Consider the following 54,430-nt stretch of genomic DNA (forward strand, 5'->3'; position numbering starts at 1 on the left):
AAGACGCAGGGTGGCGAATTGCTCAAGCGCATCAAGGGTATCCGCAAGAAATTTGCCCAGGAAGTGGGCTTCCTGGCGCCGCCCGTGCACATCCGCGACAACCTGGAATTGAAACCGTCCGCCTACCGCATCACCTTGAAGGGCGTGGAAGTGGGCGTGGGCGAAGCGTTCAACGGCCAGTTCCTGGCGATCAACCCCGGCATGGCCAGCGGCACTTTGCCGGGCCTGGCCACGAACGATCCCGCCTTCGGCTTGCCCGCCACGTGGATCGACGCCAGCCTGCGTGACCAGGCCCAATCGATGGGCTACACGGTGGTCGACGCGGGCACCGTGGTGGCCACGCACCTGAATCATCTGATCACTTCGCACGCTTCCGAGCTGCTGGGCCGCGCGGAAGTCCAATCCTTGCTCGACCATCTGGGCAAGGATGCGCCGCGCCTGGTGGAAGACCTGGTGCCGAAGATGCTGTCGCTGTCGACCCTGCAAAAGGTGCTGCAGAACCTGCTGGCCGAGGGCGTGCACATCCGCGACATGCGCAGCATCATCGAAACCCTGGCCGAGCATACGGTCAGCACGCAAGACCCGAACGAGCTGACGGCGCTGGTGCGCGTGGCCCTGGGCCGCGCCATCGTGCAGCAACTGTTCCCCGGCGCGGCCGAACTGTCCGTGATGACCCTCGACAGCCGCCTCGAGCGGCTGCTGATGCAAGCGATGGGCAATGGCGGCGACGGCGCCGGCATCGAGCCGGGCCTGGCCGACACCATCGCCCACCAGGCGGGCCTGGCTGCGCAGCAGCAGGAAGCGCTGGGCCTGACGCCGGTGCTGCTGGTGCCGGCGCCGCTGCGCGCCTTGCTGTCGCGCTTCCTGCGCCGCGCCTTGCCGCAGCTTAAAGTGCTGTCGCATGCGGAAGTGCCGGAAACCAAGACCATCCGCGTCACGGCGCTGGTGGGCGCGCAATAAAGCAAACCCAAGCGAAGGGCCGGGGTCGAACCCTCAGGGTTCGACCCCAGTTGTTGCTTTGGGTTAAAAAAACCGTAATTTCCTCCCGGCAAACTGAATAACGGGTACTTTCCCGTCCTGTTCCTTCGATCATTTCCTGCAAGCATCGCTAATAATGGAAACTGTCCGGGTGATCTGTGTCCATGTGGAAGACAGCACTCAAGCAACAGGAGTCGACGATGGTCACACAGTTCAGCCAATATTGCGCCACCCCCGCCCTGGGAGGCCGGTCATGAATGTGAAGAAATTTACGGGCGCCTCGTCGCGCGATGCGCTGCGCAAGGTGCGTGAAGCGCTGGGCCCCGACGCCGTGATCCTGTCGAACCGCCAGGCCGACGGCGTGGTGGAAATCCTCGCGCTGGCCAATGACGATGCCGCTTCGCTGGCGTCGCCGCCGGCCGCGTCCGAAATGTCCCAGCCCCGTCCCCAGTTGCAGACCCAGTTCGCCACGCCGCAGCGTCCGGCCGCCCCGGCCCAGCGCCCGGCTGCGCCACGTCCTGCCGCGCCGCGCCAGGCAGCCGGCGAGCCAGTGGACATGGCCCGCATGCAGCAGATGATGGCCAGCGCGCTGGCGCACGTCAAGGAAAACGCCGCCGCCGAGATGAGCGGCATGATGAATGAAATCCGCGCCATGCGCGGCATGATGGAAACCCAGCTGGCGGAAATCTCGTGGGGCTCGACGCAGCAGCGCGAGCCGCAAAAAGCCGTCGTGCTGCGCGAAATGCTGGCCGCCGGTTTCTCGGCCAGCCTGGCGCGCTACCTGATCGACAAGCTGCCGGCCGGCCTCGATGGCGCGCAAAGCATGCGCTGGATCAAGACCGTCCTGAGCCGTAACCTGAATACCGTCGCCAATGAAGACGCCATGCTGGAGCAGGGCGGCGTGTTTGCGCTGGTCGGCCCGACCGGCGTTGGCAAGACCACCAGCACGGCCAAGCTGGCCGCCCGCTGCGTGATGCGCCACGGCCCGGAAAAGCTGGCTCTGATCACCACGGATGCCTACCGTATCGGCGCGCATGAACAGTTGCGCATCTACGGCAAGATCCTCGGCGTGATGGTGCATTCGGTGAAGGACGAGGCGGACCTGCGCATCGCCCTGAAGGAATTGAAGAACAAGCACACGGTGCTGATCGATACGGTCGGCGTGAGCCAGCGCGACCAGATGGTGACGGAGCAGGTGGCCATGCTGTCGGGCGCCGGCGCCGATGTAAAACGCCTGCTGTGCCTGAACTCGACGGCGACGCAGGAAACCCTCAACGAAGTGGTGCGCGCATATCAAGGCAGCGGCCTGGCCGGCTGCATCATGACCAAGCTCGATGAAGCGGCCTCGATCGGCAATGTGCTCGACGTGGTGATCCGCCAGAAGCTGAACCTGTTTTATGTGTCGAACGGCCAGCGCGTGCCGGAAGACCTGTACCTGGCCGACCGCGGCTACCTGATCGACCGCGCCTTCAAGCTCAAGCGCGACTCGGCGGCGACGCAGTTTTCCGATGCCGAACTGCCGCTGCTGATGGCGCAGGCGGCCGCCCGCAACAATGAAGCGCGCGGGGTGCACCTTGGCTAATTTCGATTTCGATCAGGCCGAAGGCTTGCGCCGCATGCTGGCCGGCCCGCAGCCGCGCGTCATGACGTTCCTGTCGGCCACGCCGCAGGACGACAAGGGCGCCATGCTGGTCAACCTGGGCGCTTCGCTCGCCTACGGCGGCAATGACGTGCTGCTGCTCGACGCCAGCGGCGGCAGCGATGGCGTGGCTGCGCGCCTGGGCCTGGCGCACGGCGCCAGCCTGCGCGACGTGGCGCGCCAGCAGTGCGGCTTGAACCAGGTCATCCACCAGGTGCCGCAAGGCTTCGGTGTGGCCAGCCTGGGCGCGCGCAACCATTTGATGGACAGCATGGACTATGCGGGCGAGGACGAACTGCGCCGCCTGGGCAAGACCTTCGAGGTGCTGGCGCGCCAGAGCGGCATCGTGCTGGTCGACGGCGTCATGGCCGACGAGGGCGACTGCTTCCCCGTGCCGCTGATGGCCTCATCGGATATCGTCGTGCAAGTGTCCACCAGCGCCACCTCAATCAAGGCGGCGTACTGCCTGATCAAGCGCCTGAGCCAGGAACTGGGACGCCGTCCGTTCGGCATCCTCGTCACCGGCGCTTCCGAATCCGAAGCAAAAGTGGTATACGATAATATGGCGCAGGCGGCGAGCCGCTACCTGGCCGTGAAGCTGACCTCGATGGGTTCGGTGCCTGCCGATGAGTATCTGCACCGCGCGGCGCGCCTGGGCCGCAGCGTGGTCGATGCGTTTCCGCTGGCGGGCGCCTCGGTGGCGTTTCGCGGACTGGCCGAGCGGCTGGCCCGTTCGGCGGCGCCGGTGCTGGGCGGCACCTTGTACCAGACGGGGAGCCCGCACCAGTTCAGCGCCTGAAGCCAACCGTAGCACCAGATAAGATGAGAAAACAATAAGCAGCCTATGTACACGGTCAAAGGGAAATCGAACAAGGACTATTTGCTGACGGAGCATATTCCGCTGGTGAAGCGTCTGGCGCACCATATGAAGGCGAAATTGCCGCCTTCGGTCGAGGTCGATGACCTGATCCAGGCCGGCATGATCGGCCTGCTCGATGCCATCAGCCGCTATGAAGAGACGCATGGCGCGCAGTTCGAGACGTATGCCGTGCTGCGCATCCGCGGCGCCATGCTCGACGAATTGCGCACCAGCGACTGGCTGCCGCGCAGCATGCGCCAGAACATGCGCAAGATCGAAGAGGCGATGAGTACCTTGCAGCAGCGCCTCGGCCACCCGCCGACGGAGTCGGAAGTGGCGAAGCTGCTGAAAATGTCGCTGGCCGACTACCAGGAAATGCTGGGCGACGGCGGCGGCCACCAGCTCGTGTACTACGAAGACTTTCATGACCCGGACGGCAATGACAGCTTCCTCGACCGCCATTGCGTGGACGAGGACAGCGACCCCTTGCGTTCCCTGCTCGATACCGATTTCCGGCAATCCGTGATCGATGCCATCGACGCGCTGCCGCCACGCGAGAAAATACTCATGGGCCTGTATTACGAAGAAGAGCTGAACCTGAAGGAGATCGGCGCGGTGATGGGCGTATCCGAATCGCGCGTCTCGCAGCTGCATACCCAGGCCGTCGCGCGCCTGCGCGCAACCTTGAGGGAGCTGGCGTGGACTGGTCCAGCGTAATCGGGCTGGCGCTGGCGCTGGCCGGCCTCCTGGTCGGCCAGGCGCTGGAAGGCGGCAAGATGGCCTCCCTGCTGCAGCCTGCCGCCTTCGCCATCGTGGTCATCGGCACCTTCGGCGCCGTGCTGCTGCAAACGCGGCTGCGTACTTTTGTGCGCGGCCTGGAAATGCTGCGCTGGGTCTTCCTGCCGCCCGCCGACACGCGCGCCGCGCTGGCGCGCGACATCGGACTCTGGAGTCTGACGGCGCGCCGCGACGGGACGCTGGCGCTCGAGCGCCTGATGGAAAACACGGCCGACCGCTTCAACGCCAAGGGTTTGCGCATGATCGTCGACGGCATCGCGCCCGACAAGCTGCGCCAGCTGCTCGACGTGGAAATCTCCGCCTACGAGATGGCCGAGCGCCAGGCTGTCAAGGTGTGGGAATCGGCGGCCGGCTATTCGCCCACCATCGGCATTCTGGGCGCCGTGCTGGGCCTGATACACGTGATGGAAAACCTCACCGACCCGAGTAAATTAGGTGGCGGCATCGCCGTGGCGTTTGTCTCGACGATTTATGGCGTGGGCCTGGCCAACCTGCTGTTCCTGCCGGTGGCAAATAAACTCAAGGCCATCGTGTCGCGCCGCGTGCTGCAATACGAAATCACGGCCGCCGTGCTGTACGACATCGCCACGGGCGACCATACGCGCATCATCGAAGAGCGCGTGTCGAGCCTGCTGCACGAGCATTGACCATGATGCGGCGCGCGCGCAGGAAGTATGACGAGGAACCGGACAATCAGGACCGCTGGCTGATCTCGTATGCCGACTTCATCACCCTGCTGTTCGCCTTTTTCGTCGTCATGTACGCCATTTCGCAAGTCAACGAAGGCAAATACCGCGTCTTCCAGAACGCCATCGGCCAGGCCTTCAGCCTGGAAAAGGGCGCGCCGCCCATCATCATGGAAGCGCCGCAAGCCATTCCTTTGCCGAATCCCGCCCTGAAGCGCCGCACGGAAGCCATCCGCCGCGAGCGCGAACACATGACGCGCCTGGCGCAGGATCTGACGTCGACCCTGGCGCCGCTGGTGAAGGAGGGCAAGGTGCGGGTCACGCAGACGAGCCGCGGCGTGAGCGTGGAAATCAATGCCAGCGTGCTGTTCGATCCGGGCGCGGCGCGCCTGACGACGGAGTCGGACCAGGCCCTGCGCGCCGTGGCCGTGCTGCTCAAGGACGATACGCACGACGTGCAGGTGGAAGGGCATACGGACGTGCAGCCGATCAGCAATTCGAACTTTGCCTCGAACTGGGAATTGTCGGCCGCGCGCGCCAGCGCCGTGGTGCGCCTGTTCATCGCCAGCGGCGTCAAGGCTTCGCGCCTGACGGCCGTCGGCCACGCCGACAATATTCCCGTGGCGCCCAATGAAACGGCGGAAGGGCGCGCGCGCAACCGCCGGGTCGCCGTGACGATTTTGTCGGGCATCCCCGAAACGGTGACGGAAGTGCCGACGGCGCCCGTGGCGCCAGCCAATTGAACGCCGCCGCTTGGTACAATCGCGGCATTCTCTCTTTTATCTCTTCCTCATGAAAAGCAGCTCCCTGGGCGGTCTCGTCTATTCCACCGAAACGGGCCGCATGTGTCCCGCCTGCCGCCAGCCGCTGGCGCAATGCGCGTGCAAGGCGCAAGCCAAAGCGGCGCCAATCGGCGACGGCGCGGTGCGCGTGTCGCGCCAGACCAAGGGCCGCGGCGGCAAGAGCGTCACGGTGGTAAAAGGCTTGGCGCTGGACGCCATCGCGCTGGCCCTGCTGGGCAAGCAGTTGCGCACGCAGTGCGGCTCGGGCGGCACGGTCAAGGATGGCGTGATCGAAGTGCAGGGCGACCATGTGGACACCATCCTGGCCGCGCTGGCCAAACTGGGCCACCAGGCGAAAAAGGCCGGCGGCTGAGGGTGCACAGGCGTGCGGCCCGCTGCCGCGCGCATGTGGTAACGTGCGCTTCCCATCCACGCGCATCGTCTCCATGAACGTCAAATTCACCGGCATCGCCATCGCCGCCGCCATCGCGGCCGTGCTGGCGCTCGTGTACTGGCCCGCGCCCGACGGCGGCGCGCCGGAACCTGTCGCCGTTGCCGCCAGCGCGCCGGCGGGGCGCAGCCTGGCATCGTATCTGAATATCGACGCCACCCCGGCCGCCGATGCCGCGCCCGTTGCCGTGACCCTGGCGCGGCGGCTAGAACGCCTGGGCGCCAGCGGCAAGCCGGAAGACGCGTATGCGGCCTTCAACCTGATCGACGACTGCATCGTCTTCCAGCGCGAAAGCCGCTTGCCGGGGCTGGAATTCGAACTGGGACGCGAGATGACGGCGGAAGAAAAAGCCGCCCAGCAGCAGTTGTGCGGGGGCCTGACGCAGCGCCAGCGCGAGGACCGCCTCGGCTACCTGGCCACCGCCGCCAAGGCGGGCGTGCCCGGCGCCGCCACCCTGTTCCTGTCGGAAGGACCGTTCGGCGACCGCAGCGCGCTGCGCAACCGTCCCGACGATCCGCTGGTGCAGGCGTGGAAGCGGCAAGCCATCGGCCAGCTGACGGCGCAGGCGGACGAGGCGGAACTGACCAGCGTGTCGACGCTGATGATGGCCTACCTGCGCGATGGCGAGGTGGTGCAGAAGGATGCGCCGCAGGCGTATGGCTACCTGCTGGCCCTGCGCCAGGTCTACGACGATATCCTCGCGCCCGGCGTCACCAATCCATATCAGGATGAATACTGGCACTGGCTGCAGGCGGAACTGACGCCGGAGCAGCAGGCGGCCGCCAGCGCCAGGGCGCAAGCCATCGTGGTGAAATGGCGCCAGCACGCGGGGCGTCCCGCCCACGGTTGAGGCGCACAGGGCATGCATGTCTTGCAATAATTAGTGTTGTTGGCGCTATGCTGTCGCGGTATGATGGCCGCACACCTGCCCTGTGGGCCGGGCACGCCATGGGGATAAATGCAGGGATGATGAAAGCGACGAACGTGCCAATGCCGCAACTGGCTATCAAGCTGGCTGCTCTGCGGGCGCGCATGGCAACGCACCCCATGCGGAGCGCCATGCGCTTGGGCTTGTGTGTGGGCGCCGTCAGTTTTCTCATTTGCATGCTGATGCTGCTGGTGGCGGAGGCCCTGTTTTCACCGCAGCAGCTGGGGGATTCCGCCTCGGAATCCCTGAAGGGCGCCAGCACGGCGACGGTATTCTGGATAGCCGTCGTCTGGGCGCCGTTGTTCGAGACGCTCATCGGGCAGTGGCTGCCGCTTGAAGTGTTGCGCCGCTACAGGGTACGCGCCGGATTTGGCCTGCTGGTCAGCGCGGCGCTATTTTCCCTGTTGCACATCATGGGTGGTTCCGGCATTGTGCATGCCTGCATGACTTTTATTGGCGGAGGCATCCTCTCGGCCAGCTACCTGACGGCACGCAGCATGGGCCTGGCGCCAGCCTATGTGGCGGCAGCCACGGCGCATGCTTGTGTCAATGGACTAATATTGTGCGGATCGCTCTTGTTTCCAGACCTGTTGGGGTGAGCGTCGAATCAAGGATTTTAGCCGATGACGACGCGCCGGCTGGCCGTGTTCGTCGTTGCTTGGCCGCTGGGGCCGTAGAAATTGCCGCTTTGGGCCGGGGGGCGCATGGCGTTCAGGGCGCCTTGCGTATGTACCATGTGCTTGTTGACGAGCAGGCTGTTCAGGCGGTTCTGCTCCTTGGCTTCGCGCGTCGTCTCGAGCAGGGCTTTCCACAGGGGCGCCGCTTCCGCTTCATTGGCGCCGACCAGCCAGTCTTCCATGCCCGCTTCGGCGGCGAGAAAGCCCGCTGCAGCCAGCGCCTGGTGGCGCTGCGCCGCCAGCTGGCTCAATTGTCCTACGAGTGCTGTCTTGCGTACGGTGAGCTCCGTGATTGCATCGATGTCAGCCGCAACCAGATGCCGCTGTTCTTCTTTCATCAATGCCAGCAATGTGGTCATGAGCTGTTGCTCGTCGCGCAGGCTGGAAAACGGAGTCACTGATTGCATGAGGGAACCTATCTATTTCGTGAGTGCAGCAAGTCCTTGACCGTGTCGAGGAGACCGTCCGCCACTTTTTCTGAGTTGACCTGGAACTGGCCGTCGGCGATCGCCAGCTTGATGCGTTCGACTTTTTTCGTGTCGAACACGGCGCCGCTGCCGGCAGTTGCACTGGCCGCTAATGCCTGTCCTTGCGGCGACAGGCGTACATTGTCCGACGTCGTCGGTGTTGCCTGGGCTTTCTCGGCATTCCGGGCGCCGGAGGTACTCGCGGGCGCCACCGGCAGGCCGGGATTGCTTTTAATGGTGTTGTCGGTAATTTTCACAGCGTGATCCTCGTCTGGTCGAAGTCAAAAAACTCCGGGATATGTGTCATTATCGGCACCTTCTCCCGAAACTTTAGTGCGCCAGACCACAATATCGCTGTCCATCCGTGTTCAGAAGGCTACTTCGACCATCCCCCCGGCCCGCGCCACGCCGCTGATCTGCTGGCCGCTCTGCGTGCGGACCTGCACCGTCTGGCCATCGCCGGCGCTGCCGATGGCGCGTCCTTCTGATGCCACCTGGAAACCGTTGCCACTCGAAACGACGCGCACCAGCTGGCCCTGCATCACCACCGGCTTGCGGCGCAAGGTGTCGAGGCGCATCGGCGTGCCGGGGGGCAAGGAAATATTCGTGCTGGCGCCGACCACCTGGGCCATGTCCGTGGCGATGCCTGCTGGCAATGCGGCCAGGTCGCCCTGCATCGTCACCAGCTGGCTGGCGTCGATGGCTTGCCCTTGCGCCAGCGGCACGGCGCTGGCCACGTAGTCGCCGACGACGGCCACGTTGGCTTGCAAATAAATGGTCCAGCTGCTTGGAGCCGTGCAGCGCACGCCGACGGTGGTCTTGCCCCAAGCGCGTGCACCCGGCGCCATGAATGCTTGCGGCGCGGGGCAGGCGGCCAGGTTCAGGCGCGGATCGACGGCGCCGACGGTGATCGTCACCTTGCCCGGCAAACCGTTGCTTTGTACTTGCAGGAATTGTTCCACGCTGTTGCGCAGTGCTTCCGGCGTTTGCCGGCCGGCGTTTTGCGCCTGGGCCAGCAGTGGCAGGGCGGCAAGAGCGAAGAGGAAAGCAAGCGGTGTTTTCATGGTGATAGGCCTCTGGAATACTGCCATGATAGTGCGGGCGGCCCCGTTCGAAGCGCCGATTAAGGGGTAAAAGTATGGTCTGATCCGGCGATGGTCTTGCTGGTGGGCGCCGTACTATGTTTCCTGTCATCACTATACCGCCATCCTTCCGCCATCTCGGGCGCCAGTGGCAGATCTTTCCGGAGCCTGACATGATAGGGAAACTCGACGATTACATGCGCTTCAACGAGACGGCGCTGAGCCTGCGCTCGACGCGCCAGGAATTGCTCGCCTCGAACATCGCCAATGCCGACACGCCCAACTACAAGGCGCGCGATGTCGATTTCGCCGCCGCCCTGAAGGGCGCGATGGCGCGCAAGGATGGCGTGCCGCCGGCCCTGAAAGGCACGGCGCCGCAGCATATGCCGGGCAAGGGCGTGGCCGCCGCAGTGGGCGCAAGCGGTGGCGGCAAGGTCGAGACCCTGGCCGACGGCACGCCGCTGCTGTACCGCGCGCCGGCCCAGGGCGCCGTCGATGGCAATACGGTCGACATGGACCTCGAGCGCAATGCCTTTGCCGACAACGCCATCCGCTACGAGGCGGCCGTGACGTTCCTCAACTCGCAGATCAAGGGCATGCTGACGGCCATCCAGGGAGGACAATAATCATGTCGCTATTTAATATCTTCAATGTTTCCGGTTCGGCCATGAGCGCCCAGGCGCAGCGCCTGAACACGGTGGCCAGCAACCTGGCCAATGCGGACAGCGCCACCAGCGCCACGGGCGAAGCCTACCGCGCCAAGCAGGTGGTGTTCGAAGCCGTGCCCATGGCCAATGGCGCCACGGCCGTCAAGGTGCAGAAGGTGATCGAAGACCCGTCGCCGATGAAGCTGGTCTACGACCCGAAGAACCCGCTGGCCGACGAGAAGGGCTATGTCACCATGCCCAACGTCAATACGGTCGACGAGATGGTCAACATGCTGTCGGCTTCGCGTTCGTACCAGACCAACGTGGAAACCATGAACGCGGCCAAGTCGCTGCTCCTGAAAACCCTCACCATCGGCCAATAAGGCTGACTGATTATTATGGCAACCATCGATACCAGTACCTCTAAAATCACCGACCTGATGGCGACGATGAATCCGAAGAAGACGACGGCCGAGCCAGGCAGTGTCGAAGCGGAAACGAACAAATTCCTCACCCTGCTGGTCACCCAGCTGAAAAATCAGGATCCGATGAATCCGCTGGACAATGCGCAATTGACCAGCCAGCTGGCCCAGCTGTCGACGGTAACGGGCGTCAACAAGCTCAATACCACCGTGGAAAGCTTGAAAGCCAGCTACCAGCAAGCCGAATCGATGCAGGCGGCCAACATCATCGGCCATGGCGTGTTGACGGCGGGCAAGGATATCAACCTGAGCAAGAGCGCCGCGCTGCTGGGCGTGGACCTGGCCACGCCAGCCGACAAGGTCAAGGTCGTCATCTATAAGGATGGCAAGGAAGTCCATTCCATCGACCTGGGCGCACAGGCGGCGGGCACCTTGCCGCTGGGCTGGAACGGGTCCACCGCCGACCTCGACAAGGATGGCAAGCCGGTCGTGCTGGCCGACGGCGCCTACACCTTCACGGTGGAAGCGACGCGTGGAGGCACCAAGCTCAAGGATGCAACGGCGCTGATGTTCGGTTCGGTCGCCAGCGTGTCGACGGGCGCGAATGGCGTGAAATTGAATGTGCCGGGCGTGGGCAGCATCACCATGGCCGACGTGAAACAGATTCTGTAAGCCGCTTACCCTGAGCGTGACCCTCTACCCCTAATTTCTACCAGGAGAACACAATGTCTTTCCAACAAGGCCTGAGCGGCTTGAATGGCGCCGCCAAATCGCTGGACGTCATCGGTAACAACATCGCCAACTCGTCGACCGTAGGTTTCAAGCAGTCGCAGGCCCAGTTCGCCGACATTTATGCCAACTCGCTGTATGGCGTGGGCGGCAACCAGGCGGGGATCGGCGTGTCGGTGTCGCAAATCGCCCAGCAATTCAACCAGGGTAACCTGGAATCGTCGTCGAATCCCCTCGACATCGCCATCAATGGCGCCGGCTTCTTCCGTACCAGCGTCAACGGCGCCATCCAGTACTCGCGCAATGGCCAGTTCCAGGTCGACAAGAGCGGCTTCATCGTCAACGCCCAGCTGGCGCAGCTGACCGGCTATCCGGCCGACGCCAACGGCAAGATCGTCGCCGGCGCCATGGTGCCCCTGCAGATCGACCAGTCGGACATGAAGCCCCAGGCAACGACCAAGATCAGCACGGAAGTCAACCTCAATTCGAATACGTCCATGCCGACCACGGTGCCGTTCAAGACCACGGAAGACTCCTCGTACGGCAAGTCGTTTCCCGTGGAAGTCTTCGATTCGCTGGGTAATTCCCACATCATGTCGAATTTCTACGTCAAGACGGGCACCAACACCTGGGATGTCTACTCGGCCATGGACGGCACGGAAGTGACCAGCATGAAGGCCGCGGCCGCCCTGCAGACGGACGCCGCCTCGCTGGCCGCGCGCGCCGCCTACCAGGCCGCCGCCACGGCCGTGCCGCTGGTGCCGGCGAATGTGACGACCGCCGCCGTCGCCTACGGCAATGCTGCCGGTGCCGCCGTCTCGGCCGCCGCCGCCGCCGCGGGCGCCACACCGGCGCAACTGGCCGCCATCGCCGCCACCTATGGCAGTGCCGTGCCGAATGGCATCAACTCGAGCCGCACGCCCGACCAGATCGACGCGGCCATCCGCGCCGTCACCAATGTGCCAGCCGTCAAGACCGGTTCGCTGGTCTTCAACACCCTCGGCACCCTGGACCGGGCCGCCATGCTGGCCCTGACGCCGCCGCAAACCCTGCCCGTCACCGTCAACCTGCCAATCTTCCCGGCCACGGGCGCGAATCCGACCCTGTCGGTCCAGGTCGACTTCACCAAGTCGACCCAGCTGGGCAGCGCCACGGCGGAAAAGAAAACGGAAGCGGACGGCTACAAGGCCGGCCAGCTGAGTCAATTCATCGTGGGCGACGACGGCATCATCCAGGGCCAGTACAACAATGGCAAGACGCGCAGCCTGGGCCAAGTGGTGTTGAGCAACTTTGTCAACCCGAACGGCCTGGAACCGCTGGGCAATAACGCCTGGGTGGAAAGCTCGGCTTCGGGCAAGCCCGTCACGGCCGAGCCCAAGACGGGCAACCTGGGCAACTTGCGCGCCTCGGCGGTGGAAGTGTCGAACGTCGACCTGACGGCGGAACTGGTCAACATGATCACGGCCCAGCGCGCCTATCAGGCGAATGCGCAGACCATCAAGACGCAGGACTCGGTCCTGCAGACCCTCGTCAACCTGCGCTAAGAGTAAGGGGAGCCGTTCTGCCGGATGGCTCCCGGCTTTCGTTTTGCACGGAGAAAACACATGGACCGTCTCATCTACACCGCCGGCTCGGGCGCCAAGCACATCCTCGACAAGCAGGCGACCACGGCGAACAACCTGGCGAACGCCACCAGCACGGGTTTCCGTGCCCAGCTCGACTCGTTCCGCGCCGTGCCCGTGGTGGCCGACGGCATGATGCCGACGCGCACCTTCGTCGTCGATTCGACGGTCGGTTCCGATTTCACGCAAGGTCCGATGCAGCACACGGGCCGCGCGCTCGACGTGGCCGTGGAAAACGGCGGCTGGATCGCGGTGCAGTCGGCCGACGGTTCCGAAGCCTACACGCGCAACGGCGCCTTGAAGCTCAATGAAAACGGCATGCTGCAAACGCAGTCGGGGCTGATGGTGCAGGGCGATACGGGCCCGATGGCGATTCCGCCCGGCGTGACGGTGGCCATTGCCAGCGACGGCACGGTGGGCACGATTTCCACCGACGTGCCGCCAGGGCCATCGACGGTGCTGGGACGCATCAAGCTGGTCAACCCGCCCGAGCAGCAACTGGTGCGCGGCGACGACGGCCTGTTCCGCCTGAAGGATGGCACGGTGGCGCAAGCCGACCAGGCCGTCAAGCTGACGACCGGCGCGCTGGAAGGCAGCAATGTCAGCCCAGTCGACTCGATGGTCAGCATGATCGCCTTGGCGCGCCAGTTCGAAACGCAAATGAGCTTGTTGAAGAATGCCGAGAATAACGCGGCGAAAGCCACCCAGATCCTCGCTTTGAATTGATGGGGGCCACCGCATAATGGTCACATAGAAATAGTCTACAGAGCTGACTAGCGCTGTTATTGGAGAAAAATCATGATTCGTTCCCTTTGGATTGCCAAAACCGGCCTGGAAGCGCAGCAGACGCAGATGGACGTGATCGCCAATAACCTGGCCAACGTCAGCACCACGGGCTTCAAGAAGTCGCGCGCCGTGTTTGAAGACTTGCTGTATCAAAACGTGCGCCAGCCTGGCGCGCAATCGTCGCAGCAAACCCAGCTGCCATCAGGCTTGCAGATCGGTACCGGCGTGCGCACGGTGGCAACCGAACGCATCCATACGCAGGGCAATCCCCAGGCATCGGGCAATTCGCGCGACGTGATGGTCAACGGCACGGGCTTCTTCCAGGTGCTGATGCCGGACGGCGCCACCGCCTACACGCGCGACGGCTCGTTCCAGACGGACGCCAACGGCCAGCTGGTCACCTCCGAAGGTTTTGTCATCCAGCCCGCCATCACCGTGCCGACCAATGCGCTGAGCCTGACCGTGGCGCGCGACGGCACCGTTTCCGTCACCTTGCCCGACACGGTGGCGCCATCGCAAATCGGCTCGCTGCAATTGACTACTTTTGTCAATCCCGCCGGTCTGGAATCGAAGGGCGAAAACCTGTACATGGAAACGGGCGCTTCCGGCGTGGCGCAAACCAACACCCCGGGCACGAACGGCGCCGGCGTGCTGATGCAGGGCTATATCGAGACATCGAACGTCAACGTGGCCGAGGAAATGGTCAACATGATCCAGACGCAGCGCGCCTACGAGATCAACAGCAAGGCCATCACCACATCCGACCAAATGCTGCAGAAACTGTCGCAACTTTAATTTTCATAGTCGTCATGCCATCCGCCGCCGGATGGCAGCGGAGGTTCGCCATGCAATACCCCATCATCGCCTTGTTCTCTGCAGTCCTGCTGTCCGGCTGCGCCATCACGCCCACGTCCATCGTGCAATATCCGACCTCCACGCGCGCGCCGATGCCGGAACCGGTGGTCGTCAACAATGGCTCCATCTACCAGCCGTCGACCTACCGTCCCGCCTTCGAAGACCGCCGCGCGCGCCACGTGGGCGACACCATGACCATCGCCATCACCGAGCGCACGAATGCCGTCAAGGCGGGCGCCAGTTCCGGCAACAAGTCCGGCAGCGTGGGCTTCAGCACGCCGGGCATGCTACAGGGCCGCCTGGGCGGTACCGTTTCGGCGAATGGCGCGACGAAATTTGCCGATGGCGACAACCAGTCCGCCAGCAACACCTTTAGCGGCGTGATCGGCGTGACGGTGATTGAAGTGCTGCCAAACGGCAACCTGATCGTCGCCGGCGAAAAACAGATCGCCATGAACAAGGGCACGGAATTCATCCGTTTCTCGGGCATGGTCAATCCGGACACCATCGGCACGGGCAACGTCGTGCCCTCGACCCAGGTGGCCGAAGCGCGCGTCGAATACCGCACCAACAGCCAGATCGACCGCGCCGAAATGGCCTCGATGGCCTCGCGCTTCTTCCTCAGCCTGCTGCCTTTCTGATCATGGCCACTTTCACCTTTCCCCGCTTTGCCGCCATTTTCGGCCTGGCCGTCGCCCTGCTGGCGCCCGTGGCGCAGGCCGAGCGCATCAAGGACCTGGCCAGCATCGCCGGCGTGCGCCAGAATCAGCTGATGGGCTATGGCCTCGTCGTCGGCCTCGACGGCAGTGGCGACCAGACCACGCAAACCCCGTTCACCATCCAGAGCGTGGCGGCGATGCTGCAGCAGCAGGGCATCAATTTGCCGCAAGGCACCAGCTTGCAGCTGAAAAACGTGGCCGCCGTGATGGTGACGACGGCCTTGCCCGCGTTTGCCCAGCCGGGCCAGTTGCTCGACGTGACGGTGTCGTCGATGGGCAATGCGAAAAGCTTGCGCGGCGGCACCTTGCTGATGACGCCCTTGAAGGGCGCCGACGGCCAGGTGTACGGCATGGCGCAGGGTAACGTGCTGGTGGGCGGCGTGGGCGCGCAGGCGGCCGGCAGCTCCGTTGTCATTAATCACCTGAGCGTGGGACGCATCTCGGGCGGTGCGACCGTCGAGCGCAGCGTGCCTTCGGCGCTGGGCGCCAACAACACCATCCGCCTGGAATTGAACGCCACCGATTTTGCCACCGCCAGCCGCGTGGTCGACGCCATCAACAGCCGCTACGGCGCCGGCACGGCCGCCGCGCTCGACGGCCGCGTGATCCAGGTGCAGTCGCCCAGCGGCAGCGACCAGCGCGTATCCTTCCTGGGCCAGCTGGAAAGCATCGAAGTCAATCCGGCCCGCCTGGCGGCCAAGGTCATCATGAATGCGCGCACCGGTTCCGTCGTGATGAACCAGTCCGTCACCCTGGAAACGTGCGCCATTTCGCACGGCAACCTGTCCGTCACCATCAATGTCGAGCCGCAAGTGAGCCAGCCGGCGCCCTTGTCGGGCGGGCGCACGGTGGTCACGCAGACGGCGCAGATCGATATCAAGAAGGAACCGGGCAAGGTCATGCTGGTCAAGGGCGGCGCCTCGCTGTCCGAGGTGGTGAAAGCCCTGAACGCCATCGGCGCCTCGCCGCAAGACTTGCTGGCCATCCTGCAGGCGATGAAAGCGGCCGGTTCGCTGCGCGCCGAACTTGAAATCATTTGATGGACACGCCATGATCAGCCAAACCGACCTCAGCAATACCGCCGCCTATGACGTCAAGGGCATGGATGGCTTGCGCCAGTCCGCCAAGGCGAAGGACCCCGCCGCCCTGAAAGAGGCGGCCACGCAATTCGAAGCCATGTTCATCAACATGATGATGAAAAGCATGCGCGAAGCCACGCCGCAGGACGGCATCATGGATAGCCAGCAAAGCAAGATGTACACCTCGATGCTGGACCAGCAGACGAGCCAGAACCTGGCCAAGCGGGGCACGGGCCTGGCGGACGTGCTGATCCGCCAGTTGTCGTCGTCGAACCAGGCGCTGGCCGCCGATGGCGCCGAAGCGCCGTCGCCCCGCTCGTCGAGCATGGCGCAGGCGCTGGCCGCCTTCCGCCAGCAGCAGGGCGCCCTGACGGAGGGCGCAAGCGGCGCCGCCGCCACCGGCAAGACCCTGAGCGAGAAGGCCAACGCCACGCAGGCGCCGCACGTGCGCGCCTTCCAGGAAAAACTGGGCGTGCATGCGGAAGAAGCCAGCCGCGCCACCGGCATCCCGGCCAAGTTCATGCTGGGCCAGGCAGCGCTGGAAACGGGCTGGGGCAAGCGCGAAATCATCGCCCGCGACGGCAGCAGCAGCCACAACCTGTTCGGCATCAAGGCCTCCAGCGACTGGAAGGGCAAGGTCACGGAAGCCGTCACGACGGAGTACGTGAATGGCAAGGCGCAGCGCAAGGTGGAAAAATTCCGCGCCTACGACAGCTACGCGGACAGCTTCAAGGATTATGCGCAGTTGATTACCAACAACAAGCGCTACGAGAAAGTCCTGGCCAGCGCGGGCGACGCCAGCACGTTCGCCCACGGCTTGCAAAAGGCCGGCTACGCGACGGACCCGAATTACGCTGCCAAATTGACAAAAATTATCAAGAATTCGCTGGTCGGCTAATAACTCGCCGCACCCCTGTGCAGGCCGCGCGCTTCAAGTTTTCGCCGCGCCTGCCGTAAATACTCATGACAGTAACCAATAAGACACCATGACTTCGAATCTACTCAGCATCGGTAAGAGCGGTTTGCTTGCAGCGCAGGTGGGCCTGTCGACGACCGGGCATAACATCACCAATGCCAACGTGGACGGTTACAACCGCCAGGTGGTGCTGCAGCAGACGGCGCAGTTCAACAATGCCGGTTATGGCTTTGTTGGCAATGGTACCGAGGTGTCGCAAGTCAAGCGCCAGTACGACGGTTTCATGGCGGCCCAGGTGAATGGCGCGCAGTCGGCCACCAGTTCGCTCGACGCGTATTACACGCAGATCAGCCAGATCGACAATATGCTGGCTGATCCCACGGCCGGGCTGTCGCCGGCGATGGCCGATTTCTTCAAGGGCGTGCAGGATTTCAGCTCGAATCCCTCGTCCGTGTCGTCGCGCCAGGCATTGCTGTCGAGCGCAAACTCGCTGACGGCGCGCTTCCAGGGCCTCAGCGCGCGCCTGACGGAAATCGGCGACGGCGTCAATTCGCAGATCACGTCGAACGTCAAGGTGATCAATTCCTACGCCAAGCAGATCGCGGAACTGAATACCTCGATTACCAACCTGACCGTGAATGAAAGCAATCAGCCCAACGATTTGCTGGATCAGCGCGACCAGCTGATCACGGAGCTGAACAAATACGTCAAGGCAACGGTTCAGCCGGGCGCCGGCAACTCGATTACCGTCTCGATCGGCTCGGGCCAGCCACTGGTGGTGGGCGAGAAGAATTTTGAACTGGCCACCACGCCATCGCCGACGGATCCGAGCCGCCTGGATGTGGGCTATGTGACGGGCACGAGCGTCACCAAGCTGTCGGAAAGCTCCCTCAGCGGCGGCTCGCTGGGCGGCTTGCTGGAATTTCGCAGCGGCAGCCTGGACCGCATTCAGAATTCGCTGGGCAAGGTCGCCATCGCACTGGCTTCCACCTTCAATGAACAGCACAAGCTGGGCCAGGACTTGAATGGCGAGATGGGGGCCGACTTCTTCAAGTTGCCCGATCCCGTCATCGGCGCCGACTACCGCAACAACGCGACCAGCACGACCGTGGTGTCGGCCAAGGTCAGCGATCCGACCAAGCTGACGGCCAGCGACTATGCCGTCAAGTATGACGGCGCCAATTACGTGGTGACGCGCCAGAGCGACGGCGCGAAAACAACCATCAACCCGTATCCGCAAACCGTGCCGCAAACCATCGACGGCGTGGATTTCTCGATCACGGGCGCGGCCGCCGAAGGCGACAATTTCATGGTCAGGCCGACCGCGCATGGCGCTTCCGACCTGGCCGTGGCGATTACCGACCGCAACAAGCTGGCCGCCGGCGCGCCGATCGCCACGGGCGCGCCCGTCAGCAACACGGGCAGCGGCAAGCTCGGCCTGGGTAGCGTGGACAAGGCGTATTTAACGCCGGGCAATGCCTTGACGAGTACCGTCACCTTGACGTACGACAAGGCGACCACCTCGCTGTCGGGTTTCCCCGCAGGCCAGGCCGTGACGGTGAAAGGCTTGAACGGCGCGACCACCACGTATCCTGCCGGCACGGCGAACATCCCGTACACGGAAGGCGACAGCTTCAGTTTTGGCGGCATCAACTTCAACATGACGGGCGCGCCAGCGCAGGGCGACAAATTTACCATCGCGCCGAACTCGGGCGGCGTGGGCGACAGCCGCAATGCCGCCTTGCTGGCAGGCTTGCAGACGAAAAACATTCTCGATGGCGGCAAGGCCACGTTCCAGGGTTCGTACGCGGAAACCGTCAGCTATGTCGGCAACAAGACGCGCGAAGTGCAAGTCAGCGGCCTGGCCAGTCTTGCGCTATTGCAACAAACCAGCACGCAGCAGCAGGCCGTCTCCGGCGTCAACCTCGATGAAGAGGCGGCCAACCTGTTGCGCTACCAGCAAGCCTACCAGGCTTGCGGCAAGGTCATGCAGATCGCCAGCACCCTGTTCGACGTGGTCATCGGCCTCGGACGTTAATTATTCAGGCGGCGGCGCATAGCGCCCCGCCGCCATCAGGAAGGGCAGCATCATGCGCATCAGTACCAAAATGATCTATGACGCGGGCAGCACGCAGCTGAACAATCTGCAGGGCGCGTTGAACCGCACCCAGATGCAGCTGTCGGCGAATCGCCGCAACCTGACGCCGGCCGATGACCCGATCGCCTCGGCGCGCGCGCTGGAAGTGACGCAATCGCAATCGATCAATACGCAATTCGTGACGAACCGCTCGAACGCCAAGAATTTTCTTTCGCAGGAAGAGCTGGCCCTGGCCAGCACGACCTCGCTGATCGCCGACGTGCAGGATCTGGTGTTGAAGGCCGGTAATCCAGCCTTGAAGGATATCGACCGCCAGAGCCTGGCCACGGAGCTGAAGGGCCGCCTGACCGACCTGATGGGCATCGCCAACACGTCCGACAACGCGGGCGGCTATCTGTTTTCCGGCTACAAATCGACGACGCAACCGTTCAGCCAGACGCCGGGCGGCGCCACCTACGTGGGCGACCAGGGCCAGCGCGAGCTGCAAGTGGGCTCGGCCCGCTACCTGGCCACCAGCGACTCGGGCGCGGCCGTGTTCGAGAATAATTTGACGGGCAACGGCAAGTTCACCACGGCGGCCGATCCGGGCAACTTCGCGCGCGGCGGGGCCGGCATCATTTCCGGCGGCACCGTCACCGATCCCACCAAGCTGACGGGACACAAGTACACGATCGACTTCCAGGTGACGGGCACGGGCACGGATGCCAAGACGACCTATACCGTGACGGACGTGACCCTGGGCCAGACCATCCCGAATCCCGCCGTGCCGGTGGCCTATAAATCGGGCGACGCCATCAACTTTGACGGCCAGCAAGTCAATGTCGCGGGCAAGCCGGCCGACCTGGACAAGTTCACCCTGGAGCCCAGCGGCAAGGAATCGATCTTTACCACGATTACCAACCTGATCGGTGCGCTGGGCGAACCGGCCTCGGGCGACGCAGGGCAGGCGCGCCTGACGGCCAGCCTGAACACGGCGCACGATATTCTCGACACGGCCTACGACAACGTGCTGTCGGTGCGCGCGGAAGTCGGTTCGCGTCTGAAGGAACTCGACACGCTCGACAGCGCCGGCGACGACCTCGACCTGCAATATGCGAGCACCCTGTCCGGCTTGCAGGACCTGGACATGGTGAAGGCGATTTCCCTGTTCAGCCAGCAGCAGATCACTCTGCAGGCGGCGCAGAAGTCCTTCACGTCCATCTCGGGACTGTCGCTGTTCAATTACATCAGGTAGGCGAGCCGCATCGGATGAGCGGCAAGCCGGGGCAGGGAGCACATCTCCCGCCCCGGCTTTTTTGCGTCCGCGCGATGGCCGCCACCGTGCAAGCCTGGACGGCGCTGCGCCTTGCATTCAGCAGCGACCAGCCCTGAGGCTGGCTATCGGGGCGGCAGCAGGCCCGTGCGGGCGGCGGACAGGATGGCGCCGCTCAAGCCGTCGAGCAGGCTGGACGCGGCACGCGCCGTGTGCCAGTGCAGGGGCACATCCAGGGGCGAGCCCGGCAACAGTTCGATCAGGCTGCCATTGTCGAGATGGGGCTGGATCAGCGCCTGCGGATGCAAGCCCCAGCCCATGCCGGCCAGGGCGGCCGTGACGAAGGCGTGCGACGAGGGCAGGGTGTGGCGCGGCAATTCCACGTGCCGGTGGCACAGGCGCCGCACCCAGCGCGATTGCAGCTCGTCCTTGGTATTGAAGACGAGGCTGGGCGCCAGCGCCAGGCTGGCGGCGCCCACGCCGTGGGCAAAATGCCGCTGCATGAAAGCGGGACTGGCGGCCGCCAGGTAACGCATGGCGCCCAGCGGCCGGCTGTTGCAGCCCGATGCGGGGCGGGCCGTAGCGCTGACGGCCGCCAGCACGGCGCCGCTGCGCAGCCACTCTGCCGTATGGTCCTGGTCGTCGACGGCCACTTGCAGCAGCACCGGGTGTGCGGCCGCGAAGGCGGCGATGGCGGGCGCCAGCCAGGTGGCCAGGCTGTCGGCATTCACGGCGATGGGCACGCTGGCGCGCGACGGCCCCTGTGCCGCCAGCGCCGGCAAGGTACCTTGCAAATCCTGTTCCAGCAACTGCACCTGGTCCACGTGCTGGCACAAGCGCCGGCCCGTCTCCGTGGCGCGGCAGGGCTGGTCGCGTATCACCAGCGCGCAGCCGACGCGCTCTTCCAACAGGCGGATGCGCTGCGAAATGGCCGATGGCGTCACGTGCAAGGCGCGCGCGGCGCGCTCGAAACTGCCTTCGCGGATGACGGCGGCCAAGGCGGCGAGGGCGGCATAATCGAGCATGACTGAAGTTTTTCTTAACTGGCTGTAGAAAAGGTAGTTTGCCTTCATTCCCTGCGGCTGGCAAGATCGCCGCATGACACTCTTGACCGCCACCACACCACTCGTTTTTTCCGTCTTTCTCCAGGGCTTGACCCTGGGCCTGGGACTCATCGTTGCCATCGGCTCGCAAAATGCCTTTGTCTTGCGGCAAGGCTTGCGCCGCGAACACGTGGGCGCCATCGTGCTGTTTTGCGCCCTGGCCGACGCGGCGCTGATTGCCGCCGGCGTCCTGGGCATGGCCAGTGCGCTGGGGCAGCGTCCCCTGCTGGCCAGCGCGCTGGCGCTGGGCGGCGCCGCTTTCCTGGCCGTCTACGGTTGGCAAGCCCTGCGGCGCGCGCGCCGGCCGCAGCAGCTGCACGCGGCCGAAGGCGGAGCGCAACTGGGCCTGGCTGCCATCCTGGCGCAGGCGGCGGCGTTTACCTTGCTCAATCCCCATGTGTATCTGGATACGGTATTGCTGGTGGGAAGTATCGGCGCCCAGCAGCCGGGCGCGCTGCGCGCCTGGTTTATCGCCGGCGCCAGCGCGGCCAGCCTGCTGTGGTTTGCCTCGCTGGGATTTGGCGCGCGCTGGCTGGCGCCGTGGTTTGCGCGGCCCCGGGCCTGGCAAGTGCTCGATGGCTTGATTGGTATCACGATGTTCGTACTGTCGGCGCTGCTGCTGCGCCACGCGCTGGGCTGGTAGCCCGGATCAGCGCGCGGGCGGCAGCGGCGCCGTCGCAGGCAGTGCGGGGCGCAAGGGGTTCGGCGGCGCGGGCGGCGGTGGCCGGTCGCGCGTGGCAAAGCCGCGCGGCAGCAGACGCGCCGTTTCTATGCCGCGCAGGAACATGTTCTGGAACGGCGTGGCCAGGTAGGGCAGGACCATGCTGATCACCAGCAAGCCCACGCCCAGGGTGACGGGAAAACCGATACCGAAAATGTTCAGCTGCGGCGCGGCCCGCGTCAGGATGCCCAGCGCCACGTTGGTCAGCAGCAGGGCGGCGATGATGGGCAGCGAAATTTGCAGGCCAGAACGGAAGATTTCTCCGCCCCAGGCCGCCAATTGCTGGAAACCGCCGCCGCTGATGGGACTCGATGAAATGGGCAGGCTGACAAAGCTTTCCGCCAGCGCCGCCAGCAAGACCAGGTGGCCGTTGACGGTCAAAAACATCAGGGTGGCCAGCATGACGAGGAACTGGCTGATGGCGGAAGAGCGGCCCTTGGTTTGCGGGTCGAAGAACGAGGCGAAGCCCAGGCCCATGGTGAGACTGCTGATCTCGCCGGCCATTTCGATGGCGGAAAACACGATGCGGATGGAAAAGCCCATGGCCAGGCCCACCAGCATCTCCTGCGTGAGGATCAACAAGCCGGGCAAGGACATCGGGTTGACGGCAGGCAAGGCCGGCACCGTGGGGGCGATGATCATGGCCAGCAGCGCGCCCAGGGTCACCTTGACGGTGGCCGGCACGGATGCGTTGCCGAACAGGGGAGCGGCCGCGATCAGGCCGAGGATGCGGCTAAGCGGCCACAGCAATGCTGCGATCCACGTGTTCAGTTCGATGCTGGACAGGGTCAGCATGGCAACGTTTGCTGCACTAGCCCACCAGGTTCGGGATGCCGGTAAACACCTGGCGCATGTAGTCGAGCATGACGGACAGCATCCACGGGCCGGCCACGACGAGGGCGACGAAAATGCCGACCAGCTTCGGGATGAAGGACAGGGTTGCCTCGTTGATCTGCGTGGCCGCCTGGAAAATACTCACGATCAAGCCGATGATGAGGGCGACGAGCAGCATGGGTGCGGCCACCATCAGCGTGATTTCCATCGCATGGCGGCCCAGGGTCATGACGCTTTCGGGTGTCATCGTACTTCCCCTAGTAGAAACTCTGTGACAGCGAGCCCAGCAGTAACTGCCAGCCATCGACCAGCACGAACAGCATCAGCTTGAACGGCAGCGAGATCGTCGCCGGCGACATCATCATCATACCCATCGACATCAGCACGCTGGCGACCACCATGTCGATGATCAAAAACGGGATGAAGATGGCAAAGCCGATCTGGAACGCCGTCTTCAGTTCGCTGGTGACGAAGGCGGGCACGAGGATGCGCAGCGGCACGTCTTCCGGACCCTGCAGGGCTGGCGAGCGCGACATCTTGGCGAACAGGGCCAGGTCGGCCTGGCGCGTCTGCTTGAGCATGAAGGTTTTCAGAGGATCGACGCCCTTGTCCATCGCCTGCTGCATGGTGATCTTGTTTTCCTGATAGGGCTGGTAGGCATCCGTATAAATCTTGTCGAACACGGGGCCCATGACGAACAGGGTCAGGAACAGGGCCAGGCCCACCAGCACCTGGTTCGGCGGCGCCGATTGCGTGCCGATGGCCTGACGCAGCAGGGACAGCACGATGATGATGCGCGTAAAGCAGGTCATCATCAACAGGGCCGCCGGCAGGAAGGTGAGCGACGTCATCAGGATGAGCGTCTGCACCGGCAACGAGTAATTCTGTCCCCCGCCTGGGGCCGGCGTGCTGTTGAAGGCCGGGATGCCCGGCTGGGCCATGGCCCACAGCGGCAAGGCCAGGGCGGCCGCCGCCAGCAGCCAGGTCAAAGGAGTCTTCAAGGTGGACCACGCCATCTGCTGCTTATTTCCCATTGCGTTTTTCGATGGTCTGTTTCAGCCACTCAGAAAAATTGGCGGCCGCGGGGCCGTTTTGCGCCGTGGCCAGTTGCGGCAGATCGCCTTCCTGGCGCGGCATGGTGGCCAGCGCGTTGATCCGGCCGGGCGAGGCGCCGACGACGATCCACTGGTCGGCCACTTCGACGAGGACGATGCGTTCGCGTCCGCCCAGGTTGAGCGAGCTGACGACGCGCATCTTGTTGTTGCCGCCCATCACCTTGGGGCCATAGCGTTTCATGAACCAGGCCAGGCCGATCAAGAGGGCCAGCACGAACACGAGCGCGAAGATGGTTTGCAGCAGGCTGCCGGCCGAGCTGGTCGGCGCCATCGTCATCGGTGCGCCGGGCGGCATGGCGGGCAGGGCGGCGGCAGGTGCGGATACCGCCGCCGTTGCGGCGGCTGGTGGCGTCTCGCTGGCCAGCGCGACGGAAGCGCTGGCGGCGCTGGCCGCCGCTGGTGCGGACGCGGCTGGCGCTTCAGCCAGGGCAATGCTGCATGCCGCCATCAGCGGCAGCATGGTGGAAATCAACAGGCCAGGCTTCATTTATTCAATTTTCGGATGCGTTCGGAAGGCGTGATGATGTCGGTCAGGCGGATGCCGAACTTGTCATTCACCACCACCACTTCGCCCTGGGCGATCAGGCAGCCGTTCACCAGCACGTCCATCGGTTCGCCGGCCAGGCCGTCGAGCTCGACCACGGAACCCTGCGCCAGTTGCAGCAGGTTCTTGATGGCGATCTTGGTGCGGCCCAGTTCGACCGTCAGCTGCACCGGGATATCGAGGATGAAATCGATATCGTTGTGCGTTTCCGACTTCGACGCTTGCTTGGAAAAGTCCTTGAACACGGCGGCGCTGGCCGCGCTGGCCGTATTGGCGGCCTGGTTCTGCAGCGCTTCGGCTTCCGCCTTGGCCTGCTCGGCAATGGCCGCGCCCCAATCGTCTTCCGCGCTTTGGTCGTCTTGGTTGTCAGACATGTGTTTCTCCTGTTGTACAGATACGGACCGCAACGCGGCCCGGGTATTTATTTAGTGGTTATTCATGTTATCGGCATTGGCCAACAACTTTTCAACCTTTAAGGCATATTGTCCGTTCAACACGCCGTACGTGCAATCCATCACGGGCACGCCGTCGACGGTGGCGGCGATCAGTTCGGGAATATTCAGCGGGATGATGTCGCCCACCTTCATGTTCAGGATTTCGTCGAACGACACGCGCGCCGTGCCCAGCGAGGCCACCAGCTCGACTTCGGCGATCTGGATCTGCTGCGTCATCAGGCGGATCCAGCGCTTGTCCACTTCCAGCGCCTCGCCCTGCAGGCTCGAGGTCAGCGAATCGCGGATCGGCTCGATCATCGAATACGGCATGCAGAAGTGGATTTGTCCGGAAACGGAGCCCAATTCCACCGTAAACGTGGACGCCACCACCACCTCGTTCGGCGTGGCGATGTTGGCGAACTGCGTGTTCATTTCTGAACGGATATATTCGAACTCGACGGGGAAGACCGGCTCCCACGACTTGGTGTAGGCTTCAAAGACGATATCGAGGATGCGCAGGATGATGCGCTGCTCCGTCTGCGTAAAGTCGCGCCCTTCGACGCGCGTATGGAAGCGTCCGTCGCCGCCGAACAGGTTGTCGACCAGCAGGAACACGAGGCCCGGATCGAAGACCATCAGGGCCGTGCCGCGCAGCGGCTTCATGTGCACCAGGTTCAGGTTGGTCGGCACCACCAGGTTACGGATGAACTCGCTGTATTTCGACACGCGCACGGAACCGACCGACACTTCGGCGCTGCGGCGCAGGAAGTTGAACAGGCCCACGCGCAGCAGCCGGGCGAAACGCTCGTTGATAATTTCCAACGTTGGCATCCGGCCGCGCACGATGCGCTCCTGGGTTGCCAGGTTGTAGGTACGAACTCCCGTGACATCTTCCGGCGCCTGCGCGTCGTCCTGGTCTCCGTTGACGCCCTTGAGTAGGGCGTCGACTTCTTCCTGGGAGAGGAAATTATCGGCCATGGCTGCTTATTGAATGATGAATGCGGTAAATAATACGTCCGTCACGTCCTGCTCCGGCCCTTTGTCCTCGAACGGCTGGTTCACCTGATTGATGATTTCGGCCGCCAGTTGCTGCTTGCCTTCCACGGTATTGAGTTCGGACGCCTTCTTGCCGGACAGCAGCAGCAACAAGCGGCTGCGCACTTTCGGCATGTTGATCTTGATCAAGTCCATTTCTTCCGGGCTGCTGGCCTGCAAGGTAAACGCGATTTGCAGGTATTGCTCGCCATTTTCCGGCTGCAAATTGACGGTGAAGGCATCGATGGGCACGAAGACGGGCGGACCTGCCTTGGAAGCGGCATGTTTTTTCTTGCTCGGTGCCGATTCTTCTTTATCGGCCTTGCCATGCAGGAAGTACCAGGCGGCACCGCCACCGATACCGCCAGCCACCAGCACCGAGGCCAGCACGATGATCAGAAGCTTCTTTTTCGAGGCCCCGGCGGGAGCCAGGCCTGCATCTGCTTTCGGATCTGCTTTCATTTTTGGATTTGCTTTCAATGGTACTCGAGTGCATGGAAGTGGATCACGACGCCATTATGTCATTATCGGCAAATTCTGCGCAGAAGGATGCAGTGAAAAGAGGGCGGAAGCGCCCTCAACTCGCTGTTTTTAGACGAAAAGTTACGCCGTGGGGCGCGCCAGTGGCTTGCGGACGACGAATTGACCTCAGGCAAAGGTATCCACGGCACTCAGGCTGGGCCGGCTGCGTCCGGCTGTCGCCGGCGCGATGGCGATCTCGCCACCCGCCACGCCGCCACCCTGGCCATTGCCACGGCGTTCGCCCGAGGCGGCGCGCTCGCCATTGTTTTGTTGTTCCGGCGTACCTGCCGAGACGGTGGCGCTGCCAAAGGCGATGCCCGCTTCGCTCATCATTTCGCGCAGGCGCGGCATGGCCGCTTCCAGCGCCTGGCGCACTTCCGGCTGGGCCGACATGAAGGCGGCATCGGCCTGGTCATTGGTAACCGTCAGTACCACTTGCACGGGACCCAGGTCGGGCGGATTCAGGGTCAGGGTGGCGCTCTGGTCGCCGCCAGCGGCCATCCACACGACTTTCTGCCCCAGTTGCTGGTCCCAGGCCGGCGTGCCGACCCGGCCCGTCAGCTTGTCTGCCGGCACGGCCACGGCGGCCGCGGCCTGCTGCAGCGCGCCCGGCTGCAACTGGGCCGCCAGGCGGCTCAGGTCGGCAGGAGTTTCCTTGAGGACCGGTTCGGCCACGGCAGCGCCCGCCTTGGCGGTGGCTGCCAATTGCGCGTCGATGGCCAGCTTGCCCGGTTCGGCCTTGCCGGTCGGCACGCTGGCGCCCGGTGTGGCGGCAGCCTTGCCCTGGGCCTGGCCCAGGCTGTCGGCAAAGTCGCCGCTGTCCGCTTGCGCGATGACGGTGGCGGCAGCCTTGCCGCTGCCCAGGCCGGCTGCTAGCAATGGCCCTGTCGCCGGGTTCTTGCCTTCTGCCTTGACGCTGGCGCGCGCCGGCAGTTCCGGCACGGCCTTGGCGGCGGCTGCCGGTGGCTGGATGGCCAGCTGGATGCTGCCTACCAGGGCCAGCATTTCGGCGGCCGGATCGGCTGGCGGCGTGACTGTCGCGGCGGGGGCGGCGGGCACGCTGGCTTCGGCCGGGGCGCTGTCGGCGGTGGCTGATGTCGCTGCCTCGCTCGATTGCGCGGGCGGCTGGTCGCTGCTGGCCGCCTGTTCGGTGCCTGCTTGCGCCGCTTTCGCTTCGTTCGCTGGCGCCTGGGCGGGTGCCTGCGTGGCGGCGGGGCTGGCGGGACGAGCTGCCGGCGCCGGCGCAGGCGTTTGTATTTGCGCTTGCGCCATATTGCGGCTGGCCTGGCGTTGCTCGATCTGGCGGTTCAGGGTGCGCTGGAAGTCGCCCGCCGTGCCGCTGGTGGACGGCTGGCTGCGGTTGGCGGCGCCCGGCGTGGCGTTCGGCGAGATAATCTGGGAAATCGGTGTTGGCTGGGTTTGCATGATGCTGCCTCAGTGTTGCTTAGCGTTTGTAATAGGCTTGTCGCGCCGCGTGCTCATCCATTGCTTTCTGGTCGCGCTTGTTTTCCAGCTTCAGCGCCTGTTCCTGCGCCCGGTTGTTCAGGGTGGTGTAGGACATGCGCTTGCGTTCGGCCAGCTGCCAGCGCATCTTTTCATTGTCGCTGCGCGCCTGCGCATGCTCGACCACTTGCTGCTGGCCCAGGATGGCGCTGTCGAGCTTGACCATGAAGGCCTGGAAGTTGCGGTAAGCCATGGGCGTAATACCGCTGCTCATGCTTGCCTCGAAGCGCTTGGCATAGTCGTCGCGGTAGCCGGACAGCATGTCGAGTTTCTGGCGGCAATCGTCGAGCGCTTTCAGGGCCGCGCCCAGGCGCTTGGCGCAGTCATCCGTTTCGCGCTGGGCAAGGTCGATCAGGGTTGCAAGTTGGGAAGGAGAGGCCATGGCTGATTATATTCCCGCTATGCAAGCCCTAATCAGTCGAATAGAGCGGTAAGTTGCCCCAAGCTCTCGTCCATGCTGACCCGCTCCGTGATTTGCTGTTGTAAAAACGCCTCGATCTTTTCATGCAGGGCAATGGCCTGGTCCAGCACGGGGTCGGTGCCGGCGCTGTAGGCGCCCACGCTGATCAGGTCGCGGCTGCGTTCATAGCGCGAATACAGCTGTTTCAGCTTGCGCGCCTGCTGCTGGTGTTCGTGCGTGGTGATCGAGTGGGCGGCGCGCGAAATCGATTGCTCGATGTCGATGGCCGGATAGTGTCCCGCTTCGGCCAGGCGGCGGTTCAGCACGATGTGGCCGTCGAGAATCGCGCGCGCCGAGTCGGCGATCGGATCCTGCTGGTCGTCGCCCTCGGTCAGCACGGTGTAGAAGGCCGTGATCGAGCCGCCGCCTTCCTCGCCATTGCCGGCCCGCTCCACCAGCACGGGCAGCTTGGCGAAGACGGACGGCGGATAGCCCTTGGTGGCCGGTGGCTCGCCGATGGCCAGGGCGATTTCGCGCTGCGCCATGGCGTAGCGGGTCAGCGAATCCATGATCAGCAGCACGTTTTGCCCCTGGTCGCGGAAGTGTTCGGCAATCGCCGTCGCATACGCGGCCCCTTGCAGGCGCATCAGCGGCGGCGTGTCGGCCGGCGCGGCCACGACGACGGAACGGGCCAGGCCTTCGGGGCCGAGAATCTGCTCGATGAATTCTTTTACTTCGCGTCCCCGTTCGCCGATCAGGCCGACGACGATCACGTCCGCTTCCGTGTAGCGGGCCATCATGCCCAGCAGCACGCTTTTACCGACGCCGGAACCGGCGAACAGGCCCATGCGCTGGCCACGGCCCACGGTCAGCATGGCGTTGATCGAGCGCACGCCCACGTCGAGCGTGTCGACGATGGGGGCGCGGCCCAGCGGATTGGCGGGGCGCACGTTGATGGGGGCGCTGTCGGTCGTGTGCAGCGGACCGAGCTGGTCGAGCGGGCGGCCCGCGCCGTCGAGCACGCGGCCCAGCAGTTGCGGCCCCACGGGCAGGTGGCGCGCGCGGTCGCTGGGGCGGCGGCGCGGGTGCGCCACGCTGCCGGGGCGCGGTATCGCCGGTTCGACGGAAAACACGCGGGTGCCGGGCACGATGCCCTCGACGTCGCTTTGCGGCATCAAAAACAGGCGCTCGCCTTCAAAACCGACCACTTCCGCCTCGACCCGGCCGCCATTGGGCAGCGGCACGGTGCAGGCGGCGCCGACGGCCAGGCGCAAGCCCACCGCTTCCATCACCAGGCCGGCCACGCGCGTGACGCGGCCTGAAATCTGCATCGGTTCCACAAAGCCGACCACGGCCGTACAGTCGCTCAGGTAGGCGCGCCAGCGCGCCGCATGGGCAGTCGGTCCTTTGACGGGCTCGCTCACGGCGCCAGCCAGTCCAGGTCTTTGCCCAGCGCGTGCGTCAGGCGGTGCCAGCGGGTGGATGTCTGCGCGTCGATCTGGTTGCTGGCCGTGTCGATCTTGCAACCGCCGCGTTCCACGCTGGGGTCTTCGATGACGCGCCAGCCACCCTTGTCGAGCTCATCACCGATGCCGTCGCGCACCACTTGCGCGTCTTCCGGGTTGAGCATCAGCAAGGCCGGTTGTTGTAGCACGGGCAAGTATTCGATGGCTTCGCGCACCATCGGCAGCATCAATTCGGGGCGCACGGGCAAGGCCGTCTTGAGCATGCCCTTGGCCAGTTGCAGGGCCAGTTCCATGACGTCGTTGGCGATCAGCTCGTCGGCCTGCTGCACGGCCGTGCCGAAGTCGACGGCGATGGTTTGCAGGTGCGCCAGTTCCACGGCGGACGCCGCTTTGCCTTGCGCATACGACTCGGCATGGCCGTCGGCATGCCCGGCCGCGTGGCCTTCCGCATAGCCGGCCGCGCGGCCTTCGTCGAAGGCCGTGGCGCGCGCTTCCTCGCGGATGGCGTCGAGCTCTTCCTGCGTCGGATATTCGAGCGGCGGGGCCGGCTCTTCCTCTTGCAGCTCGGCAAATGGATCGAATTCCGGTTCGGGATCCGGTTCCAGCAGCTTGCGCGCCGCCACCACGCTGGGACGCTCGTCGCCAAACGAGGTCATTTCCCAGCGCTGGTAGGCGGTTTGCTGCTCTTTGGGAATCAAGTTAGACAAACGAATCCTCGCCTTTTCCGCCTAGGACAATCTGCCCCTCGTCCGCCAGGCGGCGCACGATCTGCAGGATCTGTTTCTGCTGCGATTCCACTTCCGACAGGCGCACGGGGCCTTTCGATTCCAGGTCTTCGCGCATCATCTCGCCGGCGCGCTGCGACATGTTCTTGAAGATCTTGTCGCGCAGCTCCTGCGAGGCGCCTTTCAGGGCGATGATCAGCATTTCCGACTGTACTTCGCGCAGCAGCAGCTGGATGCCGCGGTCGTCGATATCGATCACGTTGTCGAACACGAACATTTCGTCCATGATCTTTTGCGCCATGTCATTGTCGTAGTTCTTGATATTGTCCATGACCGAGCCTTCTTGCTCGCCGCTCATGAAGTTCAGGATCTCGGCCGCCGCGCGCACGCCGCCCAGCGACGATTTCTTGATGTTTTCGTTACCCGACAGCAGTTTCGTCAGCACGTCGTTGAGTTCGCGCAAGGCGGCCGGCTGCACGCCGTCCAGGGTGGCGATGCGCAAGACGACGTCGTTGCGCAGGCGGTCCGTGAAGTGGCCGAGGATTTCGCAGGCCTGGTCGCGCTCCAGATGGACGAGGATGGTGGCGATGATCTGCGGGTGTTCGTTGCGGATCAGCTCGGAAACGGATTGCGAATCCATCCACTTCAGCGATTCGATGCCGGACGCATCCTTGCCGCCCAGGATGCGCGACAGCAGCACGGACGCCTTGTCGTCGCCCAGCGCCTTGGTGAGCACTTGGCGGATGTATTCGTCCGAATCGAGGCCGACGGTGGAATTGAGTTCCGTCTGCGCGCGGAAGTCGCCGAGCACCTCGACCACCTGCTCGTGCGCGATGCCCTTCATGGTGGCCATGGCGGCGCCCAGTTTCAGCACTTCGCGCGGCCCGAGGAATTTCATGACCTCGGCCGCTTCGCTCTCGCCCAGTGCCAGCATCAGGATCGATGCTTTTTGCAGTCCCGTTGTCTCAGTCATTATTGCCTATCCATGCTTTGATTACGTTGGCCACCACGCGCGGGTCTTCCTGCGCCAGTTTCCTGGCCATCGCCAGGTTTTCGCGATAACCGCGCGCCGTATCTTCTTCCAGCTCTTCCAGCTCCGCTTCGCTGAGCAGGACTTCGTTTTCTTCGTCCGTCTTGGCCAGTTCCGGTTCGATGACGGGCGGCGGGGCGCCGAAATCGTCGATCTTGCGCATCACGGGGCGCAGCATCGGGCGCACGATCTTGATGAAGATATACAGCAGGATCAGGGCCGTGATGAGGAATTTCGCCAGTTCCTTGGCCAGCGGCAAGTTGGCCGGGTCGCGCCACCACTCCAGCTTGCCTTCCGGCGCGCGGTCGATGCCGTCGAAGGGCGAGTTGGCCACGCTGAAGCTGTCGCCGCGCTCCTTGTTGTAGCCCATCGCTTCCTTGACCAGATTATTGATCTGGACCATTTCGGCAGGGGAAATCGGCTTGACCGTGACCTTGCCATCCTTGTCGAAGCTGCGGCGATAGTTGACGACGACGGCGACCGACAGGCGGCGCAAGCCGCCCATGGATTTCTGCTCGTAGCGCACGGTCTTGTCGACTTCATAATTCGTCGTCGATTCCTTCTGTGTCGGTGCCGTCGGCGCGCCGCCCGGTGCGCCAGGCGCTTCGGCCGTCAACGGCGCCGTCGCCACGCCTGGCGGCTGGTTCGACAGCGCGCCTGGCACGCCGGATGGGTTGGCATTGCCGGCGCCCGTCGATTCGCTCGTTTGCTGGCTGCGGATGGTGGACGCTTCCGGCGGCGAATTGGGCTTGTAGGTCTCGGCCGCCTGCTCGCTTTGCGAAAAATCGACATCGGCCGTCGCTTCGGCGCGCACATTGCCTTCGCCTACGATGGGCAGCAGGATCGATTCGACCTGCTTGATCACGCTTTGCTGCAATTGCTGCACGTACTTTAATTGGTTCGGGTCCAGGCTCTTGATGCCGTTGGCGCGGTCCTTGTCCTTTTCCTGGTTCGACAGCAGGGTGCCGGCCTGGTCGACCACGGTGACATTGATCGGCAGCAACTCCGGCACGCTGGACGCCACCAGGTGCACGATGGCGCTCACCTGCAACTGGTCGAGGCCGCGGCCAGGATGCAGGTTCAGCAGCACGGACGCCGTCGGTTTTTGCTGTTCGCGCACGAAGACGGACGGTTTGGGCAGCGCCAGGTGGACACGCGCCGTGTCGACGGCGGACACCGATTCGATCGATTTGGCCAGTTCGCCTTCGAGGGCGCGCTGGAAATTGACCTGCTCCAAAAATTGCGACACGCCCAGCTTCTGGTTTTCCATCAGCTCGAAGCCCACGTTGCCACCCTTGGGCAAGCCTTGTGCGGCCAGTTTCAGGCGCGCGTCGTGGACTTGTTCGGATGGCACGAGAATGGCGCCGCCGCCTTCGGAAAACTTGTGCTTGATGCCCAGCTGGTCCAGCGAGGCGGTGATGGCGCCGCCATCGCGGTCCGTGTAGTTCGAGAACAGGACTTTGTATTCGGGCGGCTGGTTCCACATGTACAGGGCCACGCCGATGGCGACCAGTGCCGCCACGCCCAGGCCGCGCAGGAAATTCTTGCCCATCGGCGTCTTGGCGAAGGCTTGCACGGACTCCACGGGCGAGCGGGCAGGCGCCGGTTCCGGGGGTATGCGGTTCACATCGATTTCTTCGGCTACAGCCATGATTGCCTTCCAGGGCGCGTATGTTTGGTAATGAGCGGGGGCCGCTTCCTCGGGAGGAGGGGCGATATGCAGAATTATCCGCCACTGTCACGCGCTTCAATCGTCCAAATAGAAGGCGCTTTTGCCGCCTGCTCGGCCGAGCGGCTGGCGTTGACGCTGGTATTGTGGAACCCTGGCAACATGTGACGGAAGTTATTGTACCCGTCGTTGCCTTGCAATCCAGGGTTTTGTTCTCTGGGTGCAACAGGCATGGAACAGATATGAAGCAGACCAGAATCGGGAGGCAGGGTGAAAACAGGCGGTATCGATAGCAGCAGGATCGAGGCGATGATCGCGCAACTGAAGTCGGCGGCCACGCGGCCGGAGGCGAAAATACCGGCGATCCAGACCGAGATGCCGGCGGCAAAGGTGAATTTTGCCGATGCCTTCAAGAGCGCGCTCGACTCCGTGAGCGGCGCGCAAAAGGCCTCGTCGGCACTGGGCCAGCGCTTTACCATGGGCGACGAAAAGGTCAGCCTGTCGGACGTGATGGTATCGATGCAAAAGTCGAGCATCGAATTCCAGGCGACGGTGCAGGTGCGCAATAAGTTAGTCTCGGCATATCATGAGATCATGAATATGCAGGTTTGATACAGACAAGTGTATTGCTACGTCACGAACGCCTTACAAACCGTAGCGAGCGGAAGCCAGTTGTGGCCGAGAAGCGGAACTGTACTCTAGTACAGTGAGCATCGCAGGCCGCAAATGGCGACGCGCAGTAGGTTTGTAAGGTGTTAACCTAACCCAGCCATGCGGGCGTTGCGCTCGCGTTCAAGACGCGTGATATAGCGCTGCACGTGCGCCAGCATGCTGCGCGGCAGGTCGACGAACTGGCAGCCGAGGCGGCGGTTCAGCTTGTTGTTCAGCAAGGTCATGTCCAGCGAATTGCGAATTTGCAGAGTCGCGGTGACGATGCCGACGTCGGGCAAGTCGATGCGGCAGCCGGGATAGTCCCTGCCGATGGTTTCGCCCAGCATCAGTTTATTGTCGAGGATGGCGATGCCGCCGCAGCTGATGTCGGCCAGCGGGAACAGGGTGTCGGCGCCGCCCAGCGAAGGCGGCAGGGGGATCGAGACGCGCACGGGATTGCTCACCGGTGTCGTCATGCGGTAATACTCGCGCCGCTGCAAGCGGATCAGTGTTTCTGGAATGGCAATTTTCAAGGCGGGTGTGCCGCTGTAATGGCACTCTTCCACCTGGGCGCTGGCAAACAGGATGCGGATCTTGTCAAGCGAGGTTTCAAACGAAATGCCCTTGGCGGCCAGCATGCGCCGGTTCTGGTCGGCGTTCACGGAACGGTCGAGGATGACGCTATCGTGCTCGGCATCGACTTCCAGGATGGAAGTGACGCACACATCGGATTCACCGTGGATCAGCATGCGGATCAGCTGGTTCTTTTCGCTGATGCTGCGCAGCAAGGCGATGATTTCCCGCCGCGATTCCACTTCAAAATCATGCCAGTTTTCGAGGCCGGAATCCATAATATGTGCTTGCATTGATGCCTGTCTATGTATCGGTGAGGTTGACGCTGGTGTCGGGCGGCGGCGGGATCGGCCCGCCATTCGCAGATTCAATATGATATAACCAGGCCAGCAGTTCCGCAATCGCCCGATACAGGCCGGGCGGAATCTGGCGGTCCAGGTCGACATCCATCAGCAGCGCCACCAATTCCTTCGATTCATGTACGAAGACGCCGTGCTCGCGCGCCGTGCTGATGATCTGGTCCGCGATCAGGCCGCTGCCCTTGGCCACCACCTTGGGCGCCGGCGTGCCGCTCTGGTAGGCCAGGGCGACGGCCGTCTGCGGCACCTTGCGCTTGGTGTCGTCAAGCATCATCTTCTCCAGCGGCCGCCTCGGGCTTGCCTGCGATCGTCAACGACGACAAGGGCCAGCCGGCCGCGTCCAGCGACGCTTCCAGCGCCGCCGCATGCTGGCGCAAGGTGCCGGCGCTGCCTTCGCTGCCCGCCTGCAGCTGGATGGCCACTCGGCCGCCCTGCAAGACCACGTGCGCGGCCAGGTCGCCCAGCAGGGGAAACTGGAAGCGCACGTTGCTGCGCCAGGCCGTCGCTTCCTCGTCGGCCTCCGTGCCAGCGTGCTGCTGGCCTTCCGGCGCATCGCGGCTGATATCCCACTGCATCTTCTGGCCGGGCCACGCTTCGCCCTGCCACTGCACCCGCGCCTGCTCGTGCGTATGCAGCTGTAAATTGATCAGTTGCGCCGAAGCCAGGTCGGTCCCCGTTCTGGCGATGTCTCCCTGGGCCGCCTTCTGCATTTGCGGCTCCAGCTGCAGCGACGCGAGCGGCCGCTTGCCTTCGGACCATTCGGCCACATGCGATTCATAGAACAGGCCGCTGCTGCCGACGGCATCGCGCAGATTCTGCGCTACCTGGGCCGGGGCGGCGCCCGGTGTGGCCATCAGCGGCGTCTTGCCGACCAGCGACATGGGCGCGCCGGGCACGCTTTCCGCCTGGCTGAGTACGCTGCTGATGGCGCGCGCTGTGGAGCTCAGCTCGGGCGCGGGCGTGTCGCTTGCCAGGGCGGGCAGCAGATTGGCCGGTGTCAGGGGCGCGCGGCTGAGCAGGGTGGCGGCCGTGCTGCTGGCGCGCGTGCCCGCCTGGGCGGCGCCGGCCTGGGGGCCGCGCGCGTCAAGGGCGTCGGGTTCGGCGTCCGCGTCCGCATACGTGAGCAGGGCGCTGGCGGGCTGGTCGCGGCTATTGCCGATTTGAAAAGAGGGGCGGGGATTGATGCCGATCAAGGTCAGCGGGATTTCCGTGCCTGGCTGGGCGCCAGCGGGCAGCTGCATGCGGGCCGGCGTGCCGGCTACGCGCACGAGGAAGCTGCCGTCGCCCATGCGGGCCAGCACTTGTCCCTGCATGGATTTGCCGATCAGTCCCTGCAGCGAGCGCTGGAACTCGGCCTGGCGCGGATCGGCGACGGCGTCGGCCGCCCGCGTGGGCTTGACCGGGGTCAGGGGCGTCATGCCGATCGCATCCATCTTCGGCAACATGATAGCGGACCTTGCCCCGTGGGCGCTTACGCGCCGTAGGCGTTGGCCAGGCGCCGCTCAGTGCCGGTGCTGCTGATCAGCTTGGACAATTGCGCCATCCACGGCATGGTCAGGTCGCGGATCTTGCGGTCGTCTTCCAGGATCTGCTTGATCAGGGCGACTTTGCGCTGGCGGCCGGCGCTTTCCAGCACGACTTTTTCTTCATTCGCCTTCAGCGCGGCCACATGCGCACTGATGCGCTGCTCCAGCGCTTCCAGCGCATCCCAGTCGGCGTTGGTGGCGGCGGTGACCATCTGGCCCGTCAGGGTCTGCATGGCTTCGTAGGTGGTCAGGACTTCTTGATTGGTCATCATGGGTCAGGCGCTCGCAAGGCTGGGCATACGTTTCAGGTCGGCGCCAGGCATGGCGGCGGGGGTGGCGCCGATGGCGTTCCAGGTTTCGCGCAAGTCGGTGAGCAGGCGCTGCACTTCCTCCAGCATGGCCAGATCGTTGCGGATGTTGGCCGCCAGCAGGCGCGCACTCATGTATTCATACAGGGCGTCGAGGCCTTCGGCGATCTGGCCGCCCGCTTCCTTGTCCAGGCTGGCGCGCAAGCCATTGTCGATGATCTGGATGGCTTTCGAGATGGACTTGCCTTTTTCCGGCACATTGCCCGATTTCATGTGCATCTGCGCGCTGAGCACGGCCACCAGGGCGCCGTCGTACAGCATCACGATCAGCTTGTGCGGCGAGGCCGAAACGATGCCCGTTTCCAGACCGACCTTGGCATAGGCGTTGACGCCGCGTTGTTGGGTTCCAAACATTTAATTCTCCTGATGATTGGGCTTAACGGTTGGCGGCGATGGCTGCCAGCTGCTGGGTCAAATAGCTTTGCGTGGACGTCAATCTGCTCAGCGTCACGTCGAGGCGCGAATACTGGGCGCGGTAGCGCGTTTCGATGTCGTTCAGTTTGTCACTGAACTTGTCGCGCTGCGTCGCGATGCTCTTGATGGTTTCGTTGAGGCCCTTGGAACGGTTGGTGATCATGCCGTCGGTGCCGAGGAAGGACGTGGCCAGGTTATTCAGCTGGTAGGCATAGCCTTGCGAGAAACTGACGGTGCCGCGCGAACCGGTGGTGCCGCCCGTGACTTCAATCTTCAGGCCATCGGCCGGGGAGCCGGCGGCGCCCGTCAGGGTCTGGCCCGAGCCGATCACCGGTTGTCCGCCCAGGGTGCCAGCCACGTCCGCACCCTTGACGGGGGCGGATGCGCCGAACAGATCGGTTGGCGCCGTGCCGGTGCCGCTGCTGATGGCGATATTCGAGACGGAACCATAGCGGCTCGACGCCAGTACCAGTTTGCCCGTACCGTCGATGGAAGCCGATACGGTGGCGCCGTTGTCGGAAAAGGCCTTCACGCCGTTGACCGATGACTGGATGATGGACGCCATCTGGGCCGGCGTGTACGTCCCGGCAGGAATGACGACCTGGGCCGTATTCTTGGCAGCGCTGGGCTCGGTGTCGTTCAGCGTGATGCTCCACGTGGTGTCGCTGCCTATCGTAGTGGTGGCCGGCAGCACGGCGGCCGAGGTGATCGAGCCCTGGCTGGCCATCGTGGTGATCGTCAGTTCATAGCTGCCGGGCTTGGTTGCGGCGGTCGAGCTGGTAAAGGCGACGTTGCTGTCGGTGGCCTTGCCGAGCGCGGAAAACAGGCCGGCGATGTCGGTGAAGTTGGCGCTGATGGCCTTGTCGAGCTTGCTGGAATCCAGGGTCAGGCTGCCATCTTTCTGAAAGGAAATGCCGACCTGGCTCAAGGTGCTCAAACTGCTGTTCAAGCCGGTAATCGGTGCGCCCAGCTGTTTGCGCAACTGGCTCTGGATCGATTGCGCGGTCGAGTCGCCCAGCAGGACGCCGCCCTTCTTGGTTTCCGGATCATAGGCCGTCATCTTGGCCATCGCCGTGTTCAGGTCGTTATACGCCTTGACGAAGGCATTGATGCTGGTCTTGACGGTGGAAGTATCTTTCTGCACCGACAAGCTGGTGCTGCCGACCTTGGCAATGCCCAGGGTCACGCCTTCGATGGCCGTATCGACGCTGTTCGACGCGCTGGTGATGGCGATGCCGTTGACGCTGAAATTCGTGTTTTGCGCGGCGCTGTTCTGTTTCAGGTTTTGCGTGCCGCTCGCATCGTAGGACAGCAAGTCATTCAGGGCGCTGTCCGGCGGCAGGCCGTCGCTGCCGCTCAGCGAGATTTTCATCGATGAGTTGGCGCCCGTCTTCGACGAGCTCAGGACCAGATGGAACGGCTTGTCCGTGCCGTCCGAAACGATACTGGCCGTCACGCCCAGGCCCGCGTTATTGATGGCGTCGCGGATGCCTTGCAGGGTGTTATTGGTGGCGTCGATCACCACCGTGCCCGTCGCCTGCGTGCCGTCCTGGGTAAAATTGGTGTTCATGTAGGCGCCACCGGAGCCTGCCGTCAGTCCGGCGGCGGTCGGATTGCTGCCGGCGATGGTGATCGGGCTGGCATTGCTCGAGGCCAGGTTGATGGTGCTGGTCAGCGTCACGTTCGAGCCGTCATTGACCGCGTTCGAGGCGTGGCCGATGCCGCCCTTGACCGAACCCGTCACCACTTCTTCGATGTTCAGGTTGGAACCGTCGGCGCGCGTAAATTTCAGGGTGCCATCGGCGGCCTTGCCGGTGACGGTGATGTTGGCCGCGGCCAGCGCATTCGAGACGGCATTCGGACCTTCGAGCGTCGTGTCGAGCGAGGCGGCCGTGATGCCGCCGTTGGCGGCCACGCCGTTGCCCTGGGTAACGATCTCGACGCCGCCCACCGACAGCGAATAGGTGCCATCCGCGCCCGTTTCGACGCTGCCGAAGCCGGCGAACATGGTGGCGCTGCTCGATGTCGGCTGCGCCGTGGCGGTCACGCCCGTGGTGCTGCTCTTGGCGTTGATGGCGTCGGCCAGGGCGCGCGCGCTCTTGGTGCTGGCATCGGTGGGGATGGCGGTGCCGTTGAGGATCAGCGAGCCGTTGCTGATGCCGGTTTGCGCCGTGGTGGCGCCCAGGGCGGTGCCGTTCAAACCGAAGGTGCCGCCGGTGAGCGAGCCCAACTGGAAGGAAATCGTTGTCTTGCTGCCCAGCCCGATGGTCGACAGCTTGTTGGCCATGCCGCCCGACATCAGGGTCTGCGACTGGGCCAGTTGCGTGACATTGATGTTGTAGTTGCCAGCCACGGCCTTGGCGCCGGCACTGGCGGACAGCACCAGTGGATCGGCGGGCGTGGCGCTGACGGCGCGGAAGTTATTGGTATTGGACAGGGCCGACAGCGAATTCTGGAAAGTGCTGACGGCGCCACTGAGCGTGCCCATCGCGCTGAGCTTGGCCTGGTAGGAGGCCGTTTTCTTGTCAAAAGTACCCAGCGGTGCGGCTTCGGCCGTCATCAGCTTGTCGATGATGGCATTCACATCCAGGCCGCTGGCGCCGGCGCCGATGCCGATGGATGAAAGTGTAGGTGTGATGGCCACTGAATACTCCTAGGAAAACGCTAATATAAGCTGTTATCGGCAGAATCAATCAGGACTTGAGAGGGGGATTTACCGCGCTGTTTTCAGCGGGAGCGAAAAAGCGGGAAAGGGGCAGGGGAGTGTTGCGTTAATTGCAATAAAATCGGGGCCGGATAGCCAGGCTACCGAACCCCGTGGTCATGCCGATGCGTATTGCCATGATGTCGCATGTCCGTGTGCCATGCCATCGCTATGCGCTTTGACTGATCAGCGAACCTTTGGCCGAATCGAAGGTTTTGGACAATTCCAGGGCTTCCCGGGTAGGAATCTGGCGCAGTACTTCCTTGGTTTCCTGGTCGATGATTTTGACCACCGTGCGCTGGCTGTCTTCGTCGATGGAAAATTCCAGGCCTTGCGTCTTCATTTGCGAGGACTGGTTCAATTCCGAGACGGCTTTGTCCAGCTGCTCGCGGCTGGGCTCCTTGCTGGCTTGCTGTGGTGCAACCGTGTCGTTTTCCGAGGCCATGCGTGGCGTTGCCGGGCGTGCCGGCGACGCGTCCGTCGTGCCGTAACTCTTGTCTATCCTGGCCGCGGAGGCGGCCGCTATCGTGTCGATAGTCATGGTGCTCTCCTAGTGAAAATTCCCCGGCCGAAAAAATCCGGCAGGGGAATCAGAGTCCTAAGCTGTTGCCTGACTAATCGGAGATTAGCCGCGCAGCAGGCTCAGGACGCCGTTTGGCAGCGAGTTCGCTTGCGCCAGCATGGCCGTACCAGCTTGTTGCAGGATCTGGCCGCGGGTCATGTTGGCCGTTTCCGATGCAAAGTCGGTATCGACGATGCGGCTGCGCGATGCGGACAGGTTTTCCGTGGTCGATTGCAGGTTGGAAATCGCCGACGAGAAGCGCGATTGCAAAGCACCGTATTGGGCGCGTTGGCCGTTGACCGTTGCCAGTGCAGCATCGGCAATTTTCAGTGCCAGCTGCGCGCCGTCAAACGTCGTCACGTCCAGGGTCGACACGGAGTTCAGGGTCGAACCCTGTGCCGTTGCTTTACCAATCGCCAGGCCGGTCGTGGTGGTTTCCGTGACCGAGAAGCTGTTTTGCGAATCGAAGGTCACGCGGCCGTTGACCGTGGCGGCATCGGCTGCAGTGATGATCGACTTGGCTGCGGCTTGTACCGTGCCATCGGCCTTGTAGCCATCAACGTCGAACTTGACGTTGGCCGTCGTGCCTTGCGTCAGAGCGATATTTTCGCCCGATGCATTGGTCAGCTTCATGCCCTTGTTGACGCTGTCGTACTGGGCGGTCACGCCGGTCTTTGCCGTTTGGGCATTGATGGCGTTGATGCCTGCGGCATAGTCGGCTGCGGTCGATGCGGTGCCGCTGACGGCGAACGATACGGTGACGCCCTTGGCGTTATCCGAGCCGATGGAGAACGAATACGATTCGGCGCCCAGGTTCAGGTTGACGTCCGTTTGTGCCGTTGCCGTCACGCCCGTTTTCGCCGTTTGGCTGTTGATGTCGGCGGCGACGGATTTGGCCGTGCTGCCTTTGATGGCATCGCCTGCACCTGGTGCCGTTTCGGCGACGGCGGCCGTCGTGTCGACGGTCGTGGTGCCAATGGAGCCGGAAATCGTCAGCTTGCCGACAACTGCATTACCGACGGCATCTTTCTTGACAGCCGATGCATCGTTGGCGATGCGGTTGTTGCCGTAGGTGTTGGTCAGGAAGTTCGCGCCGCTGGCGGAAATCAGCTGATTGGCATCTGCGCCGACCTGGAAGTTGGCCGTACCCATGGTGCCGTCCAGCAGCGCCTGGCCGTTGAACGAGGTGGTTTGGGCGATACGGTTCAATTCCGAACCCAGCTGGCCTACCTCGGTTTGCAGCGCCTGACGGTCACTCGACGAGTTGGTGGCGTTCGACGATTGAACTGCCAGTTCGCGGATACGTTGCAGGATGTCGCCCGAGCTTGCCAACGCGCCTTCAGCCGTTTGAGCCAGCGAGACGCCGTCGTTTGCATTGCGGGTGGCTTGGGTCATGCCGCGGATTTGCGACGTCATACGGTCGGAAATTGCCAGACCAGCGGCGTCATCCTTGGCGCTGTTGATGCGCATGCCGGAGGACAGGCGTTGCAGCGAGGTGCTCAGGGCCGACTGCGAGGTCGACAGATTGCGTTGCGAATTCAGGGACGAGATGTTGGTATTAATTACTGCAGCCATGATAATTCTCCAAACAGGTACTACATTGCGCTATGTGCTAGTCACTTTGGCCTGCCCCGCTGTTCCGGGACAATCAAGCCGCTGTTGTTTAGGGTAACGGTTGCTCTGCGGGAAAATTTATGGCGAAAAGTGCTTTAAATTTTAATTTTTAACCCTTCAGTTTGCCGCCGGCAGCGCGCTAGACGACAGGATTTAAGGAAACTTGAGGGTAAAAATAGTTTTATTTTTATATGTTGCGCAGGCTGGCGGGGCGCCGGAGAGGGAGGAATGTTGTTGTTTTTGTCATGAGAAATGCCGTCCGGCCGGGTGGCGGGACGGCATGCGGCGAAGCGCCAGGGTTCAGTCCGCCACCACCACGCGGTTCTTGCCCGTTTGCTTGGCCTGGTACATGGCGCGGTCGGCGCGCTTGACCAGTTCGGCCTGGTCTTCATTGGGCAGGCGCAGGGCCACGCCGGCGGAAAAGGTGATCAAGACTTTTTCGTTGTCGTGCAGGAAGAAATGCCGGGTCAGTTCGCGCTGCAAGCGCGTCATCGTCGACGAGGCGGCCTCGACCGTCGTTTCCGGCAGCAGGATGAGGAACTCCTCGCCGCCGAAGCGGGCGATGACGTCCATCGAGCGCAGGGTTTCCTTGACGATTTTGACCAGGTGTTTCAGCGCCGCATCGCCGGCCAGGTGGCCGTAGGTGTCGTTCAGGCGCTTGAAATCGTCGAGGTCCAGCATGGCGATGCACAGCGGCGTGCCGCGGCGGTCGGAGCGGGCCGTCTCGCGCTCGAACACGTCGTCCAGGCCACGGCGGTTCAGGCTGCCCGTCAGCTGGTCTTCCCGCACCAGTTCGCTCATATGCTGGAGCTTCGCTTCCAGCGTGTGGATGCGCTGTTCCGCATCCTGCACTTCCTGGCGCGCCAGCACCATCTTGTCGCGCGCGCGCAAGGCTTCGTTCTGCACCATGCGCGTTTCGCGCAGGACTTCGTCGAGAACGCTGTTCAGTTCGCTGATATTTTCCGCCTGGCTGATCTTTTCCGAATAGCCGCCGATCTTTTCATGGAAGTCGCCCGTGCTGGCCGCCACTTGTCCCAGGCGGTCGATAAAGGTCATCATCATGTTCTTGACCGTCAGCTTGACGTCGGACAGGCTGTGCTTGAGCTGGCCCTGCTTGTAGATGACTTCCTTCAGGCTGCGCGTGGCGTCTTCCAGCGCGCGCTGGTCGAGCGGGCCGGCGATCAGGTTTTGCACGGCATCGACCTGGCCGCGCAGCCAGCTGTCGTCGTCGAGCAACTGGCTGACGTTATCGAGCAGCAACTTGAACAGGCGCAGCAGCAATTCCTGCTGCTCGGCCGTGTCGCCGCTTTTCAGTTCGATCTGGTAGCACAGCTGTTTCAGGCGCAGGGCCGCTTCGTTCAGCGCTTCTTCCGTGTGGGCCAGCTTGATGGCCGCGCCCAGCGATTCGGCTTCTTCCACCAGCGCGGGCGTGCCCGTGAGCAAGGTGGCGACGGCAAAACCCAGGGTGCGGCTGAGCAATTCACGCAGGGTGCGCGTCTGTTCGCCGTCCGGCAGGGGCGGCAATTCGATGCCGCCGCCTTTCTTGACCTGTTTTTCCGCCAGCTGCGCCAGGGTGCGGGCATAGCTGTCCCAGTCGCGCGCTTTCAGGGCACGCTGGAAGCGCCGGCCAAAGTCGCCCAGTTCGCCCGCCGATTCGCTCATCTTGGCGGCGAATTGCGTCAGGACGTTTTCCGCGCCGCTCTCCGTCGGTGCGCTGGCGGCCAGCACGGCGCCAGGCGTAGCCGGCGTCTCTGCCGGTTCGCTGATGCCGGCGATTTCATTGTAGATATCGCGGTAGGCGCTTGGCGTGGGGGCGATGCGGCGCGTGGCCAGGCGGCGAAACGCCTCGCGGGCGATATCGGCCGGGTTCATCGCGGCGGTGGCGGTATTCGTGGCGCCAGCGGGAGCGCTTGCTGGGGAAGTTGGCAATTTACTGGACATGTAGGCACAGCCTTTTTAGATATTTCTCATTATCCTCATGATATGCGAGTTGGCAAAGAACTTATTGTGCGAGAAGCAAGGAGAAGTCCTGTCAATTCGCCCGATGCCAGCGTGCATGCCGCTTTGCCGTCAATCCACCAGCTGGTTGCGGATGGCGTAATGCGTCAGTTCGGCGCTGTTCTTGAGTTTCATCTTGACCAGCAAGCGGGCGCGGTATTCGCTGACGGTCTTCACGGACAATTTCAGCTCTTCGGCGATGGCGCCCACGGCCTTGCCGGAGGCGATCATGACCAGGGTCTGGTATTCGCGGTCCGACAGGGTGTCGTGCAAGGCCGTTTCGTGGTCTTCGCCCACCGTGTTGGCCAGTTCCTGCGCCAGCGAGGCGCTGATGTATTTCAAGCCCTGTGCCACCTGGCGGATGGCTGTGACCAGTTCGCGCGGCGCGCTCTGTTTCGTCAGGTAGCCGGCCGCGCCCGCCTTGAGCGAACGGATGGCGTACTGGTCCTCGCGGTGCATGGACAGCATCAGCACGGCCAGTTCCGGCTTTTCCTTCTTGATCTGCTTGAGCACCTCGATGCCGCTGCGGTCGGGCAGGGAGATGTCGAGCAGCAACACCTGGCATTTCGAGCCACGGAACAGCTTGATGGCGTCGTGGCCATTTTCGGCCTCGCCGGCCACGATGATGTCCTTCGTGTCGGCGAGGATTTGCTTCAAGCCCTCGCGCACGATCGCATGATCGTCGGCGATGAATACCCGGATGGTGGCTTTTTCTTTCATGACTGCGTTGTTTCCTATCTAATTCACCCACTAGGCCGTGTCTGGCGACGGCCCGCTGTGCGCGGGCGCACTGGCTGCAGCCGCTATTATCGCCTCTCGCGCCGTGGTCAGCCGGATTTTTATGCTCAGGATGGTACCGCCGCCAGGCCCGTCCATCAGACTCAGGGTGCCGCCCAGCGCGCTGGCCCGTTCGGCCATGCCGCGAATGCCGAACGATTGCGGCTTGGCGCGGTCTGACAGACGCATGCCGACGCCATTGTCGGCGATCGACAGGCTGATATGCTGGCGCTGCCGGGCCAGGCGTACGCTGACCTTGCTTGCCTGCGCATGCTTGGCGATATTCGTCAGCGCCTCCTGGGCGATGCGGAACAGGCTGGTCGCCTGGTCCAGTTCCAGTTCGATATGCTGGCGGTTCGAAATGAACTGGCATTCGATGCCGGCCTGGCGCGCGAATTCCTTGACTTGCCAGTCCAGCGCGGCAACCAGGCCCAGGTCCAGCATGGAGGGGCGCAAGTCCAGCGAAATGCGGTGCACGGCGTCGATGCTGCGGTCGACCAGGGCATCGACATAGTCGGCCTTTTCCTGCAACTGCGGGTCGTCCGGCGGCAGGCGGCGCGCCAGCATGGCCAGCGCCATCTTGATGGCCGTCAGATTGCCGCCCAGGTCATCGTGCAGTTCGCGCGCCAGGCGCGTGCGTTCGTGTTCCTTGACCTTGTCGATGTGCGCGGTCAGCTCGGCCAGGCGCGCGCGCGACTGGCGCACTTCGATCTGTTCGAGCCGGCTTTCCGTGATATTCGTCATGATGCCTTCCCACTGCACCGTGCCGTCGGCCAGCGCGCGCGGCGTGGAGCGCAGGTTGATCCATTTGACGTCCTTCCAGGCATCGATCCAGATGCGGCCTTCCCAGTTCCAGCTCCACAAGGCGCTTTTTGAGGCGTGCATCGATTCCAGATACGAGGCGCGGTCGTCAGCCAGGATCAATTGGTAAAACAGTTCCGGGCGCGCGTGTAGCTGTGCCGGCCCCAAGCCCAGCAGGGCTTGACAGCCATCGCTCAGGTAGGGGAAGGCGGCGCGCCCATCCGCATGCAGGCAGAACTGGTACACGAGGCCCGGCGTATTCGAGACGATGGCGTTGAAGCGCGACTGCACCTGCGCCAGGGCGGCGGCCGTCGCCTGCGGCGTGCGCAAGTCTTCGCCTTCGGCCAGCAACAGGGCGCGGCCGTGGCGGTGGGCGCGCGACAGGTGCAGGCTGAGCGAATACAGGCTGCCATCGCGGCGGCGCTGCTGTACGTGCAGCCGGGCCTGCGCGCCGATGCTGTCGTCCAAGGTGGCCAGCACGGCGGCCAGTTGCTGCGCGTCAAGCTGCGGCGCCAGGGTGAAGGGCGTCATCGCCAGCAATTGCTTGCGTGCATACTGCAAGTTGTCGCAGGCGGCATCGTTGGCGTCGAGCAATTGCAAGCTGGCCGCGTCAAACAGGTAGATTTCCGGCGTCGCCGCGCGCATGGCGGGCGCCAGCCGGGGAGTGTCGTGCATGGCGTTGGCTTTCTTCATCAGCGGCGCGCGCGCCAGAAGGCGGCGAAGCGGCGCAGCACCCTGGCCGGGCGCGAACTGTGGCGCCCGGCGGCGGCGCGCGTACGCAGGCGCTGCCACCAGGCGCGGCGGGCGCGGCCCAGCGCGGCCGACAGGCGGCTGACACGGCGCCATGGGCGCGTGGCGCGCAGACGGGCGATCCAGCGGTCCTTGGTTTCCATGAACAGGCCATGCCAGCGCGCAAACCACGGCAAACTCAATAGGGTGGGGCGCGTCAGGCTGTACAGGCGCGCGACGGCGGCCGCGCCGCCCAGCTTGGCGATCACGATCACGCCGATGCCGGAAAACGCATGGCCGCGCGCGATCGCCAGCAGGGCCAGCAGCTTGACGGGGAACAGCAGCACGGCTGGCAGCACGAAGATGGCCAGCGCCCAGTACGGCGGCAGGCGCTTGATCCACGCTTCGAGCGCATGCAGGGGCGGAAATTGCGCGATCACCTGCATGATGCGCGCGCCGGTCGCCCACAGCCATTCCTCGATCAGCAGGAAGATGGCGGCCAGGTAGACCAGCGGCGCAAACAGCCAGCGCCTGACTCTGTAGAATTTTTTCATCCGTCTCCGTGTGCGGCGCAGGTTTGCCGCGATTGCCACGATGATACGTCAAAAAAGCCCGTTTGCCCCCGCATCGCGTGTGCCCGTGGCTCCCTGGCGGGGCTACAATAGGCAGATGAATAAAGCCTTTGTAAAAGAATCCGACAACGACGATGATGAAGAAGCGGCCGCGCTGGCGCTGGCCATTCCCGCCGGCGCCAAGAACTACATCACGCCGGCCGGTTACCAGCGCATCAAGGAAGAGCTGCTGCAGCTGATCGACGTCGACAGGCCGGAAGTGGTGCGCATCGTCCATTGGGCGGCGTCGAATGGCGACCGCTCGGAAAATGGCGACTATATCTACGGCAAGCGGCGCTTGCGCGAAATCGACCGCCGCATCCGTTTCCTCACCAAGCGCATGGACCTGGCCGCCATCGTCGACCCCAGCGTGCACCATGGCAACGATCAGGTGTTTTTCGGCGCCACGGTGACTTACCGCACCAGCGACGGCGCAACGCATACCATCACCATCGTCGGCATCGACGAGTTCGATCCCCTGAACGGCAAGATCAGCTGGGTCTCGCCCATGGCCCGCACCATCACCAAGGCGCGCGAGGGCGACGTGATCACCCTCAACACGCCGCAGGGCGAGCAGGAGCTGGAATTGCTGGAAGTGACGTATCCTGCGCCGGGGGAGGGGTAGTTTGCGGTGACGCAGGATGCGTGAGGCGCGCGCAGGCACACTGATTCTTTAGTTGCTATCAGGAGCTGCCATGCCCCGCCGCCTTCGCCTCGCCTTGCCCGGCGTTCCGCTGCATGTGGTGCAGCGTGGCGTGAATCGTCAAGCCTGCTTTCTTGATGGGCAGGACAAGCAGCGTTATCTGGATTATTTGCGCAGTTGTTTGGCGCTTGCGCCATGCCAATTGCATGCTTATGTGGTCATGAGCAATCATGTGCATCTCTTGCTTTCCACGCAAAGCACAGTTTTCCTGTCGTCGCTGATGAAAATGCTGAATCAGCGTTATGTGCAGTATTTCAATTGGCGTTATGGCCGCACCGGCAGCTTGTGGGAAGGCCGCTACAAATCTTGCCTGGTGCAGGGCGAGCGTTATTTATTGATTTGCCAGCGCTATATCGAACTCAATCCAGTCAGGGCTGGCATCGTGGCATTACCTGGGCAATATTGCTGGTCCAGCTATCGGAGCAATGCGCAGGGCGTACATGATGATCTGCTGTCCCCGCATTCCTTGTATTTGACGCTTGGACGTGACGCATCTGAACGGCAAAAGAAATACCAAACATTATTTCAGGATGAGTTGGGCGAGCGTTGCATCGGACAACTGCGAGAGGCAGTCAATGCCGAATTTGCCGTAGGCGATCAGACGTTTTTACGGCAAGTCGCGGAAATGCGCCGGTAGTCCGCAGCGGAGATCCGGGGTCAGACCCGGCGGGTCTGACCCCAGTTTTTTGCTGCGTATATGAATTACGTTCGAACCCGCAAAGCGTGAGAGCCGGGGTCAGTCGCTTCGCGATGGGAGTGCGTCCCATTGGGACGTATTCCCCCGGCGGGTCCGACCCCAGTTTTTTGCTGTGTAAATTAATTGCGCTCGCGCAGGATGCGATTCACGCCGGCCACTCTGCGCACATTGCGCAGCAGGGCGGCCAGGTGGACCCTGTCCTTGACTTGCACGGTGAAGCGCAACTGGTCGAGGACGTTGTCCTTGTCTTCGTCCATGCCCACATAGATGATGTTGGCGTCGGATTCGCCGATTTCGGCGGCGACTCTGGCCAGGATGCCCCGTTCGCTGTTGATCAGCACCTTGATGCGGCAGTCGAAGCGGCGGTTCAGTTCTGTTCCCCAGCGCACGGCGATCCAGCGGTCCGGTTCCTTGGCGCGCTGGCGTTTTGCTTGCGAGCAGTCGCTCGTGTGCACCAGCAAGCCCTGGTCGCGGCGCAGCTGGCCGATGATCTGGTCGCCGGGAATCGGCAAGCAGCATGGCGCCAGTTGCACGGAGACGCCTTCGCTGCCGCAGATGGTGACCGGGTCGAGCTCGCTGCCGCTATTGTGTTCCACCGGCATGCTGGCCGCTTCGCCGCCGATCAAGCCGAAGATGTGGCGCGCCACCAGGGTGGCCATGCGCTTGCCGATGCCGATGTCCGCGTACAGCTCGTCCATGGAGTTGGCGCTCGACTCGTTGAGCAGGCGTTCGACCAATGGCGCTGGCAGGTCGGCGTCGATGTTCAGGGTCTGCAACGCCTGCGACAGCAATTGCTGGCCCAGGGCGATCGATTCGGGCAGGTTGATCGTGCGCAAGTGGTGGCGGATGGCCGAACGGGCCTTGCCGGTGCGTACGAACGACAGCCAGGTCGGGCTGGGGCGCGACGAGGAATCGGTGATGATTTCGACGATGTCGCCATTGTGCAGCTCGGTGCGCAGGGGCGAGGTTTCGTTGTTGATCTTGACGGCCACGGTCTGGTCGCCGATGCCCGTGTGGATCGAATAGGCGAAGTCGATGGCCGTGGCGCCGCGCGGCAGGGCGATGATCTTCGACTTCGGCGTAAACACGTAGACGGAGTCGGGGAACAGGTCGACCTTGACGTGTTCGAGGAATTCGGCCGAGTCGCCCGTCTGCTGCTGGATGTCGAGCAAGGATTGCAGCCACGCATGCGTGCGCTGCTGCAAGTCGGACGGGTTCGATTCGCCGCTCTTGTACAGCCAGTGCGCCGCCACGCCGGACTCGGCCGTGCGGTGCATTTCCTGCGTGCGGATCTGGAATTCGACGGGCGTGCCGTACGGGCCGATGACGGTCGTGTGCAGCGACTGGTAGCCGTTCAGCTTGCGGATCGCGATGTAATCCTTGAACTTGCCCGGCATGGGCTTGTACAGGCTGTGCAGGGTGCCCAGGGTCACGTAACAGTCGGCAAAACTGCCCACCACCACGCGGAAACCGTACACGTCCAGCACCTGCGAGAACGACAAATGCTTGCTGCGCATCTTTTTATAGATGTCGTACAGGGTCTTTTCGCGGCCAGTGACGTCGGCCTCGAGCTCGGCCATGGACAAGGTGCTTTTCACCGCTTCCATGATCTTGTTGACCACTTCGCGCCGGTTGCCGCGCGCCGCCTTGACGGCTTTCGCCAGCGTGCGGTAGCGCATGGGGTACAGGTGCGAGAACGACAGGTCCTGCAGCTCGTGGTAGATGTTGTTCAGGCCGAGGCGATGCGCGATCGGCACGTACACTTCCATGGTCTCGCTGGCGATGCGGCGTTTTTTTGCCGCCGTCATGAAGTCCAGGGTGCGCATATTGTGCAGGCGGTCGGCCAGCTTGATCAGGATCACGCGCACGTCGGACGCCATGGCCAGCAGCATCTTGCGGAAGTTTTCCGCCTGCGCTTCGATCTGGCTCTGGAATTCGATCTTTTCCAGTTTCGACAGGCCGTCGACCAGGTGCGCCACCGGCGCGCCGAAGCGTTCGATCAATTCATCCTTCTTGACGTCCTGGTCTTCCATCACGTCATGCAGCAGGGCGGCCATGATGGCTTGCGCGTCGAGCTTCCAGTCGGCGCAGATTTCGGCGACGGCGATCGGGTGCGAGATATACGGCTCGCCCGAGCGGCGCATCTGGCCCAGGTGCATTTCGTCGGAGAAGCGGTAGGCTTCCTTGACTTTTTTCAGGTCGGCGGGAGACAGGTATTCGGCCAGCTTGTCGGCCAGATGGCTGACGGAGGCCACGCCGAGGGCGGGCGCTGGCGGTGCTGCGGGGGTGTTGCTGCCGGACGTGCCGGCGCCGGGCGCGGAAGCGCCCTGCGGTTTTGCCGCCTGGCGCGAGGCCAGGGGCGGCAGTGCTGCGGAAGTCGTGTCGGCTGGGGTCAGACTCATAAAACGTCGCGTTGCTTCACAGTGTGAATAAAGGATACGGTAGAACCAGGGGTCAGCACTGTTCCGGCACGCGGGTTCCCACTTACATCGGGACCTTTTTCAGCATTTCGATGCCGACTTTACCGGCAGCGATTTCACGCAGTGCGACAACGGTAGGCTTGTCCTTGGCTTCCACCTTTGGGGTGTGGCCTTGCAGCAACTGACGTGCGCGATAGGTCGCAGCCAGGGTCAGCTGAAAACGGTTAGGGATCTGCTTCAGGCAATCTTCGATTGTGATACGGGCCATAGTAACTCCTAAATTGTGTGCGTGGTGCGGGGCGCTGTGTGAACTGGCGTGCAGAGACGATTATTCTGCGTGCAGGCCCAGCTGGGCGAATAGCGATGCGTTGCGGGCCGCTTGTTGCGCAAACCGGCAACGGGCCGCTCTCACGATCGCGCTCAGTTCGGACAAAGCGACCGTAAACTCTTCATTGATAATAACATACTCGAACTCGGGAGCGTGTGCGATTTCGCCGCCGGCCGCCAGCAGGCGGCGCGTGATCACGTGCGGCTCGTCCTGGCCGCGCTTGTTCAGGCGTTCTTCCAGCGCATCGATCGATGGCGGCAGGATGAAAATGCCGGCCGCGCGGGGAAATTGCTTGCGCACCTGGCGCGCGCCTTGCCAGTCGATTTCCAGCAGGATATCGGTGCCGGCGGCCATTTGCTGTTCCACCATGATGCGCGAAGTGCCGTAGTAATTGCCATGCACTTCCGCCCATTCCAGGAACTCGCCCTGGTCGGCGCGCGCGACAAAGTCTTCCGCCGTCGTGAAGTAATACTCGCGGCCATGCTGCTCGCCCGGACGGGGCGCGCGCGTGGTGGTCGAGATCGACAATTTGATGCCGGGCTCTTGCGCCAGCAATGCATTGACCAGTGTCGATTTGCCGGCGCCCGATGGCGCGGCGACCACGAACAGGCTGCCGGAGAAGGCGGTAGGGTGGCTCATGCGGATCTTTCCATATGCGTGTGATGGCGGCGTGTGCGCTTGCATGGGCGCCGCCCAATCCGGTATTTTACCAAGAGGCAAGGCGGTGAGCCAGCCCCGCGATGCGCCTTGCCGCCAGGCTTGTGCATATTTTGCTTGTTATCTCGAGGAAATAGTTATTTAATTTGGAATGGTTTTTTCTTAATAACTATTTGCCGACAGGATGCGCGCATGAAGAATTTCCCGTTTATCAGTTCCGCCCAGGCCATGTTGCTGCTGCGCGTGGCCATCGCCGTGATGTTCATGGCGCACGCCATCACGCGCATCGCCAATGGCACCATTCCCCGCTTTGCCGGTTTCCTGGAAGACAAGGGATTCATCTACGGCCTGGCCGTCGTGTGGGCGATTACCGTCGTCGAAATCGTTTGCGGCAGTTTGCTCATCGCCGGCAAGTACACGCGCTGGGCGGCGGCCGGGCTGATGGTGATCTGCATCGGCGGCATCGCCATCGTGCATGCGGCCAAGGGCTGGTTCGTGGGCGAGCATGGCGCCGGCGGCGTGGAATACAGCATCGTGCTGTTTGTCGCCTGCGTCGTCATTGCCGCCAGCGACAAGGGGCGCGCCGGAGCGCGCCTGGCCTGAAGGGGGAGGGGAGCTTATTCCAGATTCTGCACCTGTTCGCGCATCTGCTCGATCAGCAGCTTCAAGTCCATCGAGGCGTCGGCCAGTTCCTTGACGGACGCCTTGGCGCCCAGGGTATTGGCTTCGCGGTTCAGTTCCTGCATCATGAAGTCGAGGCGCTTGCCCACTTGCCCGCCCTTGGTGAGGATGTGGCGCGTTTCGCCCAGGTGGGCCGACAGGCGCGCCAGCTCTTCCGACACGTCGATGCGGATGCCGTACAAAATCACTTCCTGGCGGATGCGTTCCATGGCGTCCTGGCGCGACAGGGCTGAATTCGAGCCCTGGCTGGCCAGGCCCAGCGCATCCTGCATGCGCTCGATGGCTTTTTGCTGGAAGGCCGCCACCACTTGCGGTATCAATGGCGTGATGCGCTTGACGATGGCTTCCATCGCTTCGATGCGCGACAGCAGCACGGCTTCGAGCGCGGCGCCTTCGCGCTTGCGGCTGTCGACGAAGGCCGCCACGGTACGCTTGGTCAGCGCGCCCACGTCCGCCTGCAGGGACTCCTGTCCCACTTGCGCTTCTTCGATGACGCCAGGCCAGCGCAGCAGTTCGGCCACCGTCATGACGGGAGCGGAGACAAAATGCTGGCCCACTTCGTTTTGCAGGCGCGCCAGTTCGGCCAGCAGGGGCAGGTTCAGCGCTTGCGTACCGGCCGTCGCGGCCTTGCGGCCAAAGCTCAGGCGTACCTCGACTTTGCCGCGGGTGATGGCGGACATGACGGCGGCGCGCAAGTCAGGCTCCAGGGCCCGCAGATCGTCGTTGATCCGGAATTGCAGGTCGAGAAAGCGCGAGTTGACGCTCTTGATTTCAATTGTCAGTGTGCCTGCAGCACCTTCGCTGGTGGCAACCGCGTAGCCTGTCATGCTTGAAATGCTCAAAGGATTCCCCGATTTGGTCTTGTATACAGTCACTTATACACTTAATCAGCCAGCGCAGGCAATACCGCCCGCGCCGCAAAACAGACCGAAGTACACGATGGCCTGAAAATTGCTGAATAGTGTGCGTTTTACGGCATTGTAAAGAAAATTGTGTTTGGCGGGGCAGGATTGTAGGGATCATGTGTGCGCGGCCCGCCATTGCGTCCTGCGCTGTTGCATGACTGCAAATACACGGGCGCGCGGTGGTAAAATCGCTGCCGCAACCCCAATCACACAGGACATCCCATGACATTTGAATCCCGCCCGAGCGGCCGCGCCGTCGACGCGCTGCGCGCCATCCGCATCACCCGCCAGTACACCAAGCATGCCGAAGGCTCGGTGCTGATCGAGTGCGGCGACACCAAGGTCATCTGCACCGCCAGCATCGAAGACAAGGTGCCGGGTTTCCTGAAGGGCAAGGGCCAGGGCTGGTTGACGGCCGAGTACGGCATGCTGCCGCGCTCGACGCACACGCGCATGGACCGCGAAGCGGCGCGCGGCAAGCAGTCCGGCCGCACGCAGGAAATCCAGCGCCTGATCGGCCGCTCGCTGCGCGCCGCCTTTGATTTGCAGGCCTTCGGCGAACGCACCCTGCACCTCGATTGCGACGTCATCCAGGCCGACGGCGGCACGCGCACGGCCTCGATCACGGGCGCCATGGTGGCCGCGTATGACGCGTTTTCCCAGCTGCAGGCGCGCGGCGCGATCACCGCCATTCCCGTGAAAAGCTTCGTCGCCGCCATCTCGGTGGGCGTCTACCAGGGCATGCCGGTGCTGGACCTCGATTACGTGGAAGACTCGGG

General features: G+C 63.4%; 60 protein-coding genes (2 of these 60 only partly in view). 26 read left to right on the forward strand and 34 right to left on the reverse strand.

Annotated elements, in window-relative coordinates:
• From flhA to ACPJXG_RS05860, 9 genes are all read left to right on the forward strand, one after another.
• On the forward strand, nt 1-960 hold the end of the coding sequence (gene flhA / locus ACPJXG_RS05820) for a flagellar biosynthesis protein FlhA (protein ID WP_035821417.1). 1,137 nt of this gene lie to the left of the window's left edge; 960 of the gene's 2,097 nt are visible here — the last part of the coding sequence; the start codon falls outside the window, past its left edge; the stop codon is at nt 958-960.
• Between the two features lie 271 nt (nt 961-1,231).
• Nucleotides 1,232-2,560: a flagellar biosynthesis protein FlhF gene (gene flhF / locus ACPJXG_RS05825; protein ID WP_425253684.1), complete on the forward strand. Its 1,329-nt coding sequence runs from the start codon at nt 1,232-1,234 to the stop codon at nt 2,558-2,560.
• Nucleotides 2,553-3,416 carry a MinD/ParA family ATP-binding protein gene (locus ACPJXG_RS05830; protein ID WP_035821406.1) on the forward strand — a complete coding sequence of 288 codons (864 nt, stop codon included), beginning with the start codon at nt 2,553-2,555 and terminating at the stop codon, nt 3,414-3,416. Before flhF ends, ACPJXG_RS05830 begins: the two co-directional genes overlap by 8 nt.
• Nucleotides 3,417-3,461: 45 nt before the next feature.
• Complete coding sequence (locus ACPJXG_RS05835; protein WP_035821402.1) at nt 3,462-4,193, forward strand: RNA polymerase sigma factor FliA; 732 nt, start codon at nt 3,462-3,464, stop codon at nt 4,191-4,193.
• Complete coding sequence (locus ACPJXG_RS05840) at nt 4,175-4,921, forward strand: flagellar motor protein (RefSeq protein ID WP_176391092.1); 747 nt, start codon at nt 4,175-4,177, stop codon at nt 4,919-4,921. Before ACPJXG_RS05835 ends, ACPJXG_RS05840 begins: the two co-directional genes overlap by 19 nt.
• A 5-nt stretch (nt 4,922-4,926) precedes the next feature.
• On the forward strand, nt 4,927-5,703 hold the full coding sequence (motD, locus tag ACPJXG_RS05845; RefSeq protein ID WP_099378177.1) for a flagellar motor protein MotD: 777 nt from the start codon (nt 4,927-4,929) through the stop codon (nt 5,701-5,703).
• 49 nt (nt 5,704-5,752) lie between these two features.
• Nucleotides 5,753-6,115 (forward strand): translation initiation factor Sui1, encoded by a 363-nt coding sequence (locus ACPJXG_RS05850; RefSeq protein WP_176390723.1) that lies wholly within the window; start codon nt 5,753-5,755, stop codon nt 6,113-6,115.
• A gap of 43 nt (nt 6,116-6,158) precedes the next feature.
• A complete protein-coding gene (locus ACPJXG_RS05855; protein WP_425253685.1) occupies nt 6,159-7,043 on the forward strand; it encodes a hypothetical protein in 885 nt (294 codons plus the stop codon).
• A gap of 254 nt (nt 7,044-7,297) precedes the next feature.
• A complete protein-coding gene (locus ACPJXG_RS05860; RefSeq protein ID WP_176390721.1) occupies nt 7,298-7,720 on the forward strand; it encodes a CPBP family glutamic-type intramembrane protease in 423 nt (140 codons plus the stop codon).
• A gap of 17 nt (nt 7,721-7,737) precedes the next feature.
• Here ACPJXG_RS05860 and ACPJXG_RS05865 read toward each other — a convergent pair whose 3' ends face one another.
• The 3 genes from ACPJXG_RS05865 to flgA all read right to left on the reverse strand — a co-directional run bounded on the left by ACPJXG_RS05865 (nt 7,738) and on the right by flgA (nt 9,329).
• Nucleotides 7,738-8,205 carry a flagella synthesis protein FlgN gene (locus ACPJXG_RS05865; RefSeq protein WP_035821394.1) on the reverse strand — a complete coding sequence of 156 codons (468 nt, stop codon included), beginning with the start codon at nt 8,203-8,205 and terminating at the stop codon, nt 7,738-7,740.
• Nucleotides 8,206-8,213: 8 nt separating this feature from the next.
• Nucleotides 8,214-8,522, reverse strand: coding sequence for a flagellar biosynthesis anti-sigma factor FlgM (gene flgM, locus ACPJXG_RS05870; RefSeq protein ID WP_034787161.1), 309 nt, complete (start codon nt 8,520-8,522; stop codon nt 8,214-8,216).
• A 111-nt stretch (nt 8,523-8,633) separates the two neighbouring features.
• Nucleotides 8,634-9,329 carry a flagellar basal body P-ring formation chaperone FlgA gene (gene flgA, locus ACPJXG_RS05875; RefSeq protein WP_035821393.1) on the reverse strand — a complete coding sequence of 232 codons (696 nt, stop codon included), beginning with the start codon at nt 9,327-9,329 and terminating at the stop codon, nt 8,634-8,636.
• A 191-nt stretch (nt 9,330-9,520) separates the two neighbouring features.
• Here flgA and flgB point away from each other — a divergent pair, with 191 nt between their 5' ends.
• The 11 genes from flgB (at nt 9,521) to flgL (ending at nt 20,454) form a co-directional block, all read left to right on the forward strand.
• Complete coding sequence (gene flgB, locus ACPJXG_RS05880) at nt 9,521-9,973, forward strand: flagellar basal body rod protein FlgB (RefSeq protein WP_278316786.1); 453 nt, start codon at nt 9,521-9,523, stop codon at nt 9,971-9,973.
• Between the two features lie 2 nt (nt 9,974-9,975).
• Nucleotides 9,976-10,377: a flagellar basal body rod protein FlgC gene (flgC, locus tag ACPJXG_RS05885; RefSeq protein ID WP_034754081.1), complete on the forward strand. Its 402-nt coding sequence runs from the start codon at nt 9,976-9,978 to the stop codon at nt 10,375-10,377.
• 15 nt (nt 10,378-10,392) lie between these two features.
• Nucleotides 10,393-11,088, forward strand: a complete 696-nt coding sequence (locus ACPJXG_RS05890) for a flagellar hook assembly protein FlgD (RefSeq protein ID WP_035821390.1) — start codon at nt 10,393-10,395, stop codon at nt 11,086-11,088.
• A gap of 53 nt (nt 11,089-11,141) precedes the next feature.
• Nucleotides 11,142-12,689 carry a flagellar hook protein FlgE gene (locus ACPJXG_RS05895; protein WP_278316785.1) on the forward strand — a complete coding sequence of 516 codons (1,548 nt, stop codon included), beginning with the start codon at nt 11,142-11,144 and terminating at the stop codon, nt 12,687-12,689.
• Between the two features lie 60 nt (nt 12,690-12,749).
• Complete coding sequence (locus ACPJXG_RS05900) at nt 12,750-13,493, forward strand: flagellar basal body rod protein FlgF (protein WP_035821385.1); 744 nt, start codon at nt 12,750-12,752, stop codon at nt 13,491-13,493.
• Nucleotides 13,494-13,565: 72 nt separating this feature from the next.
• Entirely contained in the window at nt 13,566-14,348 is a 783-nt protein-coding gene (gene flgG / locus ACPJXG_RS05905) for a flagellar basal-body rod protein FlgG (protein WP_034754070.1), read from the forward strand.
• Between the two features lie 50 nt (nt 14,349-14,398).
• Nucleotides 14,399-15,049 carry a flagellar basal body L-ring protein FlgH gene (locus ACPJXG_RS05910; RefSeq protein WP_099402989.1) on the forward strand — a complete coding sequence of 217 codons (651 nt, stop codon included), beginning with the start codon at nt 14,399-14,401 and terminating at the stop codon, nt 15,047-15,049.
• Between the two features lie 2 nt (nt 15,050-15,051).
• The gene (locus tag ACPJXG_RS05915; RefSeq protein ID WP_099402990.1) at nt 15,052-16,167 is read left to right on the forward strand and encodes a flagellar basal body P-ring protein FlgI; all 1,116 of its coding nucleotides are present in this window, start codon (nt 15,052-15,054) and stop codon (nt 16,165-16,167) included.
• A gap of 10 nt (nt 16,168-16,177) precedes the next feature.
• The gene (flgJ, locus tag ACPJXG_RS05920) at nt 16,178-17,104 is read left to right on the forward strand and encodes a flagellar assembly peptidoglycan hydrolase FlgJ (RefSeq protein WP_035821376.1); all 927 of its coding nucleotides are present in this window, start codon (nt 16,178-16,180) and stop codon (nt 17,102-17,104) included.
• A gap of 88 nt (nt 17,105-17,192) precedes the next feature.
• The gene (gene flgK / locus ACPJXG_RS05925; RefSeq protein ID WP_051958993.1) at nt 17,193-19,160 is read left to right on the forward strand and encodes a flagellar hook-associated protein FlgK; all 1,968 of its coding nucleotides are present in this window, start codon (nt 17,193-17,195) and stop codon (nt 19,158-19,160) included.
• 52 nt (nt 19,161-19,212) lie between these two features.
• Nucleotides 19,213-20,454: a flagellar hook-associated protein FlgL gene (gene flgL / locus ACPJXG_RS05930; protein ID WP_035821373.1), complete on the forward strand. Its 1,242-nt coding sequence runs from the start codon at nt 19,213-19,215 to the stop codon at nt 20,452-20,454.
• 143 nt (nt 20,455-20,597) lie between these two features.
• Here flgL and ACPJXG_RS05935 read toward each other — a convergent pair whose 3' ends face one another.
• Nucleotides 20,598-21,497: a LysR family transcriptional regulator ArgP gene (locus tag ACPJXG_RS05935; protein WP_425253686.1), complete on the reverse strand. Its 900-nt coding sequence runs from the start codon at nt 21,495-21,497 to the stop codon at nt 20,598-20,600.
• A 73-nt stretch (nt 21,498-21,570) separates the two neighbouring features.
• Between ACPJXG_RS05935 and ACPJXG_RS05940 the strand changes: the two genes are divergently transcribed.
• A complete protein-coding gene (locus tag ACPJXG_RS05940) occupies nt 21,571-22,218 on the forward strand; it encodes a LysE/ArgO family amino acid transporter (RefSeq protein WP_425253687.1) in 648 nt (215 codons plus the stop codon).
• A gap of 6 nt (nt 22,219-22,224) precedes the next feature.
• Here ACPJXG_RS05940 and fliR read toward each other — a convergent pair whose 3' ends face one another.
• The 14 genes from fliR to ACPJXG_RS06010 form a co-directional block, all read right to left on the reverse strand.
• Nucleotides 22,225-23,091 carry a flagellar biosynthetic protein FliR gene (gene fliR / locus ACPJXG_RS05945; RefSeq protein WP_099402994.1) on the reverse strand — a complete coding sequence of 289 codons (867 nt, stop codon included), beginning with the start codon at nt 23,089-23,091 and terminating at the stop codon, nt 22,225-22,227.
• Nucleotides 23,092-23,107: 16 nt separating this feature from the next.
• A complete protein-coding gene (gene fliQ / locus ACPJXG_RS05950; protein ID WP_035821365.1) occupies nt 23,108-23,377 on the reverse strand; it encodes a flagellar biosynthesis protein FliQ in 270 nt (89 codons plus the stop codon).
• A 10-nt stretch (nt 23,378-23,387) separates the two neighbouring features.
• The gene (gene fliP, locus ACPJXG_RS05955; RefSeq protein ID WP_370385431.1) at nt 23,388-24,146 is read right to left on the reverse strand and encodes a flagellar type III secretion system pore protein FliP; all 759 of its coding nucleotides are present in this window, start codon (nt 24,144-24,146) and stop codon (nt 23,388-23,390) included.
• A 7-nt stretch (nt 24,147-24,153) separates the two neighbouring features.
• Nucleotides 24,154-24,732: a flagellar biosynthetic protein FliO gene (gene fliO / locus ACPJXG_RS05960; RefSeq protein ID WP_425253688.1), complete on the reverse strand. Its 579-nt coding sequence runs from the start codon at nt 24,730-24,732 to the stop codon at nt 24,154-24,156.
• Nucleotides 24,729-25,163 carry a flagellar motor switch protein FliN gene (gene fliN / locus ACPJXG_RS05965; RefSeq protein WP_034754038.1) on the reverse strand — a complete coding sequence of 145 codons (435 nt, stop codon included), beginning with the start codon at nt 25,161-25,163 and terminating at the stop codon, nt 24,729-24,731. Before fliN ends, fliO begins: the two co-directional genes overlap by 4 nt.
• 51 nt (nt 25,164-25,214) lie before the next feature.
• On the reverse strand, nt 25,215-26,201 hold the full coding sequence (gene fliM / locus ACPJXG_RS05970; RefSeq protein ID WP_034754035.1) for a flagellar motor switch protein FliM: 987 nt from the start codon (nt 26,199-26,201) through the stop codon (nt 25,215-25,217).
• 6 nt (nt 26,202-26,207) lie between these two features.
• Nucleotides 26,208-26,720: a flagellar basal body-associated protein FliL gene (gene fliL, locus ACPJXG_RS05975; RefSeq protein WP_035821361.1), complete on the reverse strand. Its 513-nt coding sequence runs from the start codon at nt 26,718-26,720 to the stop codon at nt 26,208-26,210.
• 186 nt (nt 26,721-26,906) lie between these two features.
• The gene (locus ACPJXG_RS05980) at nt 26,907-28,205 is read right to left on the reverse strand and encodes a flagellar hook-length control protein FliK (protein WP_425253689.1); all 1,299 of its coding nucleotides are present in this window, start codon (nt 28,203-28,205) and stop codon (nt 26,907-26,909) included.
• 19 nt (nt 28,206-28,224) lie between these two features.
• Nucleotides 28,225-28,665, reverse strand: coding sequence for a flagellar export protein FliJ (gene fliJ, locus ACPJXG_RS05985; RefSeq protein ID WP_035821358.1), 441 nt, complete (start codon nt 28,663-28,665; stop codon nt 28,225-28,227).
• Between the two features lie 32 nt (nt 28,666-28,697).
• The gene (gene fliI, locus ACPJXG_RS05990; protein ID WP_233516143.1) at nt 28,698-30,014 is read right to left on the reverse strand and encodes a flagellar protein export ATPase FliI; all 1,317 of its coding nucleotides are present in this window, start codon (nt 30,012-30,014) and stop codon (nt 28,698-28,700) included.
• Between the two features lie 89 nt (nt 30,015-30,103).
• Nucleotides 30,104-30,805, reverse strand: a complete 702-nt coding sequence (locus ACPJXG_RS05995; protein WP_051959609.1) for a flagellar assembly protein FliH — start codon at nt 30,803-30,805, stop codon at nt 30,104-30,106.
• A 43-nt stretch (nt 30,806-30,848) separates the two neighbouring features.
• Nucleotides 30,849-31,847, reverse strand: a complete 999-nt coding sequence (fliG, locus tag ACPJXG_RS06000; RefSeq protein WP_034754023.1) for a flagellar motor switch protein FliG — start codon at nt 31,845-31,847, stop codon at nt 30,849-30,851.
• A complete protein-coding gene (fliF, locus tag ACPJXG_RS06005) occupies nt 31,840-33,555 on the reverse strand; it encodes a flagellar basal-body MS-ring/collar protein FliF (protein ID WP_099402998.1) in 1,716 nt (571 codons plus the stop codon). Before fliF ends, fliG begins: the two co-directional genes overlap by 8 nt.
• Nucleotides 33,556-33,629: 74 nt before the next feature.
• Nucleotides 33,630-33,986 carry a hypothetical protein gene (locus tag ACPJXG_RS06010; protein ID WP_425254802.1) on the reverse strand — a complete coding sequence of 119 codons (357 nt, stop codon included), beginning with the start codon at nt 33,984-33,986 and terminating at the stop codon, nt 33,630-33,632.
• Here ACPJXG_RS06010 and fliE point away from each other — a divergent pair.
• Nucleotides 33,883-34,185 carry a flagellar hook-basal body complex protein FliE gene (fliE, locus tag ACPJXG_RS06015; protein ID WP_230539976.1) on the forward strand — a complete coding sequence of 101 codons (303 nt, stop codon included), beginning with the start codon at nt 33,883-33,885 and terminating at the stop codon, nt 34,183-34,185. The genes ACPJXG_RS06010 and fliE overlap by 104 nt on opposite strands.
• A gap of 143 nt (nt 34,186-34,328) precedes the next feature.
• Here the strand turns inward: fliE and ACPJXG_RS06020 are convergent, their stop codons facing one another.
• From ACPJXG_RS06020 to ACPJXG_RS06075, 12 genes are all read right to left on the reverse strand, one after another.
• On the reverse strand, nt 34,329-35,075 hold the full coding sequence (locus ACPJXG_RS06020) for a flagellar brake protein (RefSeq protein ID WP_099402999.1): 747 nt from the start codon (nt 35,073-35,075) through the stop codon (nt 34,329-34,331).
• Between the two features lie 25 nt (nt 35,076-35,100).
• Complete coding sequence (locus ACPJXG_RS06025; RefSeq protein WP_035821344.1) at nt 35,101-35,427, reverse strand: EscU/YscU/HrcU family type III secretion system export apparatus switch protein; 327 nt, start codon at nt 35,425-35,427, stop codon at nt 35,101-35,103.
• Nucleotides 35,420-36,601, reverse strand: a complete 1,182-nt coding sequence (locus ACPJXG_RS06030) for a flagellar hook-length control protein FliK (RefSeq protein WP_425253690.1) — start codon at nt 36,599-36,601, stop codon at nt 35,420-35,422. Before ACPJXG_RS06030 ends, ACPJXG_RS06025 begins: the two co-directional genes overlap by 8 nt.
• A 26-nt stretch (nt 36,602-36,627) precedes the next feature.
• Nucleotides 36,628-36,954, reverse strand: a complete 327-nt coding sequence (locus tag ACPJXG_RS06035) for a flagellar protein FliT (protein WP_035821340.1) — start codon at nt 36,952-36,954, stop codon at nt 36,628-36,630.
• Between the two features lie 3 nt (nt 36,955-36,957).
• Nucleotides 36,958-37,404 carry a flagellar export chaperone FliS gene (fliS, locus tag ACPJXG_RS06040; protein ID WP_035821338.1) on the reverse strand — a complete coding sequence of 149 codons (447 nt, stop codon included), beginning with the start codon at nt 37,402-37,404 and terminating at the stop codon, nt 36,958-36,960.
• A 22-nt stretch (nt 37,405-37,426) separates the two neighbouring features.
• The gene (fliD, locus tag ACPJXG_RS06045; RefSeq protein WP_425253691.1) at nt 37,427-40,108 is read right to left on the reverse strand and encodes a flagellar filament capping protein FliD; all 2,682 of its coding nucleotides are present in this window, start codon (nt 40,106-40,108) and stop codon (nt 37,427-37,429) included.
• A 229-nt stretch (nt 40,109-40,337) separates the two neighbouring features.
• Nucleotides 40,338-40,709 carry a flagellar protein FlaG gene (locus ACPJXG_RS06050; RefSeq protein WP_099403002.1) on the reverse strand — a complete coding sequence of 124 codons (372 nt, stop codon included), beginning with the start codon at nt 40,707-40,709 and terminating at the stop codon, nt 40,338-40,340.
• Nucleotides 40,710-40,793: 84 nt separating this feature from the next.
• Entirely contained in the window at nt 40,794-42,305 is a 1,512-nt protein-coding gene (locus ACPJXG_RS06055) for a flagellin (RefSeq protein WP_425253692.1), read from the reverse strand.
• Between the two features lie 339 nt (nt 42,306-42,644).
• Complete coding sequence (locus ACPJXG_RS06060; RefSeq protein WP_035821329.1) at nt 42,645-44,216, reverse strand: diguanylate cyclase; 1,572 nt, start codon at nt 44,214-44,216, stop codon at nt 42,645-42,647.
• 198 nt (nt 44,217-44,414) lie between these two features.
• Nucleotides 44,415-45,062, reverse strand: a complete 648-nt coding sequence (locus ACPJXG_RS06065) for a response regulator (RefSeq protein WP_034753998.1) — start codon at nt 45,060-45,062, stop codon at nt 44,415-44,417.
• Between the two features lie 30 nt (nt 45,063-45,092).
• Nucleotides 45,093-46,613, reverse strand: a complete 1,521-nt coding sequence (locus tag ACPJXG_RS06070) for a histidine kinase (RefSeq protein WP_425253693.1) — start codon at nt 46,611-46,613, stop codon at nt 45,093-45,095.
• On the reverse strand, nt 46,613-47,203 hold the full coding sequence (locus ACPJXG_RS06075; RefSeq protein ID WP_035821327.1) for a membrane protein: 591 nt from the start codon (nt 47,201-47,203) through the stop codon (nt 46,613-46,615). Before ACPJXG_RS06075 ends, ACPJXG_RS06070 begins: the two co-directional genes overlap by 1 nt.
• A gap of 115 nt (nt 47,204-47,318) precedes the next feature.
• Between ACPJXG_RS06075 and greB the strand changes: the two genes are divergently transcribed.
• The gene (greB, locus tag ACPJXG_RS06080; protein WP_425253694.1) at nt 47,319-47,885 is read left to right on the forward strand and encodes a transcription elongation factor GreB; all 567 of its coding nucleotides are present in this window, start codon (nt 47,319-47,321) and stop codon (nt 47,883-47,885) included.
• Nucleotides 47,886-47,955: 70 nt separating this feature from the next.
• Nucleotides 47,956-48,600: a transposase gene (locus ACPJXG_RS06085; protein ID WP_425253695.1), complete on the forward strand. Its 645-nt coding sequence runs from the start codon at nt 47,956-47,958 to the stop codon at nt 48,598-48,600.
• Between the two features lie 179 nt (nt 48,601-48,779).
• Here the strand turns inward: ACPJXG_RS06085 and ACPJXG_RS06090 are convergent, their stop codons facing one another.
• From ACPJXG_RS06090 to gmk, 3 genes are all read right to left on the reverse strand, one after another.
• Nucleotides 48,780-51,062, reverse strand: coding sequence for a RelA/SpoT family protein (locus ACPJXG_RS06090; RefSeq protein ID WP_035821324.1), 2,283 nt, complete (start codon nt 51,060-51,062; stop codon nt 48,780-48,782).
• A gap of 82 nt (nt 51,063-51,144) precedes the next feature.
• Nucleotides 51,145-51,348, reverse strand: coding sequence for a DNA-directed RNA polymerase subunit omega (rpoZ, locus tag ACPJXG_RS06095; protein ID WP_010400723.1), 204 nt, complete (start codon nt 51,346-51,348; stop codon nt 51,145-51,147).
• A gap of 60 nt (nt 51,349-51,408) precedes the next feature.
• Complete coding sequence (gmk, locus tag ACPJXG_RS06100; RefSeq protein ID WP_080753685.1) at nt 51,409-52,047, reverse strand: guanylate kinase; 639 nt, start codon at nt 52,045-52,047, stop codon at nt 51,409-51,411.
• Between the two features lie 210 nt (nt 52,048-52,257).
• Here gmk and ACPJXG_RS06105 point away from each other — a divergent pair, with 210 nt between their 5' ends.
• Nucleotides 52,258-52,668, forward strand: coding sequence for a DoxX family protein (locus tag ACPJXG_RS06105; RefSeq protein ID WP_425253696.1), 411 nt, complete (start codon nt 52,258-52,260; stop codon nt 52,666-52,668).
• A gap of 14 nt (nt 52,669-52,682) precedes the next feature.
• Here ACPJXG_RS06105 and ACPJXG_RS06110 read toward each other — a convergent pair whose 3' ends face one another.
• Nucleotides 52,683-53,573: a YicC/YloC family endoribonuclease gene (locus ACPJXG_RS06110; RefSeq protein WP_176390941.1), complete on the reverse strand. Its 891-nt coding sequence runs from the start codon at nt 53,571-53,573 to the stop codon at nt 52,683-52,685.
• Nucleotides 53,574-53,873: 300 nt separating this feature from the next.
• Here ACPJXG_RS06110 and rph point away from each other — a divergent pair, with 300 nt between their 5' ends.
• On the forward strand, nt 53,874-54,430 hold the 5' portion of the coding sequence (gene rph, locus ACPJXG_RS06115; RefSeq protein ID WP_035821321.1) for a ribonuclease PH. Its footprint extends 172 nt past the window's final position; only the first 557 of its 729 coding nucleotides appear in the window; its start codon is at nt 53,874-53,876; its stop codon lies off the right edge, out of view.

Origin of the sequence: Janthinobacterium sp. NFX145, assembly GCF_049810325.1 — a bacterium.
In the GTDB taxonomy this organism is placed as follows: Bacteria; Pseudomonadota; Gammaproteobacteria; order Burkholderiales; family Burkholderiaceae_D; genus Janthinobacterium; species Janthinobacterium rivuli.

Excerpts from the sequence above, each read along its gene's own strand:
- flgB (WP_278316786.1), top strand. The coding sequence starts at position 9,521 with ATGATAGGGAAACTCGACGATTACATGCGCTTCAACGAGACGGCGCTG.
- ACPJXG_RS06050 (WP_099403002.1), bottom strand. The coding sequence starts at position 40,709 with ATGACTATCGACACGATAGCGGCCGCCTCCGCGGCCAGGATAGACAAG.
- fliO (WP_425253688.1), bottom strand. The coding sequence starts at position 24,732 with ATGAAGCCTGGCCTGTTGATTTCCACCATGCTGCCGCTGATGGCGGCA.
- ACPJXG_RS06070 (WP_425253693.1), bottom strand. The coding sequence starts at position 46,613 with ATGAAGAAAGCCAACGCCATGCACGACACTCCCCGGCTGGCGCCCGCC.
- ACPJXG_RS05900 (WP_035821385.1), top strand. The coding sequence starts at position 12,750 with ATGGACCGTCTCATCTACACCGCCGGCTCGGGCGCCAAGCACATCCTC.
- ACPJXG_RS05850 (WP_176390723.1), top strand. The coding sequence starts at position 5,753 with ATGAAAAGCAGCTCCCTGGGCGGTCTCGTCTATTCCACCGAAACGGGC.
- fliP (WP_370385431.1), bottom strand. The coding sequence starts at position 24,146 with ATGGCGTGGTCCACCTTGAAGACTCCTTTGACCTGGCTGCTGGCGGCG.
- ACPJXG_RS05995 (WP_051959609.1), bottom strand. The coding sequence starts at position 30,805 with ATGACCTCGTTTGGCGACGAGCGTCCCAGCGTGGTGGCGGCGCGCAAG.
- fliF (WP_099402998.1), bottom strand. The coding sequence starts at position 33,555 with ATGGCTGTAGCCGAAGAAATCGATGTGAACCGCATACCCCCGGAACCG.
- fliJ (WP_035821358.1), bottom strand. The coding sequence starts at position 28,665 with ATGGCCTCTCCTTCCCAACTTGCAACCCTGATCGACCTTGCCCAGCGC.
- greB (WP_425253694.1), top strand. The coding sequence starts at position 47,319 with ATGAATAAAGCCTTTGTAAAAGAATCCGACAACGACGATGATGAAGAA.
- ACPJXG_RS05860 (WP_176390721.1), top strand. The coding sequence starts at position 7,298 with ATGCTGATGCTGCTGGTGGCGGAGGCCCTGTTTTCACCGCAGCAGCTG.
- ACPJXG_RS05865 (WP_035821394.1), bottom strand. The coding sequence starts at position 8,205 with ATGCAATCAGTGACTCCGTTTTCCAGCCTGCGCGACGAGCAACAGCTC.
- ACPJXG_RS06075 (WP_035821327.1), bottom strand. The coding sequence starts at position 47,203 with ATGAAAAAATTCTACAGAGTCAGGCGCTGGCTGTTTGCGCCGCTGGTC.
- ACPJXG_RS06060 (WP_035821329.1), bottom strand. The coding sequence starts at position 44,216 with ATGAACCCGGCCGATATCGCCCGCGAGGCGTTTCGCCGCCTGGCCACG.
- fliR (WP_099402994.1), bottom strand. The coding sequence starts at position 23,091 with ATGCTGACCCTGTCCAGCATCGAACTGAACACGTGGATCGCAGCATTG.
- ACPJXG_RS05890 (WP_035821390.1), top strand. The coding sequence starts at position 10,393 with ATGGCAACCATCGATACCAGTACCTCTAAAATCACCGACCTGATGGCG.
- fliI (WP_233516143.1), bottom strand. The coding sequence starts at position 30,014 with ATGCAGATTTCAGGCCGCGTCACGCGCGTGGCCGGCCTGGTGATGGAA.
- ACPJXG_RS06030 (WP_425253690.1), bottom strand. The coding sequence starts at position 36,601 with ATGTTGCCGAAGATGGATGCGATCGGCATGACGCCCCTGACCCCGGTC.
- flgL (WP_035821373.1), top strand. The coding sequence starts at position 19,213 with ATGCGCATCAGTACCAAAATGATCTATGACGCGGGCAGCACGCAGCTG.
- flgA (WP_035821393.1), bottom strand. The coding sequence starts at position 9,329 with ATGAAAACACCGCTTGCTTTCCTCTTCGCTCTTGCCGCCCTGCCACTG.
- ACPJXG_RS06055 (WP_425253692.1), bottom strand. The coding sequence starts at position 42,305 with ATGGCTGCAGTAATTAATACCAACATCTCGTCCCTGAATTCGCAACGC.
- ACPJXG_RS06085 (WP_425253695.1), top strand. The coding sequence starts at position 47,956 with ATGCCCCGCCGCCTTCGCCTCGCCTTGCCCGGCGTTCCGCTGCATGTG.
- gmk (WP_080753685.1), bottom strand. The coding sequence starts at position 52,047 with ATGAGCCACCCTACCGCCTTCTCCGGCAGCCTGTTCGTGGTCGCCGCG.
- fliM (WP_034754035.1), bottom strand. The coding sequence starts at position 26,201 with ATGGCCGATAATTTCCTCTCCCAGGAAGAAGTCGACGCCCTACTCAAG.
- fliS (WP_035821338.1), bottom strand. The coding sequence starts at position 37,404 with ATGTTTGGAACCCAACAACGCGGCGTCAACGCCTATGCCAAGGTCGGT.
- flhF (WP_425253684.1), top strand. The coding sequence starts at position 1,232 with ATGAATGTGAAGAAATTTACGGGCGCCTCGTCGCGCGATGCGCTGCGC.
- ACPJXG_RS05835 (WP_035821402.1), top strand. The coding sequence starts at position 3,462 with ATGTACACGGTCAAAGGGAAATCGAACAAGGACTATTTGCTGACGGAG.
- ACPJXG_RS06020 (WP_099402999.1), bottom strand. The coding sequence starts at position 35,075 with ATGGATTCCGGCCTCGAAAACTGGCATGATTTTGAAGTGGAATCGCGG.
- ACPJXG_RS05895 (WP_278316785.1), top strand. The coding sequence starts at position 11,142 with ATGTCTTTCCAACAAGGCCTGAGCGGCTTGAATGGCGCCGCCAAATCG.
- fliE (WP_230539976.1), top strand. The coding sequence starts at position 33,883 with ATGATCGCGCAACTGAAGTCGGCGGCCACGCGGCCGGAGGCGAAAATA.
- flgC (WP_034754081.1), top strand. The coding sequence starts at position 9,976 with ATGTCGCTATTTAATATCTTCAATGTTTCCGGTTCGGCCATGAGCGCC.
- ACPJXG_RS06025 (WP_035821344.1), bottom strand. The coding sequence starts at position 35,427 with ATGCTTGACGACACCAAGCGCAAGGTGCCGCAGACGGCCGTCGCCCTG.
- ACPJXG_RS06110 (WP_176390941.1), bottom strand. The coding sequence starts at position 53,573 with ATGACAGGCTACGCGGTTGCCACCAGCGAAGGTGCTGCAGGCACACTG.
- ACPJXG_RS05910 (WP_099402989.1), top strand. The coding sequence starts at position 14,399 with ATGCAATACCCCATCATCGCCTTGTTCTCTGCAGTCCTGCTGTCCGGC.
- ACPJXG_RS05980 (WP_425253689.1), bottom strand. The coding sequence starts at position 28,205 with ATGCAAACCCAGCCAACACCGATTTCCCAGATTATCTCGCCGAACGCC.
- ACPJXG_RS05940 (WP_425253687.1), top strand. The coding sequence starts at position 21,571 with ATGACACTCTTGACCGCCACCACACCACTCGTTTTTTCCGTCTTTCTC.
- fliQ (WP_035821365.1), bottom strand. The coding sequence starts at position 23,377 with ATGACACCCGAAAGCGTCATGACCCTGGGCCGCCATGCGATGGAAATC.
- fliL (WP_035821361.1), bottom strand. The coding sequence starts at position 26,720 with ATGAAAGCAGATCCGAAAGCAGATGCAGGCCTGGCTCCCGCCGGGGCC.
- ACPJXG_RS06065 (WP_034753998.1), bottom strand. The coding sequence starts at position 45,062 with ATGAAAGAAAAAGCCACCATCCGGGTATTCATCGCCGACGATCATGCG.
- fliG (WP_034754023.1), bottom strand. The coding sequence starts at position 31,847 with ATGACTGAGACAACGGGACTGCAAAAAGCATCGATCCTGATGCTGGCA.
- ACPJXG_RS05915 (WP_099402990.1), top strand. The coding sequence starts at position 15,052 with ATGGCCACTTTCACCTTTCCCCGCTTTGCCGCCATTTTCGGCCTGGCC.
- motD (WP_099378177.1), top strand. The coding sequence starts at position 4,927 with ATGCGGCGCGCGCGCAGGAAGTATGACGAGGAACCGGACAATCAGGAC.
- ACPJXG_RS06090 (WP_035821324.1), bottom strand. The coding sequence starts at position 51,062 with ATGAGTCTGACCCCAGCCGACACGACTTCCGCAGCACTGCCGCCCCTG.
- ACPJXG_RS06105 (WP_425253696.1), top strand. The coding sequence starts at position 52,258 with ATGAAGAATTTCCCGTTTATCAGTTCCGCCCAGGCCATGTTGCTGCTG.
- rpoZ (WP_010400723.1), bottom strand. The coding sequence starts at position 51,348 with ATGGCCCGTATCACAATCGAAGATTGCCTGAAGCAGATCCCTAACCGT.
- flgK (WP_051958993.1), top strand. The coding sequence starts at position 17,193 with ATGACTTCGAATCTACTCAGCATCGGTAAGAGCGGTTTGCTTGCAGCG.
- ACPJXG_RS06035 (WP_035821340.1), bottom strand. The coding sequence starts at position 36,954 with ATGATGACCAATCAAGAAGTCCTGACCACCTACGAAGCCATGCAGACC.
- ACPJXG_RS05935 (WP_425253686.1), bottom strand. The coding sequence starts at position 21,497 with ATGCTCGATTATGCCGCCCTCGCCGCCTTGGCCGCCGTCATCCGCGAA.
- fliN (WP_034754038.1), bottom strand. The coding sequence starts at position 25,163 with ATGTCTGACAACCAAGACGACCAAAGCGCGGAAGACGATTGGGGCGCG.
- flgG (WP_034754070.1), top strand. The coding sequence starts at position 13,566 with ATGATTCGTTCCCTTTGGATTGCCAAAACCGGCCTGGAAGCGCAGCAG.
- flgJ (WP_035821376.1), top strand. The coding sequence starts at position 16,178 with ATGATCAGCCAAACCGACCTCAGCAATACCGCCGCCTATGACGTCAAG.